Below are 55,506 nucleotides of genomic sequence, written 5' to 3'. Positions count from 1 at the left end.
GCGCATCGCGGGCTGGTCGCTGGCCGATCCGCGTTCGATGTACTACCTGATCTGGGCGGTGGTCGGGCTGACCTGCCTGTTCAGCCACAACCTGCTGCAGTCGCGGCCGGGGCGCGCGATTCGCGGCTTGCGCGGCGGTGCCACGCTGCTCGCGAGCGTGGGGGCGGACGCCTACCGCGTACGGCTCACGCTGTTCGTCACGGCGGCTCTCTTTGCTGGGCTGGCGGGCTGGCTCTATGCGCACATGAACCGCTTCGTGAGCCCGTCGCCCTTCGACGTGCGCGCCAGCATCGAGTACCTGCTGATGGCGGTGGCCGGCGGGCTCGGGCAGCTGGCGGGCGCGCTGGTGGGGGCCGCGCTGGTGCTGGTGCTGAAGAACGGCCTGCAGGACGTGTTGCCGATGCTCACGCAGCGTGCAGGGCAGCTGGAGGCCGTGGCCTTCGCGACGCTCTTCATCCTGCTGCTGCACTTCGCGCGCGGAGGCCTCATGGGTTTGCTGCGGCGCTGGACGCGCCGCCGCGCCGGCACGCAAGGCGCTGCTTCGCGCCACGAAGCGCCAGCAGTCGATCCGCTGCCGCACCGCCAGCTGCCACAGCGCGGTACGCAGGTGCTGTCGGTGAAGGGCGCGGTCAAGCGCTTCGGCGGGCTGGTGGCGGTCAACGACGTGAGCTTCGAGGTGAACGCGGGCGAGATCGTCGGCCTGATCGGGCCCAACGGCGCGGGCAAGTCGACCATGTTCAACCTGCTGACCTGCACGCTGCCGATGACCTCGGGCCAGGTGCGCTTTCTCGACCACGACATTGCCGGCATGCCGCAGCGGCAGGTGGCGCGGCTGGGTCTGGCGCGCACCTTCCAGCACGTGAAGCTGCGGCCGCACATGAGCCTGCTCGACAACGTGGCGCTGGGCGCGCATTCGCGTACGCGCTCGGGCATCCTGAAGGCAGGCCTGCGGCTCGACCGCAGGGAAGAGATGCAGATCCTGCAGGTGGCGCAGCGCCAGCTCGACCGCATCGGCCTGGGCGACCGCGCGCACGAGCTCGCAGGCAGCCTGCCGCTGGGCACGCAGCGCATCCTGGAAATCGCGCGCGCGCTGGCCGCCGACCCGGTGCTGCTGGTGCTCGACGAGCCCGCGGCCGGCCTGCGCCGCAAGGAAAAGATGGCGCTCGGCGACCTGCTGCGCAAATTGCGCGAGGAGGGCGTGACCATCCTCATCGTCGAGCACGACATGGACTTCGTGATGAAACTGGTGGACCGTCTGGTGGTGATGAATTTCGGCTCCAAGCTCGTGGAGGGCGTGCCGTCGGCGGTGCGCGCCGACGAGCGCGTGCAGGCAGCTTACCTGGGGAGTGTTGTATGAGCGCCGCACGGCCGCCCGAAGGCGCGGGCCCCCTGGAGGGGGTGCGCGAAGTACACGAAGTGACAAGCCTGGGGGTGACGAAATGACCGCGATGCTGGAGATTGGCGACTTGCATGTGTCCTACGGGCAGGTCGAGGCGGTGCGCGGCGTGTCGCTCGATCTGCAGCCGGGCCAGATCATCTCGGTGATCGGCCCCAATGGCGCGGGCAAGACCACGCTGCTGGCGGCCGCCATGGGACTGCTGCCCTGCAAGGGCACCCTGCGCTTCGAGGGCGAGGACCTGCAGGGTCTGGACGTGGAGGCGCGCGTGGAGCGCGGCCTGTGCCTGGTGCCCGAGAAGCGCGAGCTGTTCGGCGAACTCACCGTGCTCGACAACCTGCAGCTCGGCGCCTATGCCAAGCGGCTGCGCGGCGATGCGATGAAGAAGCGGCTGCAGTCGGTGTACGACCGCTTTCCGCGTCTGGCCGAGCGCCGCTCGCAGCGTGCCGACACGCTCTCGGGCGGCGAGCGGCAGATGCTGGCAGTGGGCCGCGCCTTGATGTCCGCACCGCGCCTGCTGATGCTCGACGAGCCCAGCCTCGGCCTCGCGCCGCTGATCGTGCGCGACATTCTTTCGATCGTGCGCAAGCTGCGCGAGGACGGCGTCTCGATCCTGCTGGTGGAGCAGAACGCGCGCGCCGCGCTCGAAACCTCGGACCACGGCTACGTGCTGGAGACCGGCGAGATCGCGCTCTCGGGCGCATCGGGCGAACTGGCGAGCGATCCGCGGGTGCAGGCCACCTACCTCGGCGGAGGCACGCACGATGACGAGTGAAGCGCGCGCGCTGCCGCCGGGCCAGCGCACGCTGCCCGCGATGCTGCAGCGGCAGTCGGAACGCTTCGCCGGGCGTCCGCTGCTGCGGATCGCGGGCCGGCAATGGACGCATGGCGACGCGGCCGAGGCGGCTGCGGTGCGTGCCGGCGCGCTGGCAGAGGCCGGCGTGGCGCGCGGCGACCGCATCGCGGTGATGTGCGGCAACCGCATCGAGTTTCTCGAAACCTTTCTCGGCGCTGGCTGGCTCGGCGCGTCGGTGGTGCCGATCAACACCGCATCGATGGGGCCGCAGATCGAATACTTCCTGACCAACAGCGAGGCGAAGCTGCTGGTGATCGAGGCGGGTTTTCTCGAACGCCTGGAGGCGGCCGATCTGCAGCGCACGTCTCTGCGCGAGCTCTGGGTCGTCGGCGAGGCGCCCGCTTCATGGGCGCCGCCCGCGGGCGTTCGCGTCTCGATCTATCCCGACGGCGGGCCACCCATGGCCCCGGCCCCGGTGCAGCCCGGCGACCCGCTCGCCATCCTCTACACCTCCGGCACGACAGGCCCGGCCAAGGGCGTGGTCTGCCCGCATGCGCAGTATTTCTGGTGGGGCGTGAACAGCGCCGAAGTGCTCGGCGTCGGCCGCGACGACGTGCTGTGCACCACGCTGCCGCTCTTTCACATCAACGCGCTCAACACCTTCGCGCAGGCCGCGCTGACTGGCGCCGAGGTGGTGTTCGAATCGCGCTTCTCGGCCTCGGGCTTCTGGCCCTCGATGCGCGCCAACGGGACGACCGTGGTCTACCTGCTTGGCGCGATGGTGCCGATCCTGCTTGCCCAGCCCGAGGGCGAAGGCGAGCGTGATCACCGCGTTCGCATCGGGCTCGGGCCGGGCGTGCCCTCGGCGGCCGGACAGGCCTTCAAGGCGCGCACCGGCGTGGCGCTGCTCGAGGGCTACGGATCGACCGAGACCAACTTCGCAATCGCTACCGCACCGGATTCGTCGCGCGGCGGCGTCATGGGCTGGCTGCGTCCCGGCTTCCAGTCGCGCGTGGCCGACGAAGGCGATGTGGAACTGCCCGCAGGCGAAGCCGGCGAACTGCTGCTGCGCGCGGACGAGCCTCATGCTTTTGCGAGCGGCTACTTCAACATGCCCGAGAAGACGGTCGAGGCCTGGCGCAACCTCTGGTTCCACACCGGCGACCGCGTGGTGCGCGATGCCGATGGCGCCTTTCGCTTTGTCGACCGCATCAAGGACGCCATCCGCAGGCGCGGCGAAAACATTTCGTCGTTCGAGGTCGAGCAGGTGCTGCTGAGCCACCCCTGCGTGGCCTCCTGCGCCGTGTACCCGGTGCAGTCCGAACTGGCCGAGGACGAGGTGATGGCCGCGCTGGTACCGCGCGAGGGCCAGCGCATCGACCCGGCCGAACTGGCGCGCTTCTGCGAGAGCCGCCTGCCGTACTTTGCGGTGCCGCGCTACATCGACGTGCTGCAAGACCTGCCGCGCACCGAAAACGGCAAGGTACAGAAGTTCAAGCTGCGCGAGCGCGGCGTCGGCGAAAAGACCTGGGACGGGCGGCCTGGCGTGCGTCCTCCTGCCAGGGCGGCATGACTTCCGCGCTGCCACCGCTTGCCGGACAGGCCGCGTTCGTGACCGGAGCGGGGCAGGGGCTGGGCACCGCCATCGCGCGCGGACTGGCCGAAGCGGGTGCGCGCGTGGTGCTTGCGGACATCGATGCGGACAGCGCCAAATCCGCAGCCGCGGACTTGCGCGCGACCGGCGCGGACTGCATCGCGATGGAACTCGACGTGCGCAGCGAGCCGGCGTTCGCGCGCTGCTTCGAAGAGGCAGCAGCCCATTTCGGCGCCATCCACGTGCTGGTCAACAATGCCGCGCGCACACCGTTCACTTCGCTCTGGGACATCACGCCCGACGAGTGGGACGACGTTCTGGCCGTCAACCTGCGCGGCAGCTTCTTCGGCTGCCGTATTGCAGGGCGGCACATGCGCGGGCGCGGGTCCGGGCGCATCGTCAACCTGGCATCCTTGGCGGGCCAGCAGCCCAGCGCCGCGACCGGCGTGCACTATGCGGCCAGCAAGGCGGCGTTGCTGGCCTTGACGCGCGGCTTCGCGCAGGAACTCGCGCCGCACGGCGTCACGGTGAATGCAGTGGCGCCGGCGGCGGTTCGCAGCCCCGCGCTGGACGCACTGGACCCGGCGCGGCAGCAGGCACTGAAGGCAAGCATTCCGCTGGGCCGCTTCGGCCGGCCCGAGGAGGTGGCGGCCGCTGTGGTCTACCTCGCTTCGCCCGAGGCAGCCTTCATGACGGGCGCCACCCTGGACCTCAACGGCGGCCGTTTCATGCGCTGAGCAGGCGATGCGCCGCACGCGCTAAAATAGTTCAGAACTAAATCATTCAGGTATGCATGCAAATTCATTGACCGGCCGCCACGCCCTCGTCACCGGGGCTGCACGCGGCATTGGCGCCGAGATCGCCCGCACCCTGGCTGCCGAGGGCGCAACGCTCACGCTGCTCGGGCGCGATCTCGATACGCTCCAGCGCGTGACCGCGTCGCTCGCGGGCCAGGGCCACGGCGTTGCCGCGGCCGACGTGGCCGACGCGCAGGCCGTGCAGTCGGCCTTCGCACTCGCACGTGCCGAGCGCGGACCGTTCGCCATCCTCGTCAACAACGCGGGCGCGGCCGAGAGCGCGCCGTTTCTCAAGACCTCGGTCGAACTCTGGCAGCGCATGCTGTCGGTGAACCTCACCGGCACATTCCTGTGCACCCAGGCCGCACTGCCCGACATGCTCGAAGCCGGCTGGGGCCGCATCGTCAACATCGCCAGCACCGCGGGCCAGAAGGGCTACGCCTACGTCGCGGCCTATGCGGCGGCCAAGCATGGCGTGGTCGGGCTCACGCGCTCGCTCGCGCTCGAGGTGGCGCGCAAGGGAGTCACGGTGAACGCCGTGTGTCCCGGCTACACCGACACCGACATCCTGCGCGCGAGCGTTGCCAATGTGGTGGGCAAGACCGGCCGCAGCGAAGCCGATGCGCTGGCCGAGTTCTCCAGCGCCAATCCGCAGCGCCGCATCGTGCAGCCCGCCGAGGTGGCCGACGCGGTGCGCTGGCTCTGCGGCAGCGGCGCCGCATCCGTCACGGGGCAGTCGGTCTCGGTGTCGGGCGGAGAGGTGATGTGATGATGCGCAACGACGCCTCGCATGCCGCGCTCAGCGACGCCGAAGAGCTCGGCCACGAGGCCCGCGCCGGCCGCGAAGACCACGCCATGCTCAGGCTCTGGCTGCGCATGCTTGCCAGCACCACGCAGATCGAGGCCGAGATCCGGCGCCGGCTGCGCGAGCGTTTCGGCATTTCGCTGGCGCGCTTCGACTACATGGCCCAGCTCTACCGCTATGAAGAAGGCCTGAAGATGCGCGTGCTGTCGCGCTACCTGATGGTGACCGGAGGCAACGTCACGGGCCTGACCGACGAGCTCGAGCGCGACGGCGTGGTGGCGCGCGCCCACAGCCCCGACGACCGCCGCTCATGGATCGTGAGCCTCACGCCCAAGGGCCGTGCAAGCTTCGAGACCATGGCCAAGGAGCACGAGCAATGGATCCTTGAGATGTTCTCCGGCCTCGACATGAAGACCGTCAAGCAACTGCATGCCCAACTCGGCCAGTTGCGCGTGCACGTGATGCGCAGCGAGCCTTCGGGCGAGGAGGGCTGATGGCGACGACGAGCGCAGGCGAAACCGAAGCGCCCCTGGCCGAGTTCCAGCGCGCGCGGATGATCCGCTTTTCCGATTGCGACCCTGCGGGCATCGTCTTCTATCCGCAGTACTTCGTCATGCTGAACGGCCTGGTGGAAGACTGGGTGAGTGAAGGGCTCGGCGTCGATTACCACGCGCTCGTCGGCGAGAGGCGCATCGGCCTGCCGACGGTGCGGCTCGAGGCCGACTTTCGCGCGGTGAGCCGCATGGGCGACCGCGTCATGCTGGGCCTTGCGGTGGAGCGGCTGGGCTCGCGCTCCATGACGCTCGTGCTGCGCTGCTTCGATCCCGCCAGCGGCGAGCTGCGCATGCAGGTCAAGCAGGTGCTCGTGACCACCTCGCTCGAGAGCCATCGCGCCGTGGAAATTCCAGAAGACCTGCGCGCGGCCATTTTGCGCGGCATGCACGGGACTCGCTGAAGCGGATCAGGGCACTGGCTCGTCGCTCCATGCGCGCGTCCGTTGCTTGAGCCGGCCGCTGAGTGCCCTTTTTTCCCTGTCGGAGGGCCGCGGCGCGAAACAATCCATGTTGCGCCAATGGCCGGAAAGAACTACCGCTGATGCATTACCGCGGTTGGGCGACTGGCGGCCGGCTGCCTTCGCCGCGTCAAGCCACCACGGCGAAGCGGTCATCGCCGTCAGCGCGGGGCTGGACTTCTTTGGCGATCATCTTCGCTACCGCTTTCTGTGCAACCTTGAAGTCGTAGGTGGCCTGCAGGTTGATCCAGCCCTGCGCATCCGCTTCCTCGCCGCCGAAGTAGCGGGTGAGGCGAAGCGCGGTGTCGGGCGTGATGCCTCGTCGCTCGAGCACGATGTCATTGATGCGAGAGGCTGGCACATGCAGCGCCTTGGCCAGCGCGTTCGCCGTCATCCCGATCGGCTTCAGATAGTCTTCACGGAGGACTTCGCCCGGGTGTACAGGGCGCATTCCATTCTTGAACATCTCCATTTACCTCTGGCCGACTTAAAGCCGGCCTTTTTTGCCTGGGAAGTAACGCCTCCCGGCGTAGCGCTGGTCAGTGCGGATCGTCGATCCTGACCTCGCAGGGGCCCGAATCGCCCCATTTGAAGATCAGCCGCCATTGCTGGTTGATCCGGACGTGCCAAGCCTCACGCCGCACTCTACGCTTGGAGCGCACTTCCCAAGCTCTCTTCGCTCGAGGCCCGGACACCGCTTGCGCAGCGCCTTGGCATCGGCATTGGCGTGGCAGCCAAGCAGGGCGCCGGAGCCTTCGCTTGCGCGATCGGACCGCGGCCTTGATCATTCGATCTCGGTCTCGATCTCGATCTCGACCAGCGCATGCGCGAGGTCGGCGAATGTTAGTGGTTCAAAGCATCGATACGAACATGAAGGAGTGAGTGCCGTATGGACAACAAGCAAGCCATCATCGAAAGCCTCGCGCGGGCATTGGAAAGCTGGGTGCGCCATGCGAGCGCCGCACAGCTCTGGCAGGTGCAGCAGCAAGGCGGCCTGGGCGCATCCATCGAGGTGGACGGAGACATCGTCCACGCCCGCGTCGAACTCGGCGGTCCGCGCAATCCGCTGTCGGAACTGGGCCGCACCGATGGGCACCTGCCCGTGACGGAGGCCGTTCTCGGCAACGGCGCCGCAGCATGGGGCGCGCCGCCCCCGCACGGAGACCCGGCGCGCGAGGCCTGGTTCTTGTCGAACGAACTGGCGCAGGAGCATGCGCGGCAGTACCTGCTGGCGGAAGTCAGGGAAAAGCGGGAAGTCCTGGAGCAGTTTGTGGAGGCCTGGCTGGACAGGCAATGAAAAAAGCCCGCTACCTGATTGATAGCGGGCTTTTCAGCATTACTGCGATGTTGGTTGGTGGGCCCTGAGTGACTCGAACACTCGACCTACGGATTAAGAGTCCGCTGCTCTACCAACTGAGCTAAGAGCCCTTGCGCATCAAACGTTTTGCGTTTTTTGGCAAGACCGCAAGTATAGCGTAAAAATTCCTGGGCTCAACGATTTTGTGCGCGGCGGCGTTAGCATTCGTCATCATCGACGGGGCGACGACCCTTCATCAGGAGATCTTCCATGACAGATACATCCACCATGCCGCATGTTGTGATCACCGGGGCCGCGGGCGCGCTGGGCCGCGCGGTGGCCCAGCATTTTCTCGAGCAGGGCGCGCGCCTGGCGCTGGTCGACCATCGTGCGGGCCGACTGGCCGAGGTGTTTCCGGGCCTGGACAATTCGCAGCACCTGCTGCTGGCGGGCGACGTGACCTCGGCGGCCGACATGTCGGAGCTCGCGGGCCAGGCGCTCAAGGCCTTCGGCCGCATCGATGCGCTGGTCCACATTGCCGGCGGCTTCGAGATGGGCGAGGCCACGCACGCGCTCACGCGGGCAAGCTGGGACCGGATGATGAATCTCAATGCCTGGTCCTTCGTTGCGGTGACGCAGGCGGTGCTGCCTTCGATGATCGAGCATGGCGCGGGCCGCATCGTGGCGGTGACGGCCAAGGTGGCGGCGCGCGGCCTGCCGGCCATGGCGGCGTACATCGCGTCGAAGAGCGCGCTGCAGCGCCTGGTCGAAGCCATGGCGGCCGAGGCCGCCCCGCATGGGGTGGCCATCAACAGCGTGGCGCCCAGCGTGCTCGACACGCCGGCCAATCGGCAGGCCATGCCGGACGCCAATCCCGCCAACTGGGTGTCGACCTCCGTCGCGGCGCAGACGATCGGCTTTCTTGCGTCGCCCGCGGCCGCGGCGCTGCATGGCCAGCACCTGACGCTCGACACCTGAGCTGAAGCAAGACGAACGACAAGGGCCCTGGCGGCAACGCCAGGGCCCTTTTTTCGTTTCGACGCGCGCCGTTTCCAGGCAGGCGCTTTGTCATGGTTGCGGGCCAAGGGGGCGGGGCGCTTGTCTCCCTGGAAAAGGGGCGCCCTGCTCATGTGCGCATGCGGCGCGATTTCTACAGTGACTCCACGGCACAACGCTTCGGCCCGGCAAGGGGAAAGAAGCGGTGCCAGTCGGCCACATCACTGGGGAACACGCATGGAACCGCTCAACCTGCTGCCAAGAAGCTTCATGAACCTGCTGCGCGAAGACGCGGGCATGTCGTTCATGGAGTTCGCGCTCATCGGCTCCCTGGTGGTGGTCGTCTGCCTGCTGCTGCTGCTCGCCCTGCGGCGCAGCGCCTGAGGCTCGCACCATGCAGGAATTCAACGCTTTCCTTGATCTGCTGGCGATGCTGGCCTCGGACTTCCGCATGGGCGGGCTCTTCGTGCTGCTGGTGATGGCCGCGGTCAGCGACGCGCGCTTCTACCGCATTCCCAACTGGCTGACCTTCGGCGGCATGGTCTTCGCGGTCATCTACGGCACCTTTGCGGCGCGCACGCCGATGGTGGGCGCGCTCAATGCCATGGGCGGCCTGGGCACGGGCCTCGCGATCATGCTGCCGTTCTATGTGCTGGGGATCATGGGCGCGGGCGACGTCAAGCTGATGGCGATGGTCGGCGCCTTTCTCGGCCCCTACCAGACGCTGCAGGCCATCCTGTTCACCTGCATCGCGGGCGGCTTCGCGGCCGTGGCGGTGGCCATTCACCGGCGCCGCCTGGGCCACATGCTGTGCAACGTGAAGGATGCCGCACAGGGCATCGTCGTCGCGGGCATTGCAGGGGTGCGGCCGAGCGGAACGATCGACACGCGGCAATCCGTCGGAAAGCTGCCTTACGGCGTCTGCATTTGCGTGGGGACGATCGCACAGGTCCTCGCGCATCAGTTGGGCTTTGTCTAGCCCGTCCCATTCTTCATTTCATCCACGGCGGAGATTCGCATGAAAAACATCAAGGCGCTCGGGCTGCTTCTGCTGGCCCTCCTGACCGGCCTGGCGGCCGCGGTCTACGCGGCGGGCTGGGTCTCCCGACAGGGCGGGATCGCATCCAACAAGGTGGTGGTGGCCGCCGTCGACATCGAGCTGGGCAGCCGGGTCAACCCCCAGATGCTGTCGCTGGTCGACTGGCCGAGCGGCTCGCTGCCGGCGGGCTCGTTCAAGGACGCCAAGACACTCGAAGACCGCGTGGTCAAGGTCGGCGTGCTGCGCGGCGAGGCCATCCTGGAAGGCAAGCTCGCGCCGGTCGGCACCCAGGGCGGGCTCTCGGCGGTCATTGCCACCGGCAAGCGCGCCATGACCGTGCGCGTCAACGACGTGGTCGGCGTGGCGGGCTTCGCGCTGCCGGGCAACTACGTCGACGTGATGGTCAACGCGCAGCAGGACAAGAACCGTGGCGAGGAGGGCCGCCAGATCAGCAAGACAGTGCTTGAGAAGGTACTGGTGCTGGCTGTGGCGCAGGAGGCCAACCGCGACGAAACCAAGCCGAAGGTGGTCAGCGCCGTGACGCTGGAGCTGTCGCTCGAAGACTCCGAAAAGCTCGACCTGGCACGCAGCGTGGGAACCCTCTCGCTGGTGCTGCGCAACCAGATGGACAAGACCACGGTTGCTACCGCCGGAATCACCAAGGGCCAGTTGTTCGGCGAGAAGGAAATCCTGCCGATCTCCACCACCGTGGCTGCGCGGCCGGCCACCGCGCGAGTGCCGCGTACCGCCCCCGTGGCGCTGCGGCAATCCGAGTGCGTGGAAGTGATCCAGCACGCAGCCCGCACGCTCAACTGCTTCTGATCATCCCTCCAGGAGGAACCACAAGTGCAACATCTCTCTTCTTCATCCGCCGTGCTGTTGGCGGTACTCGCGACATTGGGGCTGCCCGCCATTGCCGCAGACGTAGCAGTTTCGGCGTCAGCTGCAGCTCCGGTGGCCGCCCAGGCGGCTGTCGCGCCCGCCGCACCCGCCACCCGGCGCTGCACCGCGATCATCCCGGACGACCAGCCGACCTACGCCGTGCTCGGCAAGTCGGTGGTCATTCCGCTGAAGGCACGCGTTGCGCGCATCGTGGTCAGCGGCCAGCCCCCGAGCCGCGCGCCGGCAGCCGCGGGGCAGCCGGCCCCCGCCCAGGCGGCGAACGCGGGCGACGGCATTGCCGACGTCGATGTCACGCTGCTGAGCCCGACCGACCTGTTCTTCCGCGGCCGCCAGGCGGGCTCGATGAACGTCGTGCTGCAGAGCGTTGACGGCACCTGCTACATCAAGGACGTCATCGTGACCATCGATCCGGGCGCGCTGCAGTCCAAGCTGGCCGAGCTGATGCCGGAAGAAACCCACATCCGCGTGCGCAGCGCCGAAAAATCCATCGTGCTCACCGGCGAGATCAGCGACGCGCTCAAGCTCGACGACGTGATGAGCCTGGCCATGGCCTATGGCGCTGACGGCAAGAAGGTGGTGAACCTGCTGCGCGTCACGGCGCCGCAGCAAGTCATGCTCGAAGTGAAGATTGCAGAGATCAGCAAGACCCTGCTGGACCGGCTGGGTGCGCGCGTCGGCTTGAGCCGCTCGGGCAACGGCGGCCGCGACAGCTACTCGCTGATCTCCAGCTTCCTCAGTGGAGGCGGCGGCCTGATCGAGGCGCTCAGGATCGGCCGCACGTCGATTGGCATCGACGGCCAGAAGGACGACGGCCTGGTGCGCATCCTGGCGGAGCCCAACATCATGGCCATCAGCGGCCAGCAGGCGAGCTTCTTGTCGGGCGGAAAGATCTTCATCCCGGTCGCGCAGAGCGCTGCGGGCGGTGGCGGAACGAACATCACGCTGGAAGAAAAGGAGTTCGGCATCGGGGTCAAGTTCACCCCGACTGTGCTCAACGGCGGACGCGTCAATCTCAAGATGGTTTCGGAGGTATCGGACCTGTCGCAGACCGGTTCGCCCTTTACCACCGTCTCCGGAGCCACCGCCGTGCTGCCATCGCTCACCGTGCGCCGCGCCGACACCACCGTGCAGCTCAACGACGGGCAGAGCTTTGTCATTGCGGGGCTCATCAAGAGCAATGTCACGGAAACCATCAAGCGCTATCCGGGATTGGGCGAAGTGCCGGTGATGGGGGCGTTATTCCGCAGCTCCGAGTTTCAGAACGACCAGACCGAGCTGATGTTCGTGATCACGCCGCGCCTGGTCCGGCCGCTGGCCGAGGCGCCCCGCGTTCCGACCGACAACCACGTCGTTCCCAGCCGTGCGGAGATGTACCTGAACGGCAGCCTCGAAAGCGCCACCCCGGCACCGGTTGCACCGGCCGGCCAACCCCAATGACATCCCCGAGGAGCACCACCATGTTCATCAAGTCGACCACTCTCGCGCTGACGCTGCTGCTGGGCACCGGATGCTCCCACGTCACGCCCAACTACGACGCGCGTTTTGGCGATGCGGTGCGCGACGCGAAACGGAAGATGACCATCAATCCCGATGCCGGCAAGGACGGGAACCCGGTGGTCGGCATGGACGGGCGCGCGGCGCGCGAGTCGATGGTGCAGTACCAGAAGTCCTACAAGGCGCCGCCGCCAGCGGTGAACGTCATCAACATCGGGGGCGGGATTGGTAGTGGAGACAACGGCGGTGGGGGTCGTTAGGCGGCCCTCGAACGATTCTTGAATTCGAACAGAAAGGAGTTGCCTCACAAAGATATAAGTCAATCAACCCAAGAACCAACGCAAGATTTTTTGTTCTCTTACTTCAATTTCAAAGGTGAAAAAATGAACCAACTCTCTGTCCGTGCCGGCAACTTCATGTCCTCGTTCGCCAAGAAAGAGGACGGCGCGCAAGTTATCGAGTACGCGCTCATCATCGCAGTCGTGTCGATTGCCCTCGTCATTGCACTGCAGGGCCTGACCACCGGAGGGTACTTCACAACCTTCATTGCACGCGTGGGCGCCTGCCTCTCGGGCAACATGGCCGTCTGCAATCCTTAAGCCCGGTAATCGCATTTACCGGAACGATGGCGGTGGCGGAGCCGGCTTATCCGTTGCCCGCCGCCCCTCTTCATATGACGGTCCAGCACAACGCGAGGTACTCACCATGTTCAAGATGTTCCGGCGGGATGAAAGCGGTGTCCGGATAGTGGAGTACGCGCTGGTCATTGCCGTGATCTCGATCCTGCTTATCGTCGCATTGCGGCCATTGGTAACGGACTTCGGCATCAGCGATCTTGTCGATCGCGTCCGCATCTGCCTCGGCAGTGTGGATTGCGGCTGAAGCGCCGGGTTTTTCCGAACCGACACACTGCACAGGAAGCCGATCATGAAAGTCCACACTTCCGGCCACCGCCAAAGCGGCGCGGTGATCATCACCGTCGCGCTGGTCCTGCTGTTCCTCCTCGGATTCATGGGCATTGCGCTGGACTTTGGCCGCCTCTTCATCGTGAAAACGGAGCTGCAGACCGCCCTGGACAGCTGTGCCCTGTCTGCCGCGCAGGAACTCGACGGCGCCAGCGATGCGTTGACGCGTGCCACCAGCGCAGGCAAGACCGCAGCCGATCTCAACAAGATCAATTTTCAAGGCGAGGCGACCGGCATCGCCCAGGCTGAGATCGTGTTCAGCGACTCGCTGATCGGCACCTACAGCCATACCTTCACGCCGGTCGCAAATGCCCGGTATGTCAAGTGCCTGCACACGAAGTCAGGCATCGCGCCTTGGCTCCTCCATGCCCTGAGCGCGTTCAGTGGAAACAGCACGTACGCGGCATCGCAGAGCGTGGCCGCTGTCGCCGTTGCCACCAGGGCGCCGTCACAGACCAATTGCCTTATTCCCGTTGGCGTCTGCCAGAAATCCGCCACGCCCAGCTGGGGGTTCGCGCGTGGTGAGTGGATCGAAGGTGTAGTCAATTCCAACGATGATGTGGAGGGTGGCCGTTTTCACTGGATAGATTTTTCCGGCAACGGCGGAGGCGCACGAGCAGTGAAGGATCTTCTGGCGAGCAGTGGGCAATGCGGCCTTCCTGGAACAGCAACAAACGTTAGCAAATCAGGCAAGACCAATGGCGCCGTCGAGGCCTGGAATACCCGCTTCGGTATCTATAAAGGCAGCTACAAAGCTAGCGAATCGATACCTGATCTGACGGGCTACGCCTGGTATTCCAATGGTAGTAGCGGGGACCTCCCGAAGCCTGGCAGATATGACGATTCAAGTGCCAGCGGATTTACTGCCAAGCGCAATGCCTATGCGCCATATCAAGGGGATGGCACGCCCCCGGACGCCACAAACCTCAAAGTCAAAGGGGATCCTGCGTCCACTGACTACACCAAGGGAGCCAATCGACGTGTTGTGACGACCGCAGTCGTGGAGTGTCCATCAGTCAATCAAATCAAAGGATTTGCTTGTATGTTGATGCTGCATCCATTGGAGAAGAACGCGAGCGGAAAGGCGGGACCAAAGATGTGGCTGGAATTCATCGGCGACGCTGGGTCCCCCGGCAGCCCCTGCGCTACCGCTGGTTTGGCCGGCGGCGTAAGCGGGCCCAAGGTCCCGACGCTCGTTCAGTAGGAGGTGGTATGCAAAAAAAGCAGAACGGCGTGGCCCTGGTCGAATTTGCCCTGATCCTTCCATTGCTGCTCATCCTGACGTTCATCACGACCGAGTTCGGGCGGGCGCTGTATCAGTACAACACCATCGCGAAATCGCTGCGCGACGCCTCCCGTTATCTGTCCACCCAGGACCCGTCGATCGCAACCACGGATCCCGCCAAAATCACGACTGCCAAGAACCTGGTGGTCTTTGGCAACCCGGCCGGCGGCGTCTCGCCATTGGTCCTGGGCCTCAGCATTTCTCAAGTCCCCAATCCAACCTGGCAATTCAAGGGCAGCGCCCCGGCCATCAATACCGTGACCATCAAGGTCACGGGATACAAGTTCCGCCCGCTCATCACCGGGGTTTTCGGGCTCACCTTCGGCGATGCGAACGGAGACATCCCGTTCGGGGATATCAGCGCCACCATGCGAGGTCAATCATGAATCGAACAAAGCAGGTCGGTGCGACCACGGTGGAGTTCGCGCTGGTCCTGATGCTCTTTCTGACCTTCCTACTGGGCATCATGGATTTCGCGCGCATGTTGTGGACGTGGAATGCGGCTGCCGAAGCGACGCGCTGGGGGGCTCGCGCAGCCGTCGTATGCGACCGAGACGCCACTGTCGTGCTTTCCAACATGCAGAAGTTCCTGCCTCAATTGACGGCAGCCAACGTCAGCATCGATTGGTACGACGCGGCAGGCAGCGTCAGCACGACCTGTACCGCCGCCAATTGCAGCGGCGTGAATGTCCGCATCCTCGATCTGGATTACCAGTGGATCTCGCCCATCGGATTCGGAACGCATGCCCCGATCCCGATGCCGAGTTTTTCCACTTACCTGCCGCGCGAAATCATGGGGCAGGACCCGAACAGCAGCGCCATCTGCTCCTAATCTGCACCTAACCCTGAGCCACATCACCATGAAAATCTCCATCATCTCCCCCAATCCCGCCCACCTGCAGGACATGCGCAAGGTGCTGGAGACCCGCTCCCATGTGGTCTCGGCCTTCGAAGGAGGCAAGAGCCGCATGCAGTGGGTGGTCGAGCAATCGGCGCCCGAACTGCTGCTGGTGGACGGCATGTGCTGCGACCCCCAGGAGCTGGCAATGGTGGAGCAGCTCACGATGCGCCATCCCGCCATTGCGGTGGTGCTGCTGTGCGCCATGCAGACGCCCGAGTTCCTGATTCTTGCCATGCGCTCTGGCGTGCGCGAAGTGCTGCCTTCGCCGCCCGAACCGACGGCGCTCGAGGCGGCCGTGGAGCGCATTGCCCTCAAGATGGCCAGTACCCAGGCGCGCGAGCCGGGCCAGGTGGTCGCGTTCATGCCGTGCAAGGGTGGCAGCGGCGCCACCTTTCTTGCAACCAACATCGGGCATCAGCTCTCGATGCGGCGCTCGGTGCTGCTGATCGACCTGAACCTGCAGTTCGGCGATGCGCTGTCCTATGTGAGCGACCTGCGGCCCACCTCCACGGTGGCCGACGTGGCGCGCGACATCGGTCGGCTCGACGCTTCGCTGCTCGCCGCGAGCACGGTGAAGGTGGCGCCGGGCTTCAGCATCCTTGCAGCGCCCGAAGATCTTTCGCGCGCGCTGGAGGTCAAGGCCGAGCACATCGATGCGATCCTGCAGGTGGCCGCGGCGCAGTACGACTTCGTGCTGTTCGACCTGGGCCTGCGCATCGATCCGCTTGCCATCCGCGTGCTGGACCGCGCGGACCGGATCTTTCCGGTGCTCCAGCCGAGCTTGCCGCACATCCGCAACGTGACGCGCCTGATGCAGGTGTTCAAGTCGCTCGGCTACCAGGCCGGCAAGGTCGAGCTGCTGGTCAACCGCAGCGCCGGCGGCACGGAGATCGGCTTGTCCGACATGCGCCGTTCGCTGGGCGGGGCCACCTTGGTCAGCGTGCCCGACGGCGGCAAAGACGTGGACGCCTCGATCAACCGCGGCGTGCCGCTGGCGGAGATGTCGCGCGGCAGCGCGCTCTGCAAGCGGCTCGAGGAAATATCCCACACGCTCAGTCCGCGCCCGAAGGAAGCGCCAGGCTTCATCGGCCGGCTCTTCCGCCGCGCTTGACGCCCGCGTTGCGCCATCACGAACTTTTTCCTCCAACAGCAAGGCAGGTCCACATGTCATTCCGAGAACAGCTCAATGCGATTGAAGCCGCGCCGGTGGCACGCGCGCCGGCGCCGCCCCCGGCCGATGGGGTGCTCTTATCCTTCGCCTCCGATGCCTACAAGCTCCTGAAGGAGCGAATGCACCTGAAGCTGCTGGACCGGTTCGACCTTGCGGTGCTCGAAACCCTGAAGCCCGAGGTGCTGCGCCAGGAGATCTCCACGATGGTCACGCGGCTGCTGCAGGAAGAGCCCGAGGCGCTGAACGACATCGAGCGGCGCACGCTGATCCGCGACATCCAGCACGAGATGCTCGGCTTCGGCCCGATCGAGCTGCTGATGGCCGACCCGACGGTGTCGGACATCCTGGTCAACTCGCATGACCGGGTCTACGTGGAGCGCAGGGGCCGGCTGGAGCTGACCGATGTGAGCTTCACCGACGAGAAGCACCTGCTGCGCATCATCGACAAGATCGTCTCGCTGGTGGGACGGCGCATCGACGAATCGAGCCCCATGGTCGATGCGCGGCTGCCGGACGGGTCGCGCGTCAATGCGGTGGTCGCGCCGGTGGCGCTGGACGGCCCGATGATGTCGATTCGCCGATTCGCGAAGATCCCGCTGAAGATGGAGAACCTGGTGAACGACCTGAAGACGCTGACGCCGCAGATGGGGCTGATGCTCGAAGGGCTGGCCAGCGCGAAGATCAACATGTTGATCTCCGGCGGCACCGGCGCCGGCAAGACGACGCTGCTGAACATTCTCTCGGGCTTCATTCCCGCCACCGAACGCATCATCACCATCGAAGACGCGGCCGAGCTCCAGCTGCAGCAGCCACATGTGGCCCGCATGGAAACCCGGCCGATGAACATCGAAGGCAAGGGCGAGATCACGCAGCGCGCGCTGGTGCGCAACGCACTGCGCATGCGGCCCGATCGCATCGTGATTGGCGAGGTGCGTGGCGCCGAGGCGGTCGACATGCTGCAGGCCATGAACACCGGCCACGAAGGCTCGCTGACCACCATCCATGCCAACAGCCCGCGCGATGCGCTGGCGCGGCTGGAGAACATGATCAGCATGGCCAACCTGAACCTTCCGCATCACTCGGTGCGCCAGCAGATTGCCTCGGCGATCACGGTGGTGATCCAGGTGCTGCGCCTGGTCGACGGCCGGCGCAAGGTCACCAGTATCCAGGAGATCACCGGCATGGAAGGCGAGGTGGTCACGATGCAGGAGATCTTCGCGTTCCGTCAGACCGGCATGGGCCCGGACGGCCGGGTGCGTGGCTACTTTCATGCCACCGGCGTGCGGCCGAAATTCGTCGAGCGCCTGCAGTCTTTCGGCGTGGTGCTGCCCGACGCCATGTTCGATCCCGACAAGCACTACGAGTAGGAGGCCCCCATGTTCCAGAACCTGATTGGCGACACGCTCATCACGCTGTCCGTGCTGGTCTTCGTGACGGTGCTGATGGTGATCGAGGGCCTCTACATGCTGTGGCGTTCCTACAGGGGCCCTGGGGTGAAGAAGATCGGCAAGCGGCTGCAGGCGCTGTCGGCGGCCACCGACCGCATCGCGCAGGCGCGGCTCGTGAAGGACCGCGTGCTCAGCGAGGCGCCGTGGATGCAGCGCGTTCTTCTGAAGCTTCCGCGGGCCCACCGACTGGACCGCTTCATTCTCCAGGCGGGACAGGAGTGGACCGTGTCCCATGTGCTGCTCGCCTGCGCGCTGTGCGGCATGCTTGTTTTCTTTGCAATGGCGTCGCTCGCGAACCAGCCTGCTTGGATTGCCCTGCTGGTGGGCGCCGCCGGCGCGGCGGTGCCGCTGCTCTACCTGGACCACCGGCGCAGGCGCCGCCTGGCACGTCTCGAAAGGCAGCTGCCGGACGCACTCGACCTGGTGACGCGCGCCCTGCGCGCGGGCCACTCGTTCGCGAGCAGCGTGCAGATGATCGGCGAGGAAATGTCTGAGCCCATTGCGGGCGAGTTCCGCATGGTGGCCGACGAAGTCGGCTTCGGGGTTTCGCTGCAGCAGGCGCTCACGAACATGAGCGAACGCGTGCCGCTCACCGACATGCGCTACTTCGTGGTGTCGGTGCTGATCCAGCGCGACTCCGGTGGCAACCTGACCGAAGTGCTCGGCAACCTGAGCCGGCTCATCCGCGACCGCCTCAAGCTGCTGGCGCGGGTGCGGGTGCTGTCGGCGGAGGGGCGCCTGTCGGCCTGGATCCTCGGACTGATGCCCTTTGCGCTGGCGGCGCTGATGAACGCCTTCAACCCGCAGTTTATGTCGCCGCTGTGGACCGACCCGATAGGCATCACCGTCATCAAGTACATGCTCGGCCTGATGGTGGTCGGCGTGCTGATTCTGTGCAAGATCGTCAAGATCCGTGTCTGAAGGAGAAATGTCATGCTGTTCCCGATTCTCGTCTTCGTGGCCGTCTCGCTCGCCGTCAGCGGGTTTGCGGTCTGGATGCTGCCCTCGCGCACCGCGCAGCGCCTGCGGGCGGTGGCGCCTGCGAGCAAGTCCGCCTGGACTGAAACCGCGGTCAAGATCGTCGGGCCCTTCGCACAACTGTCTTCGCCCACCGGTGAAGGCGAGGCCTCGCCGCTGCGATTGAAATTCCTGAGCGCGGGCGTCCGCCACCCAGATGCGAGCCTCTTCTATTTCGGCCTGAAGACGCTGCTGCCGCTCGGCCTCGCCGGCTTGGCCTTTGTGGCGATGCGCGCGGCAGGAGCGAACAACGGGCTCACCACCCTGCTGTGGCTGGCAATGGCTGCGCTGCTTGGCTGCTATCTGCCCAACATCGTGCTGCGCGTGATGATCAAGGGGCGCCAGCGCGAGATCTTCGAGAACTTTCCCGATGCGGCGGATCTGATGCTGGTCTGCGTCGAGGCGGGCCTGGGACTCGATGCCGCGCTGGTCAAGGTCACCGAGGAGATCCGCGTCAAGAGCGAGGCCCTGGCGCAGGAGCTGCACTGGACCAACCTGGAGATGCGCGCAGGCGGCACGCGCGAGAAGTCGCTGCGCAACCTGGCGCTGCGCACCGGTGTGGAAGAGATCGGAACTTTCGCCACCATGCTGACCCAGGCCGACCGGTTCGGCACCAGCATCGGCGAATCGTTGCGCGTGTTCTCGGACGACCTGCGCCACAAGCGCCAGGTTCGCGCGGAAGAACTGGCCGCCAAGGTGCCGACCAAGATGCTGCTGCCGCTGGTGCTCTGCATCTTCCCGTGCATCTCGATGGTCATCCTGACGCCGGCGATCATCCGCATGGTCCGCACCATCGCGCCGATGCTCGTCGGAGGGCACTGAGAATTTATCCGTAAATAATGTTAATCGTCAGCGGCACCTTGCGGAACGCGATGATCGCTGCGGTGATGGGTTGAGCGCGAGGAAGCTGCGGTGGAGTTTTTCGTGTCGCACGAGCAACTTGCGAAAGCGGTTGAACCAGCTGTGGCAGACCTCGACCACCCATCGCCGCGCCCTCTTGGTCGAATCGCGCCGCTTGGCGTCAGCTTCCTCGCGGCGCTCCACCACATGGGCAATGTAGCCATGCGACTCGATGATCTCCATGCACGACGACCTCGATAACCGGCATCCGCACACAGATGCTTGCTGCGACGAATGCTCGGCGTCTTGCGCTTGACCATGACGGCTTGCAGCACTGCGTCGAGTTGCGTAACGTCATGCTGATTGGCCCCGCTCACGACGAGCGACAACGGGACGCCACGCCCGTCCACCAACAGATGACGCTTGCTCCCTTTTTTTCCCGATCCGTCGGGTTGGGGCCGACGGAGTCTTGCGCCAGCGGCGCTTTGAACATGGCGCCGTCGATGCTCTGCCATCGCCAAGCGATTCCTTGCATCTGATCGTACTCGGCCAGCCCTGCTCTCCAGATAGCCTCGAACACGCCTGCCTTCTCCCATTCAAGAAATCGCTTGTGCACTGCACTGGCGCTGCCAAAGCGCTCTTTCGAGAGGGCCTTCCATTGGCAGCCGGTGCGCAGCACGTACCCGACAGAACACCTGTCGCGCTGGCTTGGGTGGCCGTCCTGCCCCGGGCTTTCGCACGTACTCCTTGCTTGCAACGCGCTCGCGCACGGGAATCAACGGCTCGACGCGCTGCCAGAAATCATCGCTCACCGCCCATGAATCAACTCGCTTGCGTGCTGCCATGCCTTCGTCCCATCGCCGCGTGAGATGCGGCTCGGGACAAGAGTTTTACTATTTACGGATAACTTCTGAGCCCCGGCGCCCGCGCTCAATGGGGCGCGGTGTCGAGCTTGTGCTTGATGGCGTAGATGTAGAGCTCGAGCCGGTTCGCCACGTCGAGCTTCTGGTAGATCGATGTGAGGTGATTGCGGAAGGTGTGCTCGGTCACGAACAGCCGCGAGGCAAGCGTCTTGTTCGCGGCCCCGCTGCCTTCCACCACGGCGCGGATGATCTGCCGCTCCTTCTGCGTCAGGCTCGCGATCTTGGCTGCTTCGGGGTCGGCCTTCGCCGGCTTCTTCGGCGAGGTCAGTTCGGAGAACACGCGGCCCATGGCCTGCGCGTCGATGCACAGTTCGCCCTTGTGGACGCGCGCTATCGCATCGAGCACCTGCTCGGCAGAAGCATCCTTGCCCAGCACGCCCCTGGCACCGCGCAGCACCGCAAGATCCAGCGTTTGCTGGCTGCGTTCAGCCGTGAGGATGAGCGCGCGCGAGACCTCGTTCGACAGCAGCTTCGGAAGAATGTCGAGCGAGCATCGGCCGCCGAGGTCGAGGTCGAGGAGGATCACATCGGGAACGAGGTGCTCGGTCTGCTCCAGGGCCTGCTCGCAGCAGTTGGCCGTGGCAACCACCTTCATGCGCGGCTGTTCGCCATCGATCAGTTTCGACAGGCCCCACAGCATGGTCTGGTGATCGTCTACGAGCATGACACCGATGGGATGCGTTGCGGATTGCATGTTTGACACCTTCGTCTTCTTCAGATGGGTATTTCGATCAGGACCGCCGTTGCGCCGCCTGCGCCTTGGCCGACCTGCACTTCCCCCCCCAGGGCGGCCGCGCGTTCGCTGATGGAGCGCGGGCGGAAATCCGAGAAGTCAGCGCCACAGGCCTCGTTCTCGATCCGGATCTGCAGCCTGCCATCCGTGCAGCCGATGTGGATGCAGCCTTGATGGGCATGTGTGTGCTTGCAGATGTTGTTCAGTCCTTCGCGCACCAGCTGGAGCACTTCGGTGGTCATACGGTCGTCCAGGTGCACGTCGCCGTCGACCAGGATGCTCATGTCGATGCCGTAGAGCGTCTTGATGCGCGCAGCCTGGCGGTGCAGGTGCGGAAGAATGAATTCGCAGTGGCTTTCCCCGCCGTGCTTCACGACGCCCGCATAGTGGCGCAGGTCGGCCACCACGCTCTCGGCCATGCTGGCCAGCTTGTCCAGGTCATCGACCAGCGGATTGTCGGCCGCCGCTTTCTTGCGCAGCGCGCTCAGCCCCAGCTTCAGGCCGATATAGGGCTGGATCGCGGTGTCGTGCAGATCCAGCGAGAGCTTCAGGCGCTCCTTCGAGGCGGCCTCCGATGCCATCCGGTCGAGCACCCCGATCGTCTCGATCACCGGAAAGACCTGGCCCATCATGTGGGCCAGGAACAGCGCATCGGATTTGCGGAACAGCCCCTCGCTGGAAGACACGTAGATTCGCCCCTCTCCCTGGCGCATCGGCAACGGTGCGCTGATGAAGGAGCGCGCCTCCAGCATGGCGGTAACCGCTGCACTGCGCCGCAGGCCGGGCTCGTCCTGTGCGCGCCACTGGCGCAAGCGAAGGTCGAAGGCATGGCCCTGCGCGCACAGCCGGCTCAATGGCCAGGGCAGGCGGCTGCGCAGCACGATGTCCCCGGCCTTCAGTGCCATCAGCGGCAATTCGAAGGCATGGCCGATCGTCTCGACGTCGACCGCCTCGCCCGCATGGCCTTGCTTGAGCGTGCGCATGACCCAGCTGCTGGTTGCCGTGTCGCGCGTCAGAAGAACGCAGTGGCTTGCCTTGTAGAAGGCCAGCGTCTTCTCCATGGTGCTGGCGATCGTGCGGGCAACGCCGAACCTGGGGTTCGACAGCTGGCTCACTTGGCTCAGGAGCGAAAGACGCCGCCGCAGCTCGACTTTCGATCCGCCCCAGTGTCCGATCATGTGCCCCAGCGCCAGCAGGAAGGTGGTGCGCATCAGCAACTGCGGCGTATCGCTTCCGATGCCCGTGCCCAGGCCGCACAAGGCCAAAGAGGCTACCGAGGCCATGGTTACCCGTGCGCCTTCCTCGTATCCCCAGCGAAAGGAAGAGGTGAGGATGGCGAAGAAGTAGAAGAGGAAATAAAGGCTTCCGGTGCCGCCGGTCGCGAAGACGATCTGCGTGAACCACAGCACGTCGAACCAATGGATGGCCTTGCCCTGGAAGTAGGGCTGGCCCTTTCGCGTGCAGATGTACACGCCAAGGCTGTAGATCGCGTAGCAGGAAAACGTTAGCCAGACGGCGCTGCCTATGCGCTGTTGGGGGTCGCGAAGGTCAACCGCAACCGCCAGCAGCGCCGACACCGAGAGCACCAGCCGCATCCGCGACACCATGAGCGCATCGGCGGTGAGGCTGGAGTCGGTCCCGCAATCGGGGTCGATGGAGTGGGCTTGCATGGGGCTTTTTTTTCGAGTGCATAAAGCGGCTCATGCCCTGCCAGCCCACCACGACAAGGCGCCCATGCTCCTGGGAGGGAAGCTCTGAGAAGTAACACCTTGGTTCACTTTTTGCGCCAAAATTAATATCTGCGAGGATTTCACATTACTACTTTTGTAGTCGAAAGCAATACTTTTCGGTTAACCCCGCTTGCAATGTGTACTTTTGTTACTGAATGATGCAAATTGAGGCTGCCCGCTAGCGGATGTATCGCCGGGCCCGAAAGTGCCCAGGGGCCGGGCAAAGAAAAAGGGCTCGGAAAAATCCGAGCCCTTTGAATGGGTTGGTGGAGAGGATGAGGATCGAACTCACGACCTCCGCATTGCGAACGCGGCGCTCTCCCAGCTGAGCTACCCCCCCAACGCAAGCCGGATTTTAACCAGAACACGCCCGGAAGCGCATGGCCCGCATGCCAAGATGCGCGCTTCGAAAAAGAAGGAAAGCACAACCCGCATGGCCTCGTACGAACCCGCCTGGCTGGAAGGCATGTACAACAATCTTGCGCGCGTGAAGGATCACCCGGCGTACTTCGCCCGCTGGGGCCGCGACTCGCAAGCCGTACGCGAAACCTTGCCCGGCCGGATCGACGTGCCCTATGGCCGGGGCGTGAACGAGACGCTCGACATCTTTCCGGCACCCGTACCCGGCGCACCGGTGCTGGTGTTCATTCACGGCGGCTATTGGCGTGCGATGGACAAGCGGGACCATTCGTTCATTGCGCCCGCGTTCAACGACCGCGGCGTGTGCGTGGTGATGCCCAACTACGCACTGTGCCCCGGAACGGCGGAGGAACCCGTCACCGTGCCGGGCATCGTCATGCAGATGGTGCGCGCGCTCGAGTGGACCTGGCGCCATGCCGCGAGCTTTGGCGCGGACCCCTCGCGCATCACCGTGGCCGGGCATTCGGCCGGCGGCCACATGGCGGCCGCGCTGCTGGCCTGCAACTGGAAGGCGGTCGCTCCCGGCCTGCCCGCGCAACTGGTGCGCAATGCGCTGTCGATCTCGGGCCTCTACGACCTTCGGCCGCTGCAGCGCACGCCGTTCCTGGAGCAGGTCCTGAAGCTCGGCGATGCGGATGCGCTGCGCGCCAGCCCGGCGCTCTGGCCCGCGCCGGCGCGCGGCCAGCTGCATGCGCTGGTGGGCAGCGACGAAAGCGAGGAGTTCATCCGCCAGAACGCGCTGATCCGCGAGGCATGGGGCCGCAACACCGTGCCCGTGTGCGAATCGCTGCCGGGGCTGAACCATTTCAGCATCGTCGATGCACTGGCGGACCCGGCCCACAGGCTGCACCACCACGCGGTGCAGCTCCTGGAGGCCTGATCCGGCCGGGCCGGAGCAGGGCTCTTACATCAACAGGTGCTCGCCCGCGTTATCGCCGCCGAGCGTGACGTAGTTGACCTTGCGGATGTCCATCAGCGTGCGGCCGCCCGCGTAGCTGATGGAGCTCTGCACGTCCTGCTCCATCTCGATCAGCGTGTCGGCCAGACGGCCCTTGATGGGCTCGAGGATGCGCTTGCCTTCGACGTGCTTGTACTCACCCTTGTTGAAGTCGCTGGCCGAGCCGTAGTACTCCTTGAAGAGCGCGCCGTCGACCTCCACGGTCCGGCCAGGCGACTCCTCGTGCCCCGCGAAGAGCGAGCCGATCATCACCATCGAGGCGCCGAAGCGCACGCTCTTGGCAATGTCGCCATGGTCGCGAATGCCGCCGTCCGCGATGATCGGCTTGGTGGCCACGCGCGCACACCACTTGAGCGCGCTGAGCTGCCAGCCGCCGGTGCCGAAACCGGTCTTGAGCTTGGTGATGCAGACCTTGCCCGGGCCGATGCCGACCTTGGTGGCGTCGGCGCCCCAATTCTCCAGGTCGATGATGGCTTCGGGCGTGCCCACGTTGCCGGCGATCACGAAGGCGCCCGGCAGCTTCTGCTTCAGGTAGCCGATCATGTTCTTCACGCTGTCGGCATGGCCGTGCGCGATGTCGATGGTGATGTACTCGGGCACCAGGCCCTTCGCCACCAGCTGGTCGACGGTGTCGTAGTCGGGCTTCTTCACGCCCAGCGAGATCGAGGCGAACACGCCCTTGCCATGCATCTGCTGGACGAACTTCACGTTGTCGAGGTCGAAGCGGTGCATCACGTAGAAGTAGCCGTTCTGCGCCAGCCACAGGCAGATCGGCTCGTCGACCACCGTCTTCATGTTGGCGGGCACCACCGGCAGGCGGAAAGTGCGTGCGCCGAGCGTCACGCTGGCGTCGCACTCCGAGCGGCTTTCCACGCGGCATTTGCGCGGCAGCAGAAGGATGTTGTCGTAATCGAATATTTGCATGACCAGGCTCCTGAAAGGAATCGTTGAGAACGAATGAGCGCTTGGTCCGGCCGGTCTTTGCGGCGCCTTTCTGAAGAAAAGACGGGCACAAAAAACCGGGCGCAAGAATCTTGGGCCCGGTGATTGATTTTACGCAGTCCCGCAGCGGCGGGTCTTCCGGTTCTTCGTATAACCCGCATACGCGTTGGTTTCTACAATCGACCCATATGTTGTTCAACGAACCTGCGGCTGATGCCAACCCCCCGGAACTGCCGCTGCTGCAGAACCTCAACCCGGAGCAGCGCGCCGCGGTCACCCTGCCTGCGGGCAATGCCCTGATCCTTGCCGGCGCCGGCTCGGGCAAGACGCGGGTGCTCACCACCCGCATCGCCTGGCTCTTGCAGACCGGGCAGGTGTCCGCCGGCGGCATCCTGGCCGTGACCTTCACCAACAAGGCCGCCAAGGAAATGATGACGCGGCTGACGGCGATCCTGCCCGTCAACGTGCGGGGCATGTGGATCGGCACCTTCCACGGCCTGTGCAACCGCCTGCTGCGCGCGCACTGGAAGCTGGCCAACCTGCCGTCCACCTTCCAGATCCTCGACACGCAAGACCAGCTATCGGCCATCAAGCGCCTGATGAAGCAGTTCAACGTCGACGACGAACGCTTTCCGGCCAAGCAGACCCAGTGGTTCATTGCCGGCGCGAAGGAAGACGGCCTGCGTCCGAAAGACGTGGAGATCCGCAGCGACGACGACCGCAAGAAGGTCGAGCTCTACCAGCTCTACGAAGAGCAGTGCCAGCGCGAAGGCGTGGTCGATTTCGGCGAGCTCATGCTGCGCAGCTATGAGCTGCTGCGCGACAACGACCCGGTGCGCGAGCACTACCAGCGGCGCTTCCGCCACATCCTGATCGACGAGTTCCAGGACACCAATCGCCTGCAGTACGCGTGGATCAAGATGCTCGCGGGCAGCACCGTGGCAGGAGGCCAGTTCGTGCCGGGCCAGAACAGCGTGATTGCGGTGGGCGACGACGACCAGAGCATCTACGCCTTTCGCGGCGCGCGCGTGGGCAACATGGCCGACTTCGTGCGCGAGTTCGATGTGCAGCACCAGATCAAGCTGGAGCAGAACTACCGCAGCTACAGCAACATCCTCGATTCGGCCAACGAGCTCATCAGCCACAACAAGAAGCGCCTGGGCAAGAACCTGCGCACCGACCAGGGCCCCGGCGAGCCGGTGCGCGTGTACGAGTCGCCCACCGACCTGGCCGAGGCGCAGTGGATGGTCGAGGAAATGCGCCAGCTCGTGCGCGACGGCTTCGACCGCAAGGAAATGGCCGTGCTCTACCGCAGCAATGCGCAGAGCCGGGTGATCGAAACGGCGCTGTTCAATGCCTCGGTGCCGTACCGCGTGTACGGCGGCCTGCGCTTCTTCGAGCGCGCCGAAATCAAGCATGCGCTGGCCTACCTGCGCCTGCTCGAGAACAAGGACGACGACACCAGTTTTCTGCGCGTGGTCAACTTTCCGCCGCGCGGCATCGGCGCGCGCACGCTGGAGCAGCTGCAGGACGCGGCGCGCACGGCAGGGCGCTCGCTGCATGACGCGGTCAGCGTCGTCGGCGGCAAGGCGGGTGCGAACCTCACGGGCTTCGTCGCCAAGATCGACGTGCTGCGCGAGCAGACGCAGGGCGCCAGCCTGCGCGAGATCATCGAGCTGGTGCTCGACCACAGCGGCCTGGTCGAACACTACAAGGCCGACCGCGAAGGCGCCGACCGGATCGAGAATCTGGAAGAACTGGTGAACGCGGCCGAGAGCTTCGTCACGCAGGAAGGCTTCGGCCGCGACGCGGTGGCACTGCCCATCGACGAACTGCGGCAGTCGCTGGCGAGCCAGGGTATCGACCCAAACCAGCCGCTCATCGACGAGCCGCTCGCGCCCGATGCCGAAACCGGCGAAACGCTGAGCCCGCTGGCCGCCTTCCTCACGCATGCGGCGCTCGAGTCGGGCGACAACCAGGCGCAGGCCGGACAGGACGCCGTTCAGCTCATGACCGTGCACGCCGCCAAGGGCCTGGAGTTCGACTGCGTGTTCATCACCGGCATGGAAGAGGGCCTGTTCCCGCACGAGAACTCGATGAGCGACTTCGAAAGCCTCGAGGAAGAGCGCCGCCTGATGTACGTGGCGATCACGCGCGCGCGCAAGCGCCTGTACCTGAGCCATTCGCAAACGCGCATGCTCCATGGCCAGACGCGCTACAACGTGAAGAGCCGCTTCTTCGAAGAGCTGCCCGAAGGCGCGCTCAAATGGCTCACGCCGAAGAACCAGTCCTTCACGCCCTCGGCTTTCGGCTACGGCGGCGGCTATGCGAGCACGCGCGGCGGCAGCGGAAGCTACGGCGGTGGCGGCAGCTATGGGGGCAGCAAGGACACCTTCGCGAGCCCGCCGGTGCCGCCGCAGAAGACCGCGCCCTCGCACGGCCTGCGCTCGGGCATGCAGGTGTTCCACAACAAGTTCGGCGAAGGCACGGTGCTGTCGCTCGAAGGCACGGGCGACGACGCGCGGGCGCAGGTCAAGTTTGCGCGGCATGGCGTGAAGTGGCTCGCGCTGTCGGTGGCCAAGCTCACGCCGGTGTGAGCGGGGTCCAGGTTGCTATTAAACAAATAGCTGAGGTCGCAATAACCACGGGCGTTTCGAGCGGTTTTTAACCAAACAACCGCCGTACACTCCATGCTCGCCAAACATGGGGAGTTCAGGATGTGGTTCCTTGGCATGATCGCCGGCCTTTTCATCGGGGCCCTGGCCGAATCGGTTCCGGCCGCGCTGATCCTGGCGGTGGTCGGCGCGTTTGTGTTGCCGAAGATCATCGGCAAGAAAACCGCCGCCGAACCCGCGCGAAGCGAGGCTGAGCGCGCATCGCCTTCCAGCGGTGCGCCGGCGGCATCGGCGGGCGGCATGTCGACGCTGCAGCAGCGCGTGGCCGAACTCGAACAGCGTGTGAGCCTGCTCGAACAGCGGCTGGCGCAAGGTGCGGGAGGCGCAGTGGCTGTGCCGGCCGCCAATCCGGAGATCCCAGAGATCCGGGAGGTCGTGCCGCCCATGCCGGTTGCCGCGCGGCCTGCGGAAGCGGCCGATGCGAGGGGTCTTGCCGCAGCGCATGTCCCGGTGCCGGAGACCAGGCCTGCGGCGGTCTTGCCGGCTCCCCAGCCCGCAGCGCCGGCGGCTGCCAAGCCACCGGCGGCCATGCCGCCGTCGCCGCGGCGCCCACCTCCGCCTCCGCCGCCTCCACCGGTCCCATGGCGCGAGCGCCTGCCCGCACCCATCGCCAACCTGATCTTCGGCGGCAACATGCTGGTGAAGCTCGGCGTGCTGATCCTATTCCTGGGACTGGCCTTCCTGCTGCGCTATACGGCCGAGCGCGTCACGGTGCCGGTCGAGCTGCGCTATGCGGCCGTGGCGCTGGTGGGCGCGGGCCTGCTGGCGCTGGGCTGGCTGCTGCGCCGCAAGCGCACCGGCTACGCGCTGATCCTGCAGGGGGCTGGCATCGGCGTGTTCTATCTGACCACGCTCGCGGCGATGAAGGTGCACGAGCTGCTGCCATCCACCGTCGGCTTCGCCTTCCTGTTCGGCGTGGCGGCGCTGAGCGCGGTGCTGGCGGTGCTGCAGAACGCGCCGCTGCTGGCCATCGTCGCGGCGCTCGAAGGCTTTGCGGCGCCGGTGCTCGCGTCCACCGGGCAGAACCGGCCGGTAGGGCTCTTCACCTACCTGCTGGTGCTCGACGTGGGCATCGTGCTGATCGCCTGGTTCAAGGCCTGGCGGGTGCTGAACCTGATCGGCTTCGTCGGCACCTTCACGCTGGCCGCGGGCTGGGCGCACAAGTACTACACGCCCGACCAGTACGGCATCGTGCAGCCCTTCCTGCTGGTGTTCTTCCTGCTGTTCGTGGCCATCGGCCTGCTGTTCGCGCGCCGCACGCTGTTCGACGCACCGGTGCAGCCCGCGCAGCCGCTGGCCGCACGCGCGCTCGACACGCTGCGCCGCGCGGGGCGGGTCGACAGTTCGCTGGTGTTCGGCACGCCCATGGTCGCTTTCGGCATGCAGGTGCTGCTGATGCAGCCGTGGGAATACGGCGCCGCGTTCTCGGCCATGGCGCTCGCGGCCTTCTACCTGGTGCTGGGCCGCCTGGTGTTCGCCACGCAGCCCAAGGGCCTCGCGCTGCTGGCGGAGGCCTACGCCATCGTGGGCGTGATCTTCGGCACGCTCGCCATTCCGCTGGGGCTGGAGGGCCGGTGGACCGGCGCGGCCTGGGCCGTGGAAGCGGCCGGCATGTACTGGCTGGGGGCGCGGCAGCAGCGCGTGTACGCACGGGCCTTCTCGTTCGTGGTGTTTGCCGGCGCGGTGTGGAAGCTGCTGCAGGCCACGCAGCTCGACGGCGCGGCGGGCCATCCGCTGCTGCAGGGATCGGTGATCGGACCGGTGCTGGTGGCGGTGAGCGCATTTGCGATGTGGACCATTCATCGCCGCGGCAGGCTCGATGAAGGCAACGGCTGGGAGGCGCTGGTGGGCACCGCGCTGCCGTGGCTCGGCATGGGTGCGCTCACGCTGCTGCTGTGGCAGTGGTTCACGCCGCCCTGGGCGGCGGCGGCAACGGCCGTGCTGGCCTTAGGCACCTTTGCCGTGGCGGTGCGCTTCCAGCTGCGGCTGCTGGCTTTCGTGAGCTACGGCATGCAGGCGCTGGCGGTGGCCGGTTTCATCGCCACGCTGCACCAGGTCGCCGATGCGCATGGCGGCGACGAGGTGCTGGCGAGCGGCTGGCAGGGCGCGGTGGCTGCGAGCCTGATCGCACTGAGCCTGCTCGGCAGCGCCGCCTGGTCGATGCTGCAGGCGCACCGTGCCGCATTGGCGCGCGGCATCCGGCCGGTGTGGTCGCCGGGCAATGCCATCGCGGTGATTGCCGGCGTGAGCCTGCTGCATCTGGCGATGCTGTTCCAGGTGAGCCTCGCGCAGGCCGCGCTGCTGTGGCCGCTGACGGCCACGGTCGTGCTCTGGGTGGCGCTGCGCATCGCGCACGGGCCGCTCGCGGCGCTGGCGGGCGTGCTGCAGCTCGTCTCGGCCCTGCTCCATGTCTTTGGCCGGGTCTTCCACGCCGAAGCCGCGCCGCCGGCTTTCGCGCACCTGGGTTTCTGGACGCCGGTGGTGCTGGGGCTCGCGGCCCTGCTGGCCGGTGGCTGGATCAACGACGAGGCTTGGCGGCGCGCCACCGGCGGCGCCACGGCCGAGCCCAAGCCCAAGCGCTGGATCAACGACTGGTGCGCCCATTCGGCGGTGCTGTGGCTGCCGGTGGTCTGGGGGCTGGGCTGGTGGCTCTTCGGCTGGCTCGACGAAACCGGCGAGGTGCTGCGGCGCAACGGGCTGGCCGCGCACTTGGCCGCGGCCGCGATGGCGATCATGCTCGTGACCTCCGTTCTTTCGGCGCTCGTGGCGCATCGCCGCAACTGGCCGCAGTTGGGCCGGGCGACCCTGGCCACCTTGCCGGGCTTCGGCCTGGTCGCGGTCCATGCCGTTGCCATGGCAGCGCCGCTGGTCTACCTGCCGTCGAGCGCGCTGGGCTGGATCGCCTGGCCGCTGGCGCTGCTGTGGCACCTGCGGCTGCTGCATGCGCAGAAGCGCTGGCTGGCCTCGGCGGCACTGGTGCCTTTGCATGTGGCGGGCTTCTGGTTCTTTGTGCTGCTTGCGGCACGCGAATGCCAGTGGCAGCTCGGGCGCATCGGTGCGGAATGGTCGAGCTGGCAATTGCTGGGCTGGGCCGTGGTGCCCGTGGCTGCGCTCTGGATGCTGCGTTCGCGCGCACTGCTGCAGCGCTGGCCGGTGGCCGAGTACCGCGCCGCCTACCTCGAAATCGCGGCGATGCCGGTGGCGGCCTATCTGCTCGCATGGGCCTGGGTCACCAACGGCACGAGCCCGGGCGACGCGGCGCCGCTGCCCTATGTGCCGCTGCTGAATCCGCTCGAACTCGCGCAGTGGCTGGTGCTGTTCGCGCTGGTGCTCTGGTGGCGCGCCTTGCCGCAGGCGTCGTTCGCGCGCGTGCAGCCGATGGTGGCGAAGGGCGTGCTCGGCCTCACCGGCCTGGCGCTGCTGACGGGCATGGTGCTGCGCAGCTGCCATCACTACGCGGGCGTCGACTGGCGCTTCGACGCGCTCTACGCCTCGTGGCTCACGCAGGCGGCGCTCTCGATCACCTGGGCCATCTGCGGCGTGATCGCGATGGTGCTCGGCCATGCACGCGGGGTGCGCACCCTGTGGGTCGGCGGCGCCGCGCTGCTCGGCGTTGTGGTGCTGAAACTGTTCTTCGTCGAATTGGCGGACCGGGGCGGATTGTTCCGCATCGTGTCATTCATTGCGGTGGGTGCATTGCTCCTGCTGGTGGGCTATTTCGCGCCCGTGCCGCCAAAGAAGAGGGAAATGGAGAAAGATGTTGCATTGCCCGAAGGAGGTGCGGCATGAAGCAAAACACGAAGTCATCGCTTCTTCTGGCGGGTGTTCGCCTTGCCGTGGCCATGGCCGCGGCCTGGTACGGCGCGGCGGGGGCGCAGCCCGCCGCCGCCGCCGCGCCCATTGGCCTGCAAGGCAGCGGGCCGTACTACCGGCTCGCGCTGCCGCTCGGCATCTACGGCCTGGCCGCGCGCGGCGACCTGCGCGACCTTCGGGTGCGCAATGCCGCCGGCAATGCCGTGCCCTACGCATGGCTGCGCAACGAGGCCGCGGCCCCGCGCTTCAGCTCGAAGGAGGTGCCGATCTTCGCGCTGCCCGCGAGTGCCGCAGATGCATCGGATGACGCATCGCTGGACTTCAGGGTGCGGCCCGATGGATCGCTGGCGCTGGCTCGCAAGCCGGCGCGCAAGCCGGCCGAGGCGGCGCAGTGGCTGATCGATGCGAGCCAGCTCCAGGGCGGCCTGCTGCAGGCGCGCTTCGAGATGGCGACGGATGCCCGCGGCCTGTTCGCCTTCAGGCTGGAGGCCAGCGACGATCTGCGGCAGTGGCGGCCGGTGGGCGGCGAAGAACAGCTGGTGCGGCTCGCGCACGGCGGGCAGACCATCGAACGCCTTGCGGTCGACCTGGGCAGCGTGCATGCGCGCTTCCTGCGCCTGCGCTGGAGCGATCCGCAGAACGGTGCGCCGCTGACCGGTGTGGCGATCGACAGCGTGCAGGAGGTCGAGCCCGTGGCGCCGCTCCGATGGTCCGGCGCGCTCAAGCCGGAGCGCTGCGGCGCGGATCATTGCGACTACGCGCTGCCGCGCGGCCTCCCGGTCGAAAGCCTGCGCATCGACCTGGGCGACGTGAACACGCTGGCGCAGGTCGGCATCTCGGGCCTGCTCGCCGCCACGCCGACGGTCGCCGCCGATTCGGCGGCCGTGCCCCGCAATCCGCTGTATGCATTGCGGCACCGGCAGCGCCCACCGGCGGCGCCGTCCGGCAGCCCGGGCGAAGTGCCGCTGCTCGACACGGTGGTGTACCGCCTGGCGCAAGCGGGCGGTGAAGCGCGCTCGCCGGTGCTGGCGCTCGACGGCGCGAGCTACACGCACCTGCGGCTGCGCACCGCGGGTCCGCTGAGCCTGCTGGGCGCGGCGCCGCCGTCGATTGCGGTGGGCGCCACGCCGCGCACGCTGGTGTTCCTGGCGCAAGGCGCCGCGCCTTATTCGCTGGCCTGGAATGCGGTGCCGGAGAAGAACGCCGTGCAGGGCGGTCCGCCCGGAGCGGCGCTGCCGCTGGCCACGCTGATGCCGGGCCATGGTGCGAACAAGCCTGTGGCGGCGGACCAGGCCTCCGTCACGCTGCCGCAGCCGCCGGTTGCAGCCGTCGATGCGGCGGTTGCCGCGGCGGCACAACTGCCGGTACCCACGCAGCCGGACCCGTCGCGCAAGTGGTGGCTCTGGGGAGCGCTGGGCCTCGGCCTGCTGCTGCTGGCCGGGATGGCCTGGTCGCTGTTCGCGAGCCTGCGAAAGGACCGGGCCGCAGCGGATTGAGGAGCGCAGCCCCGGGCCTGGAGGCGCGCCGGGCGTTCAGCTCGGATCGAAGCTGTCGCGGAAGGTGAACCAGGTGGAACTCAGCGACATGGCCGCGAGCACCAGCGCCGATCCCACGATCAGCACGTTGCCGATGAGGGCCGCGCCACCGGCCGCCGCGCCCACGCCGATCAGCACGGTGGCGATGAGCCCCATTCCGATGCCCGCGAGCAGGAACACGCCGAACCACGCCAGCACGAAGAGCGCGTAGGCGCCGAAGTTGCGGAACAGCGCCACCACGCTGAAGAAGATGCTCTTCACCGGCTCCACGCCGTGCCAGTGCACGAGCGCGGGGGCGTGCCACATCGCCAGCGAGAGCGGCAGGTTCAGGCACATCAGGAACATGCGCGCCACCTGGAAGTCGCTGCTCGCGATGGTCTCGGCCGTGGGCATGTCGTCGAGCAGGTAGGCGCGCGCCAGCTGCCCGCCGTCGATGACGCTCGTGAGCAGCACGGCCACCACGAAATACGCCGCCGAGATCACCCCGAGCTTGACCAGCGAGCGCCACTCGGTGCGCATGGCGGCCGCTACGGCCACGAACATGGCGGAGCCGGTGGGCCGCTGCGCGTGGCCGGCAATGCCGGCGCCCTCTGCGTTGTCGGTGTAGGCCACCGAGGTGGCCACCATCAGGCCCAGCGTCATGAAGGGCAGCAGGATCGGCGCCAGCACGCTGCCCACGAGCGGCAGCAGCGACACCGTCGAGATCAGCGCCATCAGCAAAAAGAACAGCGAGATGAAGGCGAGCGGTTGCCGCCAGAAGGTCTTGAGCCCGAGGCGGACCCATTCGGCGCCGGTTCGCGCCGGCACGATGTGGAGTTTCATTTTTCGAGGATCAGGCGGGCAGCGGCTCGAGCGACTGCGCCATGGCATGCGGATGGGTGGCGCGCTCGCGCAGCACGCGTTCGAAGTGCGCCGGATCGTGCGCCTTCAGCATGCTGGCTTCGCGCGGCAGGTGAAAGTCCCACAGCCGCGAAATCCAGAAGCGCAGCGCCGCGGCGCGCAGCATGGCGGGCAGCAGGGCGCGCTCGGCCGCATTCAGCGGGCGCACGGTTTCGTAGGCTGCGAGCAGCGTGTCGGCGCGTTCGGCAATGTGTTCGCCGGTCGAGAGATCGATGGCCCAGTCGTTCAGGCACACGGCCAGGTCGAACAGCCAGGCGTCGGTGCCCGCGAAATAGAAGTCGAACACGCCGGTGAGCCGCGGCGCCGCGCCGGCGGGCTCGCCGGTGGCGAACATCACGTTGTCGCGGAACATGTCGGCATGCACGGGGCCGCGCGGCAGCGCCGCGTAGGCCGACGATTCGGCAATGTGGTTCTGATACGCGAGCTCGGCGCGCAGCAGTGCTGCCTGCGATTCGCCGACGTAGGGCAGCACCACCGGCACGGTGTCGTTCCACCACGCGAGGCCGCGCAGATTCGGCTGGATGCGCGGAAAGTCGCGCGCGGCCAAGTGCATGCGCGCCAGCATGGCACCCAGCTCGGCGCAATGGGCGGTGCCCGGCGCCAGTTCGCTGCGGCCCGAGAGCCGCTGCACCAGCGCGGCCGGCTTGCCCGCCACCTTGAGCAGCAGCTCGCACGGGGCATTCGCGGGAATCGTCAGCGCATGGCCCGAGGGCGGCTGCACGGCCGGGTCGGCCACGGGCTCCGGCACCGGCAGGCCGCGGCCCGCCAGGTGCTTCATGAGACAAAGGTAGTAGGGAAGCTGCTCGGCATGGAGGCGCTCGAACAGCGTCAGCACGAACTCGCCGCTCTCGGCGGTCGCAAAGTAGTTGGTGTTCTCGATGCCGCCCTCGATGCCGCGCAGCTCGCGCAGGGGGCCCAGGCCCAGGCGCTGCACGAGCGCGTCTGCCTCGCCGAATTCGACTTCGGTAAAAACTGCCATGGCGGTGCTCAGCGTCTTGCTGCAGATGGAAGGCGCGGCACGGTCAGAACTTCATCACGTTCCAGACCCGGGCGCCGTTGCCGTTCGAGTTGGCATCGCCCGAACCCGTGCGGGCACCTGGATCGTTGGGCCGCACTTCGTAGCCCGGCACGTTGGCCTTGGGCTTCACGGCGATGCTCTGCGTGCGGCCGCCGTAGCGCACCTCGTCGACCGAGGCGCCGCTGTCTTCCGTGTGGATGTGCTCGACCTTCTGGTTGCGGCGGCCGTCGGCCTGCTCCTGATTTTGTAGCGGCTCGCCCGGCGCAGGCGTTGCGGCGGGCGCGGGCTGCGCCTGGACGGCGGCAACGGGAACAGCAAAGGCCAGCGCCAGCAGGATGCGGCGGGCGACCAGGAGTGTGGGGCTAGGCATGCAGGGATTGTAGGCGCGGGCCCGCTTTGCGGTGTCGGCGGGCGGCGCTTGCCGGCGTGGTTCGGAATGCCGGTCCGGGCACGGCAAAATGGCCCGATGACCGACAAGAAAACGCTGCTGCTCGTCGATGGCTCGAGCTATCTTTACCGCGCCTTCCATGCCATGCCCGACCTGCGGGCCGTGCCCGGCGACCCGAAGAGCCCCGCGACCGGCGCCATCCGCGGAATGATCAACATGATGACGGCGCTGCGCCGCGAGGTGCGCGCCGACTACGCGGCCTGCATCTTCGATGCGCCCGGCAAGACCTTCCGCGACGACCTGTACCCCGAATACAAGGCCAACCGCTCCCCCATGCCCGACGATCTGCGCAGCCAGATCGACCCCATCCACGAGGTGGTCAAGCTGATGGGCTGGCCGGTGCTCTGCGTGCCCGACATCGAGGCCGACGACGTGATCGGCACGCTGGCCAAGACCGCGGCGCAGCAGGGCATCGAGGTGATCGTCTCGAGTGGCGACAAGGACCTGAGCCAGCTGGTGGACGAGCACATCACCATCATCGACACGATGAACGGCAAGAGGCGCGACGTGGCAGGGGTCACGACGGAATTCGGCGTGCCTCCCAACCTGATGATCGACTACCAGACGCTGGTGGGCGATGCGGTCGACAACGTGCCCGGCGTCGAGAAGGTAGGCCCGAAGACGGCTGCCAAATGGCTGCTCGAATACGGTTCGCTCGACGCGCTGATCGAACGCGCCGCCGAGGTGAAGGGCCAGGCCGGCGAGAACCTGCGCAAGGCCCTTGACAAGCTGCCTTTGAGCAAGCGCCTCGTCACGATCCGCACCGATTGCGACCTGGCTGCGCATGTCGCCGGCCTGCCCTCGCTCGAAGGCCTGCCGGTGGGTGCGCCGCAGACCGCCGAGCTCAAGCCCTTCTACGAGAAGTTCGGCTTCAAGAGCCTGGTCAAGTCGATCGAGGCGCTGGAAGTGCCGCCCGAGCTGATCGAGGAAGACATCAAGAAGCAACTGGCCCGCGGGGCCGCGGCAAGCAGCGACCAGGGCGGGCTGTTCGATGAATCGACCAACCTCGGCGCGATGGAGGCCGCGTCGCCCGCGAGCAACCTCCAGTACGAGACCATCACCACCTGGGAGCAGCTCGACGCCTGGCTTGCAAAGCTCGAGGCCGCCGAGCTGGCCGCCATCGACACCGAGACCACCTCGCTCGACGAGATGGTCGCGCGCATCGTCGGCCTGAGCTTCAGCGTCGAGCCCGGCGCGGCGGCCTATGTTCCGCTCGCGCACAACTACCCCGATGCGCCCGCCCAATTGCCCATCGACGAAGTGCTCGCCAGGCTCAAGCCCTGGCTCGAAAACCCTGCGAAGAAAAAGCTCGGCCAGCACATCAAGTACGACCGCCATGTGCTCGCCAACCACGGCATCGAGGTGCAAGGCTATGCGCACGACACCATGCTGCAGAGCTATGTGCTCGAGGCGCACCGGCCGCACGGCCTTGCGAGCCTGGCCGAACGCCACCTGGGGCGCAGCGGCATCTCGTACGAGGACCTGTGCGGCAAGGGCGCGCACCAGATCCCGTTCAGCCAGGTCGACATCGCCAAGGCCGCCGAATATTCGTGCGAGGACAGCGACCAGACGCTCGACGTGCACCTGACGCTGTGGCCCCAGATCGAGCGCGACGAGAAGCTGCGCTTCATCTACCAGCTCGAGATGGATTCGAGCGAGGCGCTCTACCGCGTCGAACGCAACGGCGTGCTGATCGATGCGCCCACGCTCGCGGCGCAAAGCCATGAACTCGGCACGCGCATCATGGCGCTGGAGCAGGAGGCCTACGAGATCGCGGGCCAGCCCTTCAATCTCGGTTCACCCAAGCAGATCGGCGAGATCTTCTTCACCAAGCTGGGCCTGCCCGTGGTCAAGAAAACGCCGAGCGGCGCGCCGAGCACGGACGAAGAAGTGCTCGAGAAACTGGCCGAGGACTATCCGCTGCCGGCCAAGATCCTCGAGCACCGCGGGCTGTCCAAGCTCAAGGGCACCTACACCGACAAGCTCGGCCAGCTTGCCAACCCGCGCACCGGCCGCGTCCACACGCACTATGCGCAGGCGGTGGCGGTGACCGGGCGCCTGTCGAGCAACGATCCCAACCTGCAGAACATTCCGATCCGCACGCCCGAAGGCCGCCGCGTGCGCGAAGCCTTCATCGCGCCCGGCCGGCAGCGTGATCGCGAGCGCCGACTACTCGCAGATCGAGCTGCGCATCATGGCCCACATCAGCGGCGACGAATCGCTGCTGCGCGCCTTCAGGGAAGGCATCGACGTGCACCGCGCCACCGCGGCGGAGGTGTTCGGCTCCACGCCCGATCAGGTGTCGAGCGAGCAGCGCCGCTATGCCAAGGTGATCAACTTCGGGCTCATCTACGGCATGAGCAGCTTCGGCCTGGCGCGCAACCTGGGCATCGAGACCAAGGCCGCGGCTTCCTACATCGAACGCTACTTCGCGCGCTATCCGGGGGTGAAGGCGTACATGGACGAGACCAAGGCGCTGGCCAAGGAGAAGGGCTACGTCGAGACCGTGTTCGGCCGGCGCCTCTACCTGCCCGAGATCAATTCGCCCAACGGCCCGCGCCGCGGCGGCGCCGAGCGCGCGGCCATCAACGCGCCGATGCAGGGCACGGCCGCCGACCTGATCAAGCTCAGCATGATCAAGGTACAGAACGTGCTTGACGAAGAAAAGCGCGCCACCCGCATGATCATGCAGGTGCACGACGAACTGGTGTTCGAGGTGCCCGAGGCCGAGGTCGAATGGGTGCGCACCGAGATCCCGCGCCTGATGGCCGGCGTGGCCGAGCTCAAGGTGCCGCTCTTGGCCGAGATCGGCATCGGTCCCAACTGGGACAAGGCGCACTAGACGCGACGGCCCCCGAAGCGTCCGCGGCGCGCGGACTTTCAATCGGCGCAGGCTTGCGGCAGGGCCGCGGCCGATGCGGGCGCGCGGCGGCTGCGGCGGAAGAAGGCGTGGCTCGCGAGCGCCAGCAGGCCGACGCCGATGCCGGCATAGAGCATCACGTCGCCGAAGCCCTGGCGCAGGGCCGTCTGCGCGAGCGCGGAGGCGGCCGTGGCCGGCAGGATATCGAGCTTGCCCGCCGCCACGTCCTGCGCGAGTTGCAGCCGTTCTGCAGGCCCGGCGCGCAGGCCCGCTTCGCCCAGGTGGCGCGCGATGCCGCTCACGAGCACGAAGCCCATCAGCGCGATGTTGACCGCCAGCGTGATGAGCCGCGCACTGAAGTCGATGCCCGAGGCCATGCCGGCGCGCGCGGCGGCCACCGAGCCGGTACTGGTGTTGGTGACGGGCGAGTTCGTGAGGCCGAGGCCAATGCCGGCCGCGAGGCAGGCGGCGATCACCGCCGCGTCGCTGCCGCGCGCATTGCCCGCGGCCATGAGCAGGAAGGCGGCGGCCATCAGGCCGAGGCCGACAGGAATGACGCGCTCGGCCCCGTGGCGCAGCGCGAGACGCTCGGCCGCAGGCGGCACCAGCAGCGTGGGCAGCGTGTAGGCCAGGAGGGCCCACCCAGCGCGCATCACGTCGTAGCCGAGCGCGGCTTGGAAGTAGATCGGCAGGTAGATCATGAAGGGCCAGAAGCTGAAGTTCATGCTTATGGAACCCATCATCGCGCCGTTGAAGCGGTGGATGCGGAAGACCGAGAAGTCGAACATGGGATGCGCGCTGCGCCGCTCGGCGGCGACGAAGAGCGCGAGGCCCAGCACCGCCGCGGCGAGCAGCACCATCCCGAGCGGGTTGGCGAAGCCCCGTGCCGTGCCCAGCGTGACGAAGTAGACCAGCGCGAACACCGCGAACGTCAGCGTGAGCATGCCGGCCAGGTCGAGCCGGTGCGCGTCGGGATCGCGCGATTCCCGCACGCTGGCACGCACCAGGCCCAGCGTGAGCAGCGCCAGCGGCGCGTGCACCAGGAAGACCCATCGCCAGTCGGCCAGCGCCACGATCGCGGCGCCCGCGAGCGGCCCGAAGCCGAGCCCGATGCCCGCGACCACGCCCCAGACCGCGAAGGCGCGCGAGCGCGCCGCCGGCTCGCGGAACTGCTGCGAGAGGATCGCGAACTGGCAGATCATCATGGCGCCGGCGCCCACGCCTTGCGCAAAGCGCGCGGCAATCAGCAGCGGCGCGCTCGGCGCCCAGCCGCAGGCCAGCGAGGCCAGGCCGAACAGCCACAGGCTCGCCACCAGTACGCGGCGCCGGCCGTAGCGGTCGGCCAGCGTGCCGGCGGCCATCAGCACCGAGGTGCAGGCCAGGGTGTAGGCGTTCATGATCCATTGCGCGTCCTGGAAGTCGGCATGCAGCACCTGCTCGAGGGCCGGCAGGATCACGGGCACGCTGGAGATCTCGAGCCCGAACATCAGGGCAACGAGGCAGACGGCGGCGAGCGCCGCGGCATCCCGGGACGGGGAGCGGAGGAGGGTGGTCGGTGTCATGCGGCCCATCTTGATGGGAAACGTCTTCCGCATTGGCGACATCGGTTCGGTGGATTCGGGAATCTGCGGGCACAATTCCGGACCATGACCGACCGTTTCGATGGCATCCAGACCTTCCTCGAGGTGGTGGAAAGCGGCAGCCTCACGCTCGCGGGCGAGCGGCTGAACCTCACGCGTTCGGCCGTGGGCAAGGCGCTGGCGCGGCTGGAGGCGCGGCTCGGCGTGCGGCTGCTCCAGCGCACCACCCGCAGCCAGAGCCTGACCGAGGAGGGGCAGGCCTACTACGAGCACTGCCTGCGCGCGCAGGCCGAACTCGAGGCCGCAGAGTCAGGCCTCGAAAGCGGCCGGCACGAGCCACGCGGCCGATTGCGCGCCAGCGTGCCGCTGGCCTTCGGCCACCACTACGCGGCGCCGGCACTGCTGGGCCTGATCGACCACCACCCGCAGCTGCAGGTGGACGTCTCCATCAGCGACCGCGCGGTGGACTTGCTGCAGGAAGGCTACGACCTCGCCGTTCGCATCGGCGAACTGCCCGACAGCGACCGGCTGGTGGCCCGCCGCCTCGGCGAGCAGACCATCGTGCTGGCCGCCGCGCCGGCCTACCTGGCGCGTTTCGGCCGGCCCGCCGGCGTCGCCGCGCTCGCGCATCACCGGGGCATCGACTATTGCGGCCCCGGCCGCTCGCAGGTCTGGGCGCTGCGCGATCCGCAGGGGCACCTGCAGACCGTGCAACTGCCGTGGCGTGCAAGGCTGGACGACCTGCAAGCCGTGGCCGACGCGGCCATCGCCGGCGCGGGCGTGGCCTGGCTGCCGAACTGGCTGCTGGCACGCTATGTGCAATCCGGTCAGCTGGAGCGCGTGCTGGCCGACCACCATGCAGCGCCCATGCCCATCCATGTGCTATGGCCCCGGTCGCACCACATGCCTGCGAAGACGCGCTGCGCGGTGGATGCGCTGATCGCTGTCATGCCGGCATGCATGGAAGAATGCCGGGACCGCCCGGTACCCGCCGCGCGGCATAGAAAAACACAAGGAAGCCACCCATGAATCCGTTTCCCGTCCGATCCTGGCGCCGCCTGGGCTGCGCCTGCCTGATCGCCGCGGCGTGCCAGGCCGCGTTGGCCGCGCCCGATACCCGCATCGCCTCGCTGGCCGCCAAGGAAAAGCCCGCTCTGCTCGAGACGCTCAAGGAGCTGGTCTCGATCGAATCGGGCAGCCGCGACCTCGAGGGCCTCGAGAAGATCTCCGACCTCATCGCCGCGAAATTCAAAGCCATGGGCGGCGAGGTCGAGCTGATCGACCCGAGCGCCGAGGCCTACCGCATGGAAGACACGCCCGAGAAGATCGGCAGGGCCGTGCGCGCCACCTTCAAGGGCACGGGCAAGAAGAAAATCATGCTCATCGCGCACATGGACACGGTCTACACCGTGGGCATGCTCAACAAGCAGCCGTTCCGCGTCGAAGGCGACAAGGCCTATGGCCTGGGCATTGCCGACGACAAGCAGGGCGTGGCGGTCATCACGCACACGGTCGCGATGCTGCAGGCGCTGAAGTTCAAGGACTACGGCACGCTCACCGTGCTGATCAACGGCGACGAGGAAATCAGTTCGCCGGGTTCGCGCGCGCTCATCACGCGGCTGGGCGGCGAGCACGACGCGGTGCTGTCGTTCGAAGGCGCATCGGTCAAGGAAGACAAGCTCTCGCTCGCCACTGCGGGCATTGCCTCGGTTTCGCTGAACGTCACGGGCAAGGCATCGCATGCGGGCTCGGCGCCGGAGCTGGGCGTGAACGCGCTCTACGAGCTGTCGCACCAGATCCTGCAGATGCGCGACCTGTCGGACCCCGCCACGGGCCTCAAGATGAACTGGACCATCTCGCGCTCGGGCAGCAACCGCAACGTGATTCCGGCCAGCGCCACCGCGGGCGCCGACGTGCGCGTGCTCAAAGTGAGCGACTACGACCGCATCGAACAGCAGGTGCAGGAGCGCGTGAAGAAGCAGCTGATTCCCGAAGCCAAGGTCGAGATGAAGTTCGAGCGCCGCCGTCCGCCGCTCGAGGCCACCGATGCCTCGCTCGCGCTCGCGAAGCATGCGCAGCAGATATACAAGGACGAGCTCGGCCGGCCGCTGGGCGCCGACGACAAGGTGGCCGGCGGCGGCACCGATGCCGCCTTTGCCGCGCTCAAGACCAAGGCGCCAGTGGTCGAGCGCTTCGGCTTGCAGGGCTTCGGCGCGCATTCGGCCGATGCCGAATACGTGCTGGTCGATTCCATCGAGCCGAGGCTCTATCTTGCAACGCGCATGGTGATGGATCTTTCGCACAGCAAGGTCGCAGGCAACTGAGCCGGCCATGCGCCTGCGCCACATCGAGGTCTTCAACGCGATCATGCTCACGGGCAGCGTGAGCGCGGCGGCGCGGCTCATCAACATCACGCAGCCGGCGGTGAGCCGCACCTTGCAGCATGCCGAGCTGCAGCTGGGTTTTCCGCTGTTCCAGCGCGCCAAGGGCCGGCTCACGGCCACCACCGAGGCGCTCACGCTGTATCCGCACATCGAGCGGCTGTTTGCGCAGCTCGACGAGGTGCAGCGCCTCGCGGCCAACCTGCGCGCGGGCAGCGACACCGGCGAGCTGCGCATCCTGAGCGTGCTGGCGCTGAGCTACGAGGTGCTGCCGCGCGCGCTCAAGGCCTTTCGCGAGAAGCATCCGGGCTATGCGATCACCGTCGAGTCGCTGCACTCGCCGCAGATCATGTCGGCGCTGTTGTTGCAGGAGGCCGACGTGGGTTTTGTCTTCAGCCCCGCGGTGCATCCCTCGCTCACGCAGGAGACGCTGGCCGACACGCGCATGGTGTGCATCGCGCCCAAGGGCATGCTTGCGCGCGCGCTGGTGCGCAACGGTTCGGTGGCGCTGCACGACCTGGTCGACCGGCCGGTGATCGGCCTGGACAGCCGCGACCCGGTGGGCACCAGCCTGAGCCAGGCCTGCCGCCAGGCGGGCGTCGGCTTCCAGCAGGCGGTGGTCACGGTGCAGACCTACCACGCGGCGCTGGCCATGGCCCACCACGGGCTCGGCGTCGCATTGGTCGATGGCTGCACGGCACGCTCGGCCGACCGTGCCAAGGTCGACGTGCTGGCGTTGGAGCCGCACATCCCCGTGCCGGTTCGCGCATTGCGCTTCGCGGGCCGGCCCGACTCGGTCGCGGTGCGCGGCATCACGCGCTGCATGCAGCAGGCGATCCAGGAAGCAATGTAGCCCCCGGGGCAGGCTCAGGCGGGCAGCGCCCCGGCGATCTTCAGCGCCGAGCCGAAAGCCAGCGTGAAGCCCAGCGCGCCGTGGCCCGTGTTGAACAGCATGTTCGCCGGCGCGCTCGGCAGCCGCCCGATGATCGGCAGCCCCTTGGGCGTGGCCGGCCGCATGCCGGTCCAGGGATGCAGTTCTTCCAGCCGGCTTGCATGCGGGAACAGCGCGCGCGTGGCGGCGGCCAGCGTCTCGATGCGGGTGGCCGGAATGCTCGCGTCGTGCCCCACCAGTTCGGCCATGCCCGCCACGCGCAGCCGCGAGCCGATGCGCGCGAACACCACCTTGCGCGCGCTGTCGGTCACGTTCACGCGCGGCGCGGCACCTGGCGAGGGGTCGACCTCCACCGTGATGCTGTAGCCCTTGAGCGGATACACCGGCAGATAGGCGCCCAGTGCGCGCCCGAGCCTGTGCGAGGCCGAGCCCAGCGCCATCACGAAGGCATCGGCCTCGATGTCGCCTGCGCTGGTGTTCACCGCAGCCAGCCGGCCTTCGCTGTGCGCAAAGCCGTGCACGTCGGTGCCGAGCAGAAAGCGCACGCCGCGCGCGCCGAGCACCCGCTGCAGTTCGGCGCAGACCTTGAGGCAGTCGGCCGCGCATTCGCTGGGCGTGTAGACCGCGCCCGCCATCTGGCCGCGGTAGTCCGCGAGCGCGGGCTCGATGGCAACGCATTCGTCGGGCGAGACGATGCGCTGCTCGCTGCCCATGGCGCGCTGCAGTTCGAGCTGCGCGCCTGCGCCGTCGAGCGAGGCCGCGCTGGCGTACAGCACCAGCTTGCCGGTGGCGGAAAAGTCGCAGTCGGGCGCCACGTCGGCCTGCATCGCCTCGAAGCCGGCGCGGCTCAGCGCGGCCAGCGCGAGCAGCTGGGCGGTGGTGCTGCGCGAGGTCTGCGCATTGCAGGCCGCCAGGAAGGCTAGGCCCCAGCGCCACTGGAGCGGGTCGAGCTGGGGCCGCAGCTTGAGCGGCGACGAGGGCGAGAGCAGCAGCTTGGGCAGCTGCTTCCAGATCGATGGATCTGCCAGCGGCTGCACGTACGAGTAGCTCAGCTGTGCGCCGTTTCCGCCGCTGGCGCCCGCGCCGGGGACAGCGCGGTCGATCACCGTGACTTGGTGGCCCCGGCGTTCGAGCTGCCAGGCGGTGGCCAGGCCCACGATGCCGGCGCCGAGCACACACACATGCATGGAGGCAACTTTCCGGGAGAGGGTGAAGAGGGGACAGCATCGACTGTAGGTGGGCGCCGCGCCGGCCGGAAATGCCAAAAGCGCGGTGGGCCATAGCCAAAGCGCATGCCTTGCCGCCTGCGTTTTCCTAACCCATAACCTTTGGGTATGGCCTAGGGTTCAATTGGAATTGTCGCGGTGTGTCACTCCTTCTTACACTGGCCGCTCCGTTCAACCAATCTGAAGAAGGCTCGCATGAAACTCTCCGCATTGATGGCCGCCGCTGCCGTGGTGTTGCTTTCCGCCACCGGCGTCCAGGCCGCCGATACGCTGGCCAAGATCGCCGAGTCCGGCAAGATCACGCTCGCCTACCGCGAGTCGTCGGTGCCCTTCAGCTACCTGGACGGCCCCAACAAGCCGATCGGTTTCTCGGTCGAACTCTCCAACGCCGTGGTCGAGGCGGTGAAGAAGAAGCTCAGCAAGCCCGGCCTGCAGGTGCAGCTGATGCCTGTGACCTCGCAGAACCGCATTCCGCTGATCACCAACGGCACCGTCGACCTGGAGTGCGGCTCCACCACCAACAACAGCGCGCGCGGCAAGGACGTGGCCTTTGCCGTCAACCATTTCTACACAGGCACGCGGCTGCTGGTGAAGAAGTCCTCGAAGATCAAGGACTACGCCGACCTGGCCAAGAAGACGGTGGCCAGCACCACCGGCACCACCAACGCGCTGGTCATGCGCAAGTACAACACCGAGAAGAATCTCGACATGGACATCGTGCTCGGCAAGGACCACGCCGACGCCTTCCTGCTCGTGGAGAGCGACCGCGCCGTGGCCTTTGCCATGGACGACATCCTGCTGTTCGGCCTGATCGCCAATGCCAAGAACCCGGCCGACTACGAGGTGGTGGGCGAGGCGCTGCAGGTCGAGCCCTATGCCTGCATGCTGCCCAAGGACGATCCGGCCTTCAAGAAGCTGGTGGACGACACCTTCATCGGCATGATGAAGAGCGGCGAGTTCGAGAAGCTCTACACCAAGTGGTTCATGTCGCCGATCCCGCCGAAGAACGTGCCGCTGAACCTGCCGATGAGCCAGCAGCTCAAGGACAACATCAAGGCGCCCTCCGATAAGCCGGCGACCTGACCCGCGGACGGACGCAATCAATGGCTTCGACGAACGTAGTTGGCATCCTGGGCGGCATGGGCCCCGCGGCGGGGGCCGACTTCGTCCGGCTGTTCGTGCAGGCCTGCGCGCAGCAAATGCGCGCGCGCGGGGAGCCGGTGCGGGACCAGTCCTTTCCGGAGCACTGGCTCGCGCAGGTGCCGGTGCCCGACCGCACCGATGCGCTGGGCTCGGCCGAGAGCGGCGCGCACCAACCGCTCGAGCCGATGCTGCAGGCGCTCGGGCGCCTTGCGGCGCTGGGCAGCCAGGCGGTGGCCATTGCCTGCAACACCGCGCATGCGTGGCATGCCCGGCTGCAGGAGCGCTTTCCGCAGGTCGAGCTGCTGCACATGGCGCGCGAGGTGGCGCAGCATCTGGCGGCACAGGATGCGGGCAACGTGGCGCTGATGGCCACCGAAGGCACCTACCGCGTGCGGCTCTACGAACAGGCACTGGCCGAAGCGGGGCTCGACTGCCATGTGCCGCTGGCCGAAGAGCGCCGCATCATCACGCGCGGCATCTTCGAGGGCGTCAAGGCGGGCAACATGCAGCTCGCCGAAGCGTGCTTTTCGCAGGTGGCGCTGCAGCTCGCGCAACGCCACGGGCCGGTCACCATCATCATGGGCTGCACCGAGGTGCCGCTCGGGCTGCAGGGTTCGGCCGCCGTGGCCGGGCTGAGGCTGGTGGATCCGGCGCAGGTATTGGCCGCTGCGTTGGCCCGTCGCGCCTATCGCGCCTGAGCGGGGCATCAACCCTGCCGGCAGCCGGGCCGCGCTGATTTCGCCTACATTGCGGCGTGCGTTTTCACGCATGCCCCTTTGTCCGACGATTCAACTGGAGCCGTACCCATGTCCCTTCGCGACGACAGCCGTTCCGATTTCGATTCGCTTCGCCCCGGCCAGAGCACAGAGCAGGGCGCCACGCGGCGCACCGCGCTCAAGGCCGCCATCGGCGTGGGCTACGCCGCCGCGGTCATGCCCGTCGTGGCGCAGACCGCCATTCGCACCTCGGCCGAGGGCCTGAAAGCCGGGCCGGTCAAGTACACCGTCAATGGCTTCGAGGTGCCCGCCTATGCGGCCGCGCCGGCCGGGGAGACCGGCCTGCCCGTGATCCTGGTGATCCAGGAAATCTTCGGCGTGCACGAATACATCGCCGACACCTGCCGCCGCTTCGCCCAGCTCGGCTACCTGGCCATTGCGCCCGAACTCTATGCGCGCCAGGGCGATCCGCGTGGCTACACCGACATTCCCAAGCTGCAGGCCGACATCGTGAGCAAGGTGTCCGATGCGCAGGTGCTGGCTGACCTCGATGGCGCACTTTCGTATGCATCGGCCAACGGCGGCAACACAGCCAAGGCCGGCATCACCGGCTTCTGCTGGGGCGGGCGCTTCGTGTGGCTTTATGCAGCCACCGGCAAGGTCAAGGCCGGCGTGGCCTGGTACGGGCGGCTGGTCGGCCAGCCGAGCGAACTCACGCCCAGGCACCCGATCGATGTCGCGGCCAGCCTGCAGGCGCCCGTGCTCGGCCTCTACGGCGGCAAGGACCAGGGCATCCCCCTTGACACGGTTGATAAGATGAAAGCGGCCCTGGCCACCGGAACCCCGGCGGCCAAGGCTTCGAGCTTCGTCGTGTATTCCGAAGCAGGCCATGCGTTCCATGCCGACTATCGTCCGAGCTACGTGAAGAACGCGGCCGAAGACGGATGGCAGCGCGCCACGGCCTGGTTCAAAGCCAATGGCGTCATCTGACGACAACTGGCAGCCACTCACCGCCGAAGGCCGTCCCCGTGACGGCCTTTCTCTTTTTATGAACGGTATCGGGCATCGATTGCCCATCGACATTGCGCAAGCAGCTATGAATTTGATAGTGATCATCGCGGCGACCCTGGTTGCCGGCATCGGGAGCGTGTGGCTGGCCGCGTTGCTCCTGCGCGTGGGCGTGCGCAACGGGTCGGGCGGCGTCAATTCGCAGCACCTGCTGAGCCTGGCCGCGGGTGCGCTGCTGGCCACCGCGTTCATGCACCTGCTGCCCGAAGCCTTCGAAAGCCGCATCGAGCCCGCGCTGCTGTTCGGCGTGCTGCTGTTCGGCCTGGTGTTCTTCTTCCTGCTCGACAAGGCCGAGCTCTGGCACCACGGGCATGAGCACCACCACGGCGACGCGATGCCCGGACCGGTCGGGCACGCGGCAGGCGGCCATGATCACGGCGATCACGGCCATGCCCACGCCCATGGCCATGCGCACAGCCATGCGCCCCGCACGGGCGGCGGCTGGGCCGTGCTCACCGGCGACAGCGTGCACTGCTTCGGCGATGGCATCCTGATCGCGTCGGCCTTCATCGCGGACCTCCGCCTCGGCCTGGTGGCGGCCGTTGCCGTGCTGGCGCACGAGGTTCCGCACCACATCGGCGACCTGGTCGTGCTGCGCCAGAGCTCGGCCAACCAGCGCGCGGCGCTGGTCAAGGTGTCGCTCGCCGGCACCATGACCATGCTCGGCGGCATCGTGGGATGGTGGCTGGTCGATCAGCTGCACGGCTGGCTGCCGTACTTCCTGGTGCTGGCCAGCAGCAGCTTCGTCTATGTGGCCCTGGCCGACCTGATTCCCCAGCTGCAGAAGCGGCTGCCTGCGCGGCAGACCGCGGCGCAGATCGTGTGGCTGGTGGTGGGCATTGCGCTGGTTTCGCTGGTGAGCCGGCTGGCGCACGGCGAGCACGGGCATGGCGACCATGGCCACGACGAAGGCCACGGGGAACACGGCCACGTCCACAAGGATTGAGAGCGGGGACCGGCAAGGCCCGGCGGCGCAGGACGGGAAACTTTCCGACACCGACGCCGCGCTTCAGGTGAACCGGGATGGCCGAAACAGGCGCACTATAGGGGTTCGTCCAGTATTCAGCCTGAGGAGCCGATCATGATCAACGTCGACGCCACCGCGCGTTCCGCCTCGTCGTCCGACGAAGACGACGACAACACGCCAGCCGACGATTTCGAGGAAACCGACAGCGAAATCTCCGATGACCTGTCGGAGGAAACGGGCATCGATCTCACCGATGCGAGCGAGCTCGACGCCGACAACGTCCCGGCCGACGAAGAGTTCGACCGCGTGGTGAACGCCCCCGATTGATCCTCGTCAGGCCGCTTCTTCGCGCCTCGTGATCACCTGTCCGTTGCGCGCGCCGCTGTGCGCGCCGTGCTGCCAGGTGATGGCGCCGTTCACGATCACCGCATCGATGCCTTCGGCCGCCCGTGTCGGCGTCTCGTAGTTCGCAGTGTCGCGCACCGTGGCCGCATTGAAGATCACCACGTCGGCGTGGTGGCCCGGCTTCAAGGTGCCGCGCTCGTGCAGCCCGAAGTTGCGCGCCGTGAGCCCCGTCATCTTCCACACCGCCGTCTCCAGCGGAAACAGGCCGACGTCGCGGCTGTAGTGGCCGAGCACGCGCGGAAAGGTGCCCCACAGCCGGGGATGCGGCTTCTCGCCGAGCGGAATGCCGTCGGAGCCGATCATGGTGTCTTCGAAGGCGAGGATGCGCTGCACGTCGTCCTCGTCCATCATGAAATAGATCGCGCTGCCGGGCGAAAGCCGCTTCGCCGCCTCTTCGCCCGATACCCCCCATTCGGCCGCGATGTCCTTCAGGTCGCGGCCCGCGCACTCGGGGTGCGGCACGCTCGACGCGATGAGCACCCGGCCGTCCATCATGCCGCGGTCGGTGCGGATCATGGTGGAACCCGCCGTGTACGGGTAGCAGTCGAGCCCGATGCACTGGTGCTGCATGGCTTCCTTGATGAAGGGCAGCGTGACCTTGCTCTTGCCGAAGTTCTGCACGTTCTGCACCTTGTGGTGCGACACCACCACCGGAATGCCGAGGGCGCGGCCGATGTGGAAGGTTTCCTCCAGCGACTCCATCACGTGGTCCGCCTCGTCGCGCATGTGCGTCACGTAGAGCGCCTTGCGCGAGGTGAGCGGGCGGCTGACCTCGATGATCTCCTCGGTCGTCGCCTTCACCGCGGGCGGATAGAAGGTGCCGGTCGAAAGGCCGATCGCGCCCGCCTGCATCGCCTCTTCGACCAGCGCCTGCATCGCGGCAATCTCGGTGTCGTCCGCAGGGCGGTCGAGGTCGGACATGACCACGGCGCGCAAGGTCGAGTGGCCGACCATCGCGGCCACATTCACTGACGAAGGCGTGGCGCGCAGTGCATCGAGGTACGCCGCGAAGGTGGTGAAGCGGCCGGCGGCCGGCGAGTCGAGCAGGCTCAGCGGCATCGGCAGTTCCATGTCTTCGCGTAGCGGCGCGGCGCTGATGCCGCAGTTGCCCGCGATCACCGTGGTCACGCCCTGCGAAACCTTGAACGGCATCTGCGCCTGCGACAGGACGGCCTGGTCGTCATGCGTGTGCGAGTCGATGAAGCCCGGCGCGACGATGCGGCCGGTGGCGTCGAGCGTCCGGTCGGCCGTGTGGCCTGAGAGATTGCCGATGGCAGCAATGCGGCCGCGCGCAATGCCCACGTCGGCATCGAAGCGCGGCGCCTTGGTGCCGTCGATCACGGTGCCGCCGCGGATCAGCAGGTCGTAGTGGGGGAGGGGTTCGCTCATGTGTCGATCCTTTCAGGTGTTGTTTCTTCTGTGCTCTTGTTCGGGGCGCTGTTGTTTTTGTTCGGGGTGCGTGCACAGGACACCGGGTACTCCCCTCCGCGAATGTCCCCCGGCCTGCGGCCTCCTCCTTGATTTCGCTGCGGGGAGCACCCGATGCCCTGTGCACAGGGCACGCTCGTGGTGTACCGCTGATCAACCGCCGCTCTTTGCAACGCACCCGCCGATGGGGTGCCTTGCGCAGCGAAATCAAGGGGGAGGCCGCAGGCCGGAGGACATTCGCGGAGCAAGGTGCCCCATCGGCGGGAGCGATGCCCTGAACAAGCGGCGTCCAAGTTTTCACCTCAGCGAAAGTGGCAAGCCACCCAATGCCCGCCGTTGGAAGACGAGGGCCGCTCGGTCAGTTCGGGCACCTGTTCCTTGCACACCGCCTGCGCCATCGGGCAGCGCGTATGGAAGCGGCAGCCCGAAGGCGGATTCGCGGGGCTCGGCGGATCGCCCTGCAGCAGCATGCGGCGCGCCGGCGTGCGCGGGTTGGGCACGGGCACGGCCGAGAGAAGGATCTCCGTGTACGGATGGCGCGGCGCGGAGAACAGCGTGTTGCGGTCCGCGATCTCGACGATGTGGCCGAGGTACATCACCGCCACCCGGTGGCTGATGTGGCGCACGACGGCAAGATCGTGCGCGACGAACAGGTAGGCAATGCCGAACTCGGCCTGCAGGTCCATCAGCAGGTTCACCACCTGCGCCTGCACCGACACGTCGAGCGCCGACACCGGCTCGTCGCAGACGATCAGCTTGGGGTTGAGCGCCAGTGCGCGCGCAATGCCCAGCCGCTGCCGCTGCCCGCCCGAGAACTCGTGCGGATACTTCTTCGCTGCCTCGGGCCGCAGGCCGACGCGCGAGAACAGCCACTGCACGCGCTCGCGCCGCTCGGCGGCCGTGCCCGTGCCGAAGTTGCTGAAGTTGCGCATGGGCTCGGCCACGATGTCGCCGGCCGTGAGGCGCGGGTTGAGCGAGGCATACGGGTCCTGGAAGATGATCTGCAGCTGGCGCCGGCGCAGCCGCATCTCGTTGGAAGAAAGCGTCAACAGCTCTTCGCCTTCGAGCTGCACCGAACCCGAAGTCGGCTCGACCAGCCGCATCACCGACTTGGCGGTGGTCGTCTTGCCGCAACCCGATTCGCCGACCAGCGACAGCGTTTCGCCGCGCGCCACCGAGAACGAGACGCCGTCGACCGCCTGGATCGCGGGCCTTGCCGGCCGCAGCCACCGCTTGGGCGAGATGTAATGCTTGCGCAGGTTGCGCACCTGGAGCAGCGGGGCTGCGGTTGTCGTGGTCATGCCATCACCTCGCCGGCCGCCTGGCCGATGGGAGCCCATTGTTCTTCGACGGCGAAGCAGGCCACCACGTGGTCGCCACCCTGCAGCGTGAGCTGCGGTGTCTCGGCGCGGCAGCGTTCGCGCGCATGGCTGCAGCGCGCCGCAAAGGCGCAGCCGCGGCCCAGCTCGTGCGCGGCCGGCACCAGCCCCGGGATCTCGGCCAGCCGGGTGCTCGCTGTGTTCATCGACGGCATCGAGGCCATCAGCGCGCGTGTGTAGGGATGCAGCGGCCGGTCGAACAGGTCGACCACGTCGGCTTCTTCCACCTTCTTGCCGGCATACATCACGACCACGCGGTCGCAGCTCTCGGCCACCACGCCGAGGTCGTGCGTGATCATCACCACGCCCATGCCCAGATCCTTCTGCAGCCGCTTGATGAGGTCGAGGATCTGCGCCTGGATCGTCACGTCGAGCGCGGTGGTGGGCTCGTCGGCGATCAGCACCTCGGGGTTGCAGGCCAGGGCCAGCGCGATCATCACGCGCTGGCGCATGCCGCCCGAGAGCTGGTGCGGGTACTCGTTCACGCGCCGCTCGGGCTCGGGAATCTGCACCACGCGCAGCATTTCCACCGCGCGCTGCAGCGCTTCGGCACGGCTGGCCTTCTGGTGCAGCTGCACCGTCTCGGCGATCTGCCGGCCCACGGTGAGCACCGGGTTCAGCGAGGTCATCGGCTCCTGGAAGATCATCGAGATGCGGTTGCCGCGGATCTGCCGCATCTCGCGCTCGCTGAGCTGCATCAGGTCGGTGCCGCGCAGGCGCACCGCGCCCATGTGGCGGCCCGGCGGCGTGGGCACCAGCCGCAGGATCGAGAGCGCGGTCACGCTCTTGCCGCAGCCCGATTCGCCGACCACGCCGAGCGTGCGCCCGGCGCGCACGGTGTAGGAAACGCCATCGACCGAACGCACCACGCCAGCCAGCGTGTGGAAATACGTGCGCAGGTTGTCGACTTCGAGCAGGGGCTCGCCGGGCGCGAGCGCGAGGTGGGACATGGGTGCCATGGACGGCCTCATAGCTGCCGCGCCAGGCGCGGGTCGAGCGCATCGCGCAGGCCGTCGCCCAGCAGGTTGATCGCCAGCACCGTGGCCGCCAGCAGCAGCCCCGGGTACAGGATGATGTGGAACGCCACCGCCACGAAGTTGCGGCCCTCGGCCATCATGTTGCCCCAGCTCGGCGTCTGCGCCGGCACGCCCACGCCAAGGAAGGAGAGCGCCGCTTCGGTCAGCACCGCGGCGGCGGCCACGAAGGTCGACTGCACGATCAGCGGCGCCACCATGTTGGGCAGCACGTGGCGCAGCAGGATCACCGGCAGCCGCGTGCCGACCGCATGCGCCGCCTCGACATACAGCTGCTCGCGCAAGGTGAGCGCGAGCGAGCGCACCAGCCGCACCACGCGTGGGATCTCGGGCACCGTGATGGCGACGATCACCGTCGTGAGGCTGGCGCGCGTCACCGCCATGAGCGCAATGGCGAGCAGGATGCCGGGAATGGCCATGAGCCCGTCCATCACGCGCATCACCGGCCCGTCGGCCCAGCGCACGAAGCCCGCGAAGAGGCCGATCAGCACGCCGAAGAAGGTGGCGAGCAGCGCGACCGAGGCGCCCACGATCATCGACACCTGCCCGCCCCACACGGCGCGGCTGAACACGTCGCGGCCGAGTGCATCGGTGCCGAACAGGTGCTCGGCCGAAGGCGGCTGCATGCGCGCGAGCGGGTCGATGTCCTGCGGATCGAAGGTGGCGATCCAGGGCGCGGCGATGGAGACCGCGGCCACCGCAACCAGCAGCAGCCCGCCGACGATCAGCGTCGGATGCTTGCGCACCCAGCGCCAGCGCGGCGGCACGAAGGGCGCGTCATCGGCCGCGGCGGCGGGCGGCGCGGGCAGGTGGTTTTCACTCATCGGAAGTACGGTGGACATGGGTCGTCTAGTACGTGATGCGCGGATCGAACAGGCGGTAGCTCAGGTCGATCAGCAGGTTGATCAGAACGTACACGCCGGCCGACAGCAGCAGCACGCTCTGGATCACCGGGTAGTCGTGGCGCTGCACCGAATCGATCACGAGGCGGCCCACGCCCGGAATGGCGAACACCGTCTCCGTCACCACCACGCCGCCGATCAAGAGCGCAATGCCCACGCCCACCGTGGTGGCGATGGGAATGGCCGCGTTGCGCAGCGCATGGCCCAGCACCGGCAGCACGCCCAGGCCCTTGGCGCGCGCGGTGCGGATGTAGTCCTCGTGCAGCACCTCGAGCACCGTGGCGCGCGTCATGCGGGTGACGAGCGCGATGTACACCAGCGCCAGGTTCACGCAGGGCAGCACCAGCCCGCGCAGCCATTGCCCGGGGCTGTCGGAGAGGCGCACGTAGCCTTGCACCGGGAACCACGGCAGCTGGATCGCAAAAGCGTAGATCAGCAGGTACCCCACCAGGAACACCGGCACCGAGAACGCGAGCACCGCGAACAGCATCACGAGCCGGTCGATCCAGCTGCCCGCGCGGTAGGCCGCGAGCGTGCCCAGCGGCACCGCCAGCACCAGCGTGAGCGCCATGGTCAGCACCGCGATCGACACCGTGGGCTCCAGCCGCTGAGCGAGCAGCTGCACCACCGGCACCTGCGTGAAGATCGAGGTGCCGAGATCGCCCGTGAAGAGCTTGCCCAGCCAGATCGCGAACTGCTGCCACAGGGGCAGGTTCAGGCCCAGCGCGGCGCGCAGCTTCTCGATGTCTTCGACGGAGGCAAGGTCGCCCGCGATCAACGCCGCCGGGTCGCCCGGCGAAAGGTGGATCAGCAGGAACACCACCACCGCCACCACTGCCATCACGGGCAGCGTCGAGAGAAATCGTCGGAGGATGTAGCCCATGGTGCAGCCGTGCGATGCCGGTTACTTGTCGAGCATCCAGACCGTCGGCATGCCGGCCCAGAGCTTGTCGGTCCCCTTGAGGCTGGCGCGCGCGGCGAACGCGGCCGTGTACTGGCCTGCGTTGATGTAGGGCACCGCTTCGTAGGCGCGGGCCTGGAACGCGTCGAGAATTTCGCGCCGCTTGGCCGGCACGGTTTCCTTCAGCCAGGCGTTGCGCAGCTCGTCGAGCGGCTTGTCGCAGGGCCAGCCGGGCAGCGTGTTGCCGCAGGCCGCGCTCAGGTAGGCGTTGGTGATCGGCGAGTTGACGTCGAACTCGCCGGCCACGGTGACGTACATGTTCCAGCCGCCGGCCTCCGGTGCGTCGCGCTTGGCGCGGCGCGCGCCGATGGAGGCCCAGTCCATGGTCTGCGCGTCGACGTTCATGCCGATGCTGCGCATGGTCTGCGCGGCCATCAGTGCCTCGGCATTGAGGTAGGTGACGTCGCTCGGCACCAGGAGGGTGACCTTCTCGCCCTTGTAGCCGGCGTCCGCAAGCATCTTCTTGGCCTTGGCCACGTCGGCCTTGCGGTAGGGCTCGGCGCCCGCGGCGGTGTCGTTGGGGCTGCCGCAGATGAAGTAGGTCTGGCAGTAGGCCATGCGCATGTCCAGCGGATAGCCCATGGCCGCGACGATGCGTTCCTGGCTCACGGCCTGCAGCAGCGCCTGGCGCACCTTCGGGTTGTTGAAGGGCGGCAGCAGGTGGTTCATCACCAGGAAGCCCTGGTAGGTGCCGCCCGAGCCGATCTTCACGC

Annotated in this window: 50 protein-coding genes, 2 tRNA genes and 2 pseudogenes (2 of these 54 cut by a window edge); 36 read left to right on the top strand and 18 right to left on the bottom strand. The window is 67.1% G+C overall.

From position 1 onward, the window contains the following. The 7 genes from QFZ47_RS05600 to QFZ47_RS05570 all read left to right on the top strand — a co-directional run. Nucleotides 1-1,357, top strand: partial view of a branched-chain amino acid ABC transporter ATP-binding protein/permease gene (locus QFZ47_RS05600; RefSeq protein WP_307654705.1) — the 3' portion only. 434 nt of this gene lie to the left of the window's left edge; only the last 1,357 of its 1,791 coding nucleotides appear in the window; the start codon falls outside the window, past its left edge; it ends in the stop codon at nucleotides 1,355-1,357. A gap of 82 nt (nucleotides 1,358-1,439) precedes the next feature. Continuing rightward, nucleotides 1,440-2,171, top strand: coding sequence for an ABC transporter ATP-binding protein (locus QFZ47_RS05595; protein ID WP_307654704.1), 732 nt, complete (start codon nucleotides 1,440-1,442; stop codon nucleotides 2,169-2,171). Continuing rightward, nucleotides 2,161-3,765 (top strand): ATP-dependent acyl-CoA ligase, encoded by a 1,605-nt coding sequence (locus QFZ47_RS05590; protein WP_307654703.1) that lies wholly within the window; start codon nucleotides 2,161-2,163, stop codon nucleotides 3,763-3,765. Before QFZ47_RS05595 ends, QFZ47_RS05590 begins: the two co-directional genes overlap by 11 nt. Continuing rightward, on the top strand, nucleotides 3,762-4,523 hold the full coding sequence (locus QFZ47_RS05585; RefSeq protein WP_307654702.1) for an SDR family NAD(P)-dependent oxidoreductase: 762 nt from the start codon (nucleotides 3,762-3,764) through the stop codon (nucleotides 4,521-4,523). The genes QFZ47_RS05590 and QFZ47_RS05585 overlap by 4 nt, the downstream gene beginning before the upstream one ends. 52 nt (nucleotides 4,524-4,575) lie before the next feature. Then, nucleotides 4,576-5,352: an SDR family NAD(P)-dependent oxidoreductase gene (locus QFZ47_RS05580; RefSeq protein ID WP_307654701.1), complete on the top strand. Its 777-nt coding sequence runs from the start codon at nucleotides 4,576-4,578 to the stop codon at nucleotides 5,350-5,352. A gap of 2 nt (nucleotides 5,353-5,354) precedes the next feature. Continuing rightward, entirely contained in the window at nucleotides 5,355-5,882 is a 528-nt protein-coding gene (locus tag QFZ47_RS05575) for a MarR family winged helix-turn-helix transcriptional regulator (RefSeq protein WP_370880626.1), read from the top strand. Then, on the top strand, nucleotides 5,882-6,343 hold the full coding sequence (locus QFZ47_RS05570; protein WP_307654699.1) for an acyl-CoA thioesterase: 462 nt from the start codon (nucleotides 5,882-5,884) through the stop codon (nucleotides 6,341-6,343). The genes QFZ47_RS05575 and QFZ47_RS05570 overlap by 1 nt, the downstream gene beginning before the upstream one ends. A 187-nt stretch (nucleotides 6,344-6,530) precedes the next feature. On the opposite strand, the gene QFZ47_RS05565 is transcribed toward QFZ47_RS05570, so the two are convergent. Beyond that, nucleotides 6,531-6,866, bottom strand: coding sequence for a HigA family addiction module antitoxin (locus tag QFZ47_RS05565; protein WP_307658890.1), 336 nt, complete (start codon nucleotides 6,864-6,866; stop codon nucleotides 6,531-6,533). Between the two features lie 423 nt (nucleotides 6,867-7,289). Here QFZ47_RS05565 and QFZ47_RS05560 point away from each other — a divergent pair, with 423 nt between their 5' ends. Then, nucleotides 7,290-7,697: a hypothetical protein gene (locus QFZ47_RS05560; RefSeq protein WP_307654698.1), complete on the top strand. Its 408-nt coding sequence runs from the start codon at nucleotides 7,290-7,292 to the stop codon at nucleotides 7,695-7,697. A gap of 55 nt (nucleotides 7,698-7,752) precedes the next feature. On the opposite strand, the gene QFZ47_RS05555 is transcribed toward QFZ47_RS05560, so the two are convergent. Then, nucleotides 7,753-7,828 (bottom strand) — tRNA-Lys (locus QFZ47_RS05555). Nucleotides 7,829-7,967: 139 nt separating this feature from the next. Here QFZ47_RS05555 and QFZ47_RS05550 point away from each other — a divergent pair. The 15 genes from QFZ47_RS05550 to QFZ47_RS05480 all read left to right on the top strand — a co-directional run bounded on the left by QFZ47_RS05550 (nucleotide 7,968) and on the right by QFZ47_RS05480 (nucleotide 19,738). Then, nucleotides 7,968-8,675: an SDR family NAD(P)-dependent oxidoreductase gene (locus tag QFZ47_RS05550; protein WP_307654697.1), complete on the top strand. Its 708-nt coding sequence runs from the start codon at nucleotides 7,968-7,970 to the stop codon at nucleotides 8,673-8,675. A gap of 255 nt (nucleotides 8,676-8,930) precedes the next feature. Then, complete coding sequence (locus QFZ47_RS05545; RefSeq protein ID WP_307654696.1) at nucleotides 8,931-9,077, top strand: hypothetical protein; 147 nt, start codon at nucleotides 8,931-8,933, stop codon at nucleotides 9,075-9,077. A 10-nt stretch (nucleotides 9,078-9,087) separates the two neighbouring features. Next, on the top strand, nucleotides 9,088-9,672 hold the full coding sequence (locus tag QFZ47_RS05540) for an A24 family peptidase (RefSeq protein ID WP_307654695.1): 585 nt from the start codon (nucleotides 9,088-9,090) through the stop codon (nucleotides 9,670-9,672). A gap of 39 nt (nucleotides 9,673-9,711) precedes the next feature. After that, a complete protein-coding gene (gene cpaB / locus QFZ47_RS05535; protein ID WP_307654694.1) occupies nucleotides 9,712-10,554 on the top strand; it encodes a Flp pilus assembly protein CpaB in 843 nt (280 codons plus the stop codon). Nucleotides 10,555-10,578: 24 nt separating this feature from the next. Then, a complete protein-coding gene (locus QFZ47_RS05530; RefSeq protein ID WP_307654693.1) occupies nucleotides 10,579-12,072 on the top strand; it encodes a type II and III secretion system protein family protein in 1,494 nt (497 codons plus the stop codon). A 20-nt stretch (nucleotides 12,073-12,092) separates the two neighbouring features. Next, a complete protein-coding gene (locus tag QFZ47_RS05525; protein WP_307654692.1) occupies nucleotides 12,093-12,389 on the top strand; it encodes a hypothetical protein in 297 nt (98 codons plus the stop codon). A gap of 123 nt (nucleotides 12,390-12,512) precedes the next feature. Then, a complete protein-coding gene (locus tag QFZ47_RS05520) occupies nucleotides 12,513-12,728 on the top strand; it encodes a Flp family type IVb pilin (RefSeq protein ID WP_307654691.1) in 216 nt (71 codons plus the stop codon). Between the two features lie 106 nt (nucleotides 12,729-12,834). Further along, complete coding sequence (locus QFZ47_RS05515) at nucleotides 12,835-13,011, top strand: Flp family type IVb pilin (protein ID WP_307654690.1); 177 nt, start codon at nucleotides 12,835-12,837, stop codon at nucleotides 13,009-13,011. A gap of 45 nt (nucleotides 13,012-13,056) precedes the next feature. After that, nucleotides 13,057-14,298 (top strand): pilus assembly protein TadG-related protein, encoded by a 1,242-nt coding sequence (locus QFZ47_RS05510; RefSeq protein ID WP_307654689.1) that lies wholly within the window; start codon nucleotides 13,057-13,059, stop codon nucleotides 14,296-14,298. A gap of 8 nt (nucleotides 14,299-14,306) precedes the next feature. Next, nucleotides 14,307-14,765, top strand: coding sequence for a TadE/TadG family type IV pilus assembly protein (locus QFZ47_RS05505; protein WP_307654688.1), 459 nt, complete (start codon nucleotides 14,307-14,309; stop codon nucleotides 14,763-14,765). Then, nucleotides 14,762-15,211 carry a TadE family protein gene (locus QFZ47_RS05500; protein ID WP_307654687.1) on the top strand — a complete coding sequence of 150 codons (450 nt, stop codon included), beginning with the start codon at nucleotides 14,762-14,764 and terminating at the stop codon, nucleotides 15,209-15,211. Before QFZ47_RS05505 ends, QFZ47_RS05500 begins: the two co-directional genes overlap by 4 nt. Before the next feature lie 28 nt (nucleotides 15,212-15,239). Beyond that, nucleotides 15,240-16,391: a CpaE/TadZ family protein gene (locus tag QFZ47_RS05495; protein WP_307654686.1), complete on the top strand. Its 1,152-nt coding sequence runs from the start codon at nucleotides 15,240-15,242 to the stop codon at nucleotides 16,389-16,391. 53 nt (nucleotides 16,392-16,444) lie between these two features. Continuing rightward, nucleotides 16,445-17,818, top strand: a complete 1,374-nt coding sequence (locus QFZ47_RS05490; protein ID WP_307654685.1) for a TadA family conjugal transfer-associated ATPase — start codon at nucleotides 16,445-16,447, stop codon at nucleotides 17,816-17,818. 9 nt (nucleotides 17,819-17,827) lie between these two features. After that, nucleotides 17,828-18,820: a type II secretion system F family protein gene (locus tag QFZ47_RS05485; protein WP_307654684.1), complete on the top strand. Its 993-nt coding sequence runs from the start codon at nucleotides 17,828-17,830 to the stop codon at nucleotides 18,818-18,820. Between the two features lie 12 nt (nucleotides 18,821-18,832). Further along, complete coding sequence (locus QFZ47_RS05480) at nucleotides 18,833-19,738, top strand: type II secretion system F family protein (protein ID WP_307654683.1); 906 nt, start codon at nucleotides 18,833-18,835, stop codon at nucleotides 19,736-19,738. 4 nt (nucleotides 19,739-19,742) lie between these two features. Here the strand turns inward: QFZ47_RS05480 and QFZ47_RS05475 are convergent. From QFZ47_RS05475 to QFZ47_RS05460, 4 genes and pseudogenes are all read right to left on the bottom strand, one after another. Continuing rightward, nucleotides 19,743-20,601 (bottom strand): annotated as a pseudogene (locus tag QFZ47_RS05475) (IS5 family transposase). A gap of 85 nt (nucleotides 20,602-20,686) precedes the next feature. Then, on the bottom strand, nucleotides 20,687-21,373 hold the full coding sequence (locus QFZ47_RS05470) for a response regulator (RefSeq protein WP_307654682.1): 687 nt from the start codon (nucleotides 21,371-21,373) through the stop codon (nucleotides 20,687-20,689). A gap of 20 nt (nucleotides 21,374-21,393) precedes the next feature. Then, complete coding sequence (locus QFZ47_RS05465) at nucleotides 21,394-23,082, bottom strand: sensor histidine kinase (protein ID WP_307654681.1); 1,689 nt, start codon at nucleotides 23,080-23,082, stop codon at nucleotides 21,394-21,396. Nucleotides 23,083-23,406: 324 nt separating this feature from the next. Beyond that, nucleotides 23,407-23,482: transfer RNA gene (locus QFZ47_RS05460), tRNA-Ala, on the bottom strand. Between the two features lie 93 nt (nucleotides 23,483-23,575). Between QFZ47_RS05460 and QFZ47_RS05455 the strand changes: the two genes are divergently transcribed. Then, entirely contained in the window at nucleotides 23,576-24,442 is an 867-nt protein-coding gene (locus QFZ47_RS05455; RefSeq protein WP_307654680.1) for an alpha/beta hydrolase, read from the top strand. Nucleotides 24,443-24,466: 24 nt separating this feature from the next. On the opposite strand, the gene QFZ47_RS05450 is transcribed toward QFZ47_RS05455, so the two are convergent. Then, nucleotides 24,467-25,444 (bottom strand): GMP reductase, encoded by a 978-nt coding sequence (locus tag QFZ47_RS05450; RefSeq protein ID WP_307654679.1) that lies wholly within the window; start codon nucleotides 25,442-25,444, stop codon nucleotides 24,467-24,469. A gap of 206 nt (nucleotides 25,445-25,650) precedes the next feature. On the opposite strand from QFZ47_RS05450, the gene QFZ47_RS05445 reads away from it, so the two are divergent. From QFZ47_RS05445 to QFZ47_RS05435, 3 genes are all read left to right on the top strand, one after another. After that, entirely contained in the window at nucleotides 25,651-28,059 is a 2,409-nt protein-coding gene (locus tag QFZ47_RS05445; RefSeq protein WP_307654678.1) for a UvrD-helicase domain-containing protein, read from the top strand. Between the two features lie 93 nt (nucleotides 28,060-28,152). Next, nucleotides 28,153-31,926, top strand: a complete 3,774-nt coding sequence (locus QFZ47_RS05440) for a DUF2339 domain-containing protein (protein WP_307654677.1) — start codon at nucleotides 28,153-28,155, stop codon at nucleotides 31,924-31,926. Beyond that, nucleotides 31,923-33,446, top strand: a complete 1,524-nt coding sequence (locus tag QFZ47_RS05435; protein ID WP_307654676.1) for a DUF3999 domain-containing protein — start codon at nucleotides 31,923-31,925, stop codon at nucleotides 33,444-33,446. Before QFZ47_RS05440 ends, QFZ47_RS05435 begins: the two co-directional genes overlap by 4 nt. Before the next feature lie 36 nt (nucleotides 33,447-33,482). On the opposite strand, the gene QFZ47_RS05430 is transcribed toward QFZ47_RS05435, so the two are convergent. Genes QFZ47_RS05430 through QFZ47_RS05420 form a run of 3 tightly spaced genes read right to left on the bottom strand, consistent with a single transcriptional unit; the run spans nucleotide 33,483 to nucleotide 35,773 of the window. Further along, a complete protein-coding gene (locus QFZ47_RS05430) occupies nucleotides 33,483-34,307 on the bottom strand; it encodes a BPSS1780 family membrane protein (RefSeq protein ID WP_307654675.1) in 825 nt (274 codons plus the stop codon). 10 nt (nucleotides 34,308-34,317) lie between these two features. Further along, nucleotides 34,318-35,364, bottom strand: coding sequence for a homoserine kinase (locus tag QFZ47_RS05425; RefSeq protein ID WP_307654674.1), 1,047 nt, complete (start codon nucleotides 35,362-35,364; stop codon nucleotides 34,318-34,320). Nucleotides 35,365-35,407: 43 nt separating this feature from the next. Then, entirely contained in the window at nucleotides 35,408-35,773 is a 366-nt protein-coding gene (locus tag QFZ47_RS05420; RefSeq protein WP_307654673.1) for a hypothetical protein, read from the bottom strand. A gap of 96 nt (nucleotides 35,774-35,869) precedes the next feature. On the opposite strand from QFZ47_RS05420, the pseudogene polA reads away from it, so the two are divergent. Then, nucleotides 35,870-38,693 (top strand): annotated as a pseudogene (gene polA / locus QFZ47_RS05415) (DNA polymerase I). A gap of 38 nt (nucleotides 38,694-38,731) precedes the next feature. Here polA and QFZ47_RS05405 read toward each other — a convergent pair. Then, complete coding sequence (locus QFZ47_RS05405; RefSeq protein WP_307654672.1) at nucleotides 38,732-40,273, bottom strand: MFS transporter; 1,542 nt, start codon at nucleotides 40,271-40,273, stop codon at nucleotides 38,732-38,734. Between the two features lie 84 nt (nucleotides 40,274-40,357). Between QFZ47_RS05405 and QFZ47_RS05400 the strand changes: the two genes are divergently transcribed. From QFZ47_RS05400 to QFZ47_RS05390, 3 genes are read left to right on the top strand one after another with little or no spacing between them, the layout of a single operon-like run. Beyond that, on the top strand, nucleotides 40,358-41,320 hold the full coding sequence (locus QFZ47_RS05400) for a LysR family transcriptional regulator (RefSeq protein WP_307654671.1): 963 nt from the start codon (nucleotides 40,358-40,360) through the stop codon (nucleotides 41,318-41,320). Beyond that, nucleotides 41,317-42,615 (top strand): M20/M25/M40 family metallo-hydrolase, encoded by a 1,299-nt coding sequence (locus QFZ47_RS05395; RefSeq protein WP_307654670.1) that lies wholly within the window; start codon nucleotides 41,317-41,319, stop codon nucleotides 42,613-42,615. Before QFZ47_RS05400 ends, QFZ47_RS05395 begins: the two co-directional genes overlap by 4 nt. A gap of 7 nt (nucleotides 42,616-42,622) precedes the next feature. Continuing rightward, nucleotides 42,623-43,525: a LysR family transcriptional regulator gene (locus QFZ47_RS05390; protein WP_307654669.1), complete on the top strand. Its 903-nt coding sequence runs from the start codon at nucleotides 42,623-42,625 to the stop codon at nucleotides 43,523-43,525. Nucleotides 43,526-43,539: 14 nt separating this feature from the next. On the opposite strand, the gene QFZ47_RS05385 is transcribed toward QFZ47_RS05390, so the two are convergent. Beyond that, on the bottom strand, nucleotides 43,540-44,751 hold the full coding sequence (locus tag QFZ47_RS05385) for a D-amino acid dehydrogenase (RefSeq protein ID WP_307654668.1): 1,212 nt from the start codon (nucleotides 44,749-44,751) through the stop codon (nucleotides 43,540-43,542). A 234-nt stretch (nucleotides 44,752-44,985) separates the two neighbouring features. On the opposite strand from QFZ47_RS05385, the gene QFZ47_RS05380 reads away from it, so the two are divergent. The 5 genes from QFZ47_RS05380 to QFZ47_RS05360 all read left to right on the top strand — a co-directional run bounded on the left by QFZ47_RS05380 (nucleotide 44,986) and on the right by QFZ47_RS05360 (nucleotide 49,011). Beyond that, nucleotides 44,986-45,873 carry a transporter substrate-binding domain-containing protein gene (locus QFZ47_RS05380; RefSeq protein WP_307654667.1) on the top strand — a complete coding sequence of 296 codons (888 nt, stop codon included), beginning with the start codon at nucleotides 44,986-44,988 and terminating at the stop codon, nucleotides 45,871-45,873. 20 nt (nucleotides 45,874-45,893) lie between these two features. Then, nucleotides 45,894-46,631, top strand: coding sequence for an aspartate/glutamate racemase family protein (locus QFZ47_RS05375; RefSeq protein ID WP_307654666.1), 738 nt, complete (start codon nucleotides 45,894-45,896; stop codon nucleotides 46,629-46,631). 108 nt (nucleotides 46,632-46,739) lie between these two features. Continuing rightward, a complete protein-coding gene (locus QFZ47_RS05370) occupies nucleotides 46,740-47,639 on the top strand; it encodes a dienelactone hydrolase family protein (protein WP_307654665.1) in 900 nt (299 codons plus the stop codon). A gap of 106 nt (nucleotides 47,640-47,745) precedes the next feature. Beyond that, the gene (locus tag QFZ47_RS05365) at nucleotides 47,746-48,663 is read left to right on the top strand and encodes a ZIP family metal transporter (protein WP_307654664.1); all 918 of its coding nucleotides are present in this window, start codon (nucleotides 47,746-47,748) and stop codon (nucleotides 48,661-48,663) included. A 135-nt stretch (nucleotides 48,664-48,798) separates the two neighbouring features. Then, a complete protein-coding gene (locus tag QFZ47_RS05360; RefSeq protein ID WP_307654663.1) occupies nucleotides 48,799-49,011 on the top strand; it encodes a hypothetical protein in 213 nt (70 codons plus the stop codon). A gap of 6 nt (nucleotides 49,012-49,017) precedes the next feature. Here the strand turns inward: QFZ47_RS05360 and QFZ47_RS05355 are convergent, their stop codons facing one another. The 6 genes from QFZ47_RS05355 to QFZ47_RS05330 form a co-directional block, all read right to left on the bottom strand. Further along, nucleotides 49,018-50,478 (bottom strand): N-acyl-D-amino-acid deacylase family protein, encoded by a 1,461-nt coding sequence (locus QFZ47_RS05355; protein WP_307654662.1) that lies wholly within the window; start codon nucleotides 50,476-50,478, stop codon nucleotides 49,018-49,020. 341 nt (nucleotides 50,479-50,819) lie between these two features. Next, complete coding sequence (locus QFZ47_RS05350; protein WP_307654661.1) at nucleotides 50,820-51,818, bottom strand: ABC transporter ATP-binding protein; 999 nt, start codon at nucleotides 51,816-51,818, stop codon at nucleotides 50,820-50,822. Next, a complete protein-coding gene (locus QFZ47_RS05345; protein WP_307654660.1) occupies nucleotides 51,815-52,855 on the bottom strand; it encodes an ABC transporter ATP-binding protein in 1,041 nt (346 codons plus the stop codon). The genes QFZ47_RS05350 and QFZ47_RS05345 overlap by 4 nt, the downstream gene beginning before the upstream one ends. A gap of 8 nt (nucleotides 52,856-52,863) precedes the next feature. After that, a complete protein-coding gene (locus tag QFZ47_RS05340) occupies nucleotides 52,864-53,772 on the bottom strand; it encodes an ABC transporter permease (RefSeq protein WP_307654659.1) in 909 nt (302 codons plus the stop codon). A 7-nt stretch (nucleotides 53,773-53,779) separates the two neighbouring features. Further along, nucleotides 53,780-54,715: an ABC transporter permease gene (locus QFZ47_RS05335; protein WP_307654658.1), complete on the bottom strand. Its 936-nt coding sequence runs from the start codon at nucleotides 54,713-54,715 to the stop codon at nucleotides 53,780-53,782. A gap of 21 nt (nucleotides 54,716-54,736) precedes the next feature. Further along, nucleotides 54,737-55,506, bottom strand: partial view of an ABC transporter substrate-binding protein gene (locus QFZ47_RS05330; RefSeq protein WP_307654657.1) — the end only. Its footprint extends 811 nt past the window's final position; the window shows 770 of its 1,581 coding nt (coding positions 812-1,581); its start codon lies off the right edge, out of view; the stop codon is at nucleotides 54,737-54,739.

Origin of the sequence: Variovorax paradoxus, assembly GCF_030815975.1 — a bacterium.
GTDB classification, from domain to species: domain Bacteria; phylum Pseudomonadota; class Gammaproteobacteria; order Burkholderiales; family Burkholderiaceae_C; genus Variovorax; species Variovorax paradoxus_N.
This window is presented reverse-complemented; position numbering and strand designations above follow the sequence as displayed.

Excerpts from the sequence above, each read along its gene's own strand:
- QFZ47_RS05525 (WP_307654692.1), top strand. The coding sequence starts at position 12,093 with ATGTTCATCAAGTCGACCACTCTCGCGCTGACGCTGCTGCTGGGCACC.
- QFZ47_RS05500 (WP_307654687.1), top strand. The coding sequence starts at position 14,762 with ATGAATCGAACAAAGCAGGTCGGTGCGACCACGGTGGAGTTCGCGCTG.
- QFZ47_RS05365 (WP_307654664.1), top strand. The coding sequence starts at position 47,746 with ATGAATTTGATAGTGATCATCGCGGCGACCCTGGTTGCCGGCATCGGG.
- QFZ47_RS05510 (WP_307654689.1), top strand. The coding sequence starts at position 13,057 with ATGAAAGTCCACACTTCCGGCCACCGCCAAAGCGGCGCGGTGATCATC.
- QFZ47_RS05430 (WP_307654675.1), bottom strand. The coding sequence starts at position 34,307 with ATGAAACTCCACATCGTGCCGGCGCGAACCGGCGCCGAATGGGTCCGC.
- QFZ47_RS05380 (WP_307654667.1), top strand. The coding sequence starts at position 44,986 with ATGAAACTCTCCGCATTGATGGCCGCCGCTGCCGTGGTGTTGCTTTCC.
- QFZ47_RS05505 (WP_307654688.1), top strand. The coding sequence starts at position 14,307 with ATGCAAAAAAAGCAGAACGGCGTGGCCCTGGTCGAATTTGCCCTGATC.
- QFZ47_RS05545 (WP_307654696.1), top strand. The coding sequence starts at position 8,931 with ATGGAACCGCTCAACCTGCTGCCAAGAAGCTTCATGAACCTGCTGCGC.
- QFZ47_RS05405 (WP_307654672.1), bottom strand. The coding sequence starts at position 40,273 with ATGACACCGACCACCCTCCTCCGCTCCCCGTCCCGGGATGCCGCGGCG.
- QFZ47_RS05375 (WP_307654666.1), top strand. The coding sequence starts at position 45,894 with ATGGCTTCGACGAACGTAGTTGGCATCCTGGGCGGCATGGGCCCCGCG.
- QFZ47_RS05550 (WP_307654697.1), top strand. The coding sequence starts at position 7,968 with ATGACAGATACATCCACCATGCCGCATGTTGTGATCACCGGGGCCGCG.
- QFZ47_RS05400 (WP_307654671.1), top strand. The coding sequence starts at position 40,358 with ATGACCGACCGTTTCGATGGCATCCAGACCTTCCTCGAGGTGGTGGAA.
- QFZ47_RS05435 (WP_307654676.1), top strand. The coding sequence starts at position 31,923 with ATGAAGCAAAACACGAAGTCATCGCTTCTTCTGGCGGGTGTTCGCCTT.
- QFZ47_RS05520 (WP_307654691.1), top strand. The coding sequence starts at position 12,513 with ATGAACCAACTCTCTGTCCGTGCCGGCAACTTCATGTCCTCGTTCGCC.
- QFZ47_RS05445 (WP_307654678.1), top strand. The coding sequence starts at position 25,651 with ATGTTGTTCAACGAACCTGCGGCTGATGCCAACCCCCCGGAACTGCCG.
- QFZ47_RS05590 (WP_307654703.1), top strand. The coding sequence starts at position 2,161 with ATGACGAGTGAAGCGCGCGCGCTGCCGCCGGGCCAGCGCACGCTGCCC.
- QFZ47_RS05490 (WP_307654685.1), top strand. The coding sequence starts at position 16,445 with ATGTCATTCCGAGAACAGCTCAATGCGATTGAAGCCGCGCCGGTGGCA.
- QFZ47_RS05450 (WP_307654679.1), bottom strand. The coding sequence starts at position 25,444 with ATGCAAATATTCGATTACGACAACATCCTTCTGCTGCCGCGCAAATGC.
- cpaB (WP_307654694.1), top strand. The coding sequence starts at position 9,712 with ATGAAAAACATCAAGGCGCTCGGGCTGCTTCTGCTGGCCCTCCTGACC.
- QFZ47_RS05395 (WP_307654670.1), top strand. The coding sequence starts at position 41,317 with ATGAATCCGTTTCCCGTCCGATCCTGGCGCCGCCTGGGCTGCGCCTGC.
- QFZ47_RS05385 (WP_307654668.1), bottom strand. The coding sequence starts at position 44,751 with ATGCATGTGTGTGTGCTCGGCGCCGGCATCGTGGGCCTGGCCACCGCC.
- QFZ47_RS05485 (WP_307654684.1), top strand. The coding sequence starts at position 17,828 with ATGTTCCAGAACCTGATTGGCGACACGCTCATCACGCTGTCCGTGCTG.
- QFZ47_RS05595 (WP_307654704.1), top strand. The coding sequence starts at position 1,440 with ATGACCGCGATGCTGGAGATTGGCGACTTGCATGTGTCCTACGGGCAG.
- QFZ47_RS05465 (WP_307654681.1), bottom strand. The coding sequence starts at position 23,082 with ATGCAAGCCCACTCCATCGACCCCGATTGCGGGACCGACTCCAGCCTC.
- QFZ47_RS05480 (WP_307654683.1), top strand. The coding sequence starts at position 18,833 with ATGCTGTTCCCGATTCTCGTCTTCGTGGCCGTCTCGCTCGCCGTCAGC.
- QFZ47_RS05495 (WP_307654686.1), top strand. The coding sequence starts at position 15,240 with ATGAAAATCTCCATCATCTCCCCCAATCCCGCCCACCTGCAGGACATG.
- QFZ47_RS05420 (WP_307654673.1), bottom strand. The coding sequence starts at position 35,773 with ATGCCTAGCCCCACACTCCTGGTCGCCCGCCGCATCCTGCTGGCGCTG.
- QFZ47_RS05470 (WP_307654682.1), bottom strand. The coding sequence starts at position 21,373 with ATGCAATCCGCAACGCATCCCATCGGTGTCATGCTCGTAGACGATCAC.
- QFZ47_RS05390 (WP_307654669.1), top strand. The coding sequence starts at position 42,623 with ATGCGCCTGCGCCACATCGAGGTCTTCAACGCGATCATGCTCACGGGC.
- QFZ47_RS05560 (WP_307654698.1), top strand. The coding sequence starts at position 7,290 with ATGGACAACAAGCAAGCCATCATCGAAAGCCTCGCGCGGGCATTGGAA.
- QFZ47_RS05575 (WP_370880626.1), top strand. The coding sequence starts at position 5,355 with ATGCGCAACGACGCCTCGCATGCCGCGCTCAGCGACGCCGAAGAGCTC.
- QFZ47_RS05440 (WP_307654677.1), top strand. The coding sequence starts at position 28,153 with ATGCTCGCCAAACATGGGGAGTTCAGGATGTGGTTCCTTGGCATGATC.
- QFZ47_RS05340 (WP_307654659.1), bottom strand. The coding sequence starts at position 53,772 with ATGTCCACCGTACTTCCGATGAGTGAAAACCACCTGCCCGCGCCGCCC.
- QFZ47_RS05335 (WP_307654658.1), bottom strand. The coding sequence starts at position 54,715 with ATGGGCTACATCCTCCGACGATTTCTCTCGACGCTGCCCGTGATGGCA.
- QFZ47_RS05370 (WP_307654665.1), top strand. The coding sequence starts at position 46,740 with ATGTCCCTTCGCGACGACAGCCGTTCCGATTTCGATTCGCTTCGCCCC.
- QFZ47_RS05350 (WP_307654661.1), bottom strand. The coding sequence starts at position 51,818 with ATGACCACGACAACCGCAGCCCCGCTGCTCCAGGTGCGCAACCTGCGC.
- QFZ47_RS05540 (WP_307654695.1), top strand. The coding sequence starts at position 9,088 with ATGCAGGAATTCAACGCTTTCCTTGATCTGCTGGCGATGCTGGCCTCG.
- QFZ47_RS05360 (WP_307654663.1), top strand. The coding sequence starts at position 48,799 with ATGATCAACGTCGACGCCACCGCGCGTTCCGCCTCGTCGTCCGACGAA.
- QFZ47_RS05455 (WP_307654680.1), top strand. The coding sequence starts at position 23,576 with ATGGCCTCGTACGAACCCGCCTGGCTGGAAGGCATGTACAACAATCTT.
- QFZ47_RS05425 (WP_307654674.1), bottom strand. The coding sequence starts at position 35,364 with ATGGCAGTTTTTACCGAAGTCGAATTCGGCGAGGCAGACGCGCTCGTG.
- QFZ47_RS05580 (WP_307654701.1), top strand. The coding sequence starts at position 4,576 with ATGCATGCAAATTCATTGACCGGCCGCCACGCCCTCGTCACCGGGGCT.
- QFZ47_RS05570 (WP_307654699.1), top strand. The coding sequence starts at position 5,882 with ATGGCGACGACGAGCGCAGGCGAAACCGAAGCGCCCCTGGCCGAGTTC.
- QFZ47_RS05585 (WP_307654702.1), top strand. The coding sequence starts at position 3,762 with ATGACTTCCGCGCTGCCACCGCTTGCCGGACAGGCCGCGTTCGTGACC.
- QFZ47_RS05565 (WP_307658890.1), bottom strand. The coding sequence starts at position 6,866 with ATGTTCAAGAATGGAATGCGCCCTGTACACCCGGGCGAAGTCCTCCGT.
- QFZ47_RS05515 (WP_307654690.1), top strand. The coding sequence starts at position 12,835 with ATGTTCAAGATGTTCCGGCGGGATGAAAGCGGTGTCCGGATAGTGGAG.
- QFZ47_RS05345 (WP_307654660.1), bottom strand. The coding sequence starts at position 52,855 with ATGGCACCCATGTCCCACCTCGCGCTCGCGCCCGGCGAGCCCCTGCTC.
- QFZ47_RS05355 (WP_307654662.1), bottom strand. The coding sequence starts at position 50,478 with ATGAGCGAACCCCTCCCCCACTACGACCTGCTGATCCGCGGCGGCACC.